General features: G+C 64.0%; 54 protein-coding genes and 4 pseudogenes (2 of these 58 only partly in view). 42 read left to right on the plus strand and 16 right to left on the minus strand.

The genetic code is table 11. The features are described 5' to 3' along the window. The 7 genes from CJD35_RS10155 to CJD35_RS10185 form a co-directional block, all read left to right on the plus strand. On the plus strand, window positions 1-2,611 hold the 3' portion of the coding sequence (locus CJD35_RS10155) for an efflux RND transporter permease subunit (RefSeq protein ID WP_017182193.1). It extends 494 nt beyond the left edge of the window; only the last 2,611 of its 3,105 coding nucleotides appear in the window; its start codon lies off the left edge, out of view; it ends in the stop codon at window positions 2,609-2,611. 24 nt (window positions 2,612-2,635) lie between these two features. Next, the gene (locus tag CJD35_RS10160) at window positions 2,636-3,184 is read left to right on the plus strand and encodes a TspO/MBR family protein (RefSeq protein WP_017182192.1); all 549 of its coding nucleotides are present in this window, start codon (window positions 2,636-2,638) and stop codon (window positions 3,182-3,184) included. A 42-nt stretch (window positions 3,185-3,226) separates the two neighbouring features. Next, window positions 3,227-3,526, plus strand: a complete 300-nt coding sequence (locus tag CJD35_RS10165; RefSeq protein WP_026002231.1) for an accessory factor UbiK family protein — start codon at window positions 3,227-3,229, stop codon at window positions 3,524-3,526. A gap of 42 nt (window positions 3,527-3,568) precedes the next feature. Further along, window positions 3,569-4,075, plus strand: a complete 507-nt coding sequence (locus CJD35_RS10170) for a type III secretion system chaperone family protein (protein WP_017182190.1) — start codon at window positions 3,569-3,571, stop codon at window positions 4,073-4,075. Window positions 4,076-4,082: 7 nt separating this feature from the next. Then, the gene (locus CJD35_RS10175) at window positions 4,083-4,895 is read left to right on the plus strand and encodes a pyrroline-5-carboxylate reductase family protein (RefSeq protein WP_017182189.1); all 813 of its coding nucleotides are present in this window, start codon (window positions 4,083-4,085) and stop codon (window positions 4,893-4,895) included. A 17-nt stretch (window positions 4,896-4,912) separates the two neighbouring features. Then, the gene (locus CJD35_RS10180) at window positions 4,913-5,416 is read left to right on the plus strand and encodes an asparaginase domain-containing protein (protein ID WP_017182188.1); all 504 of its coding nucleotides are present in this window, start codon (window positions 4,913-4,915) and stop codon (window positions 5,414-5,416) included. Between the two features lie 79 nt (window positions 5,417-5,495). Beyond that, window positions 5,496-5,738, plus strand: coding sequence for a hypothetical protein (locus CJD35_RS10185; RefSeq protein ID WP_017182187.1), 243 nt, complete (start codon window positions 5,496-5,498; stop codon window positions 5,736-5,738). 73 nt (window positions 5,739-5,811) lie between these two features. Here the strand turns inward: CJD35_RS10185 and CJD35_RS10190 are convergent, their stop codons facing one another. The 4 genes and pseudogenes from CJD35_RS10190 to CJD35_RS10205 all read right to left on the minus strand — a co-directional run bounded on the left by CJD35_RS10190 (window position 5,812) and on the right by CJD35_RS10205 (window position 9,952). Then, the gene (locus CJD35_RS10190; protein WP_017182186.1) at window positions 5,812-6,339 is read right to left on the minus strand and encodes a CarD family transcriptional regulator; all 528 of its coding nucleotides are present in this window, start codon (window positions 6,337-6,339) and stop codon (window positions 5,812-5,814) included. Between the two features lie 245 nt (window positions 6,340-6,584). After that, entirely contained in the window at window positions 6,585-6,923 is a 339-nt protein-coding gene (fdxA, locus tag CJD35_RS10195) for a ferredoxin FdxA (RefSeq protein WP_006963738.1), read from the minus strand. A gap of 95 nt (window positions 6,924-7,018) precedes the next feature. Further along, on the minus strand, window positions 7,019-7,315 hold the full coding sequence (locus tag CJD35_RS10200) for an RNA-binding S4 domain-containing protein (RefSeq protein ID WP_017182185.1): 297 nt from the start codon (window positions 7,313-7,315) through the stop codon (window positions 7,019-7,021). Continuing rightward, a pseudogene (locus CJD35_RS10205) lies at window positions 7,308-9,952 on the minus strand (helicase-related protein). The gene CJD35_RS10200 and the pseudogene CJD35_RS10205 overlap by 8 nt, the downstream one beginning before the upstream one ends. 223 nt (window positions 9,953-10,175) lie before the next feature. On the opposite strand from CJD35_RS10205, the gene CJD35_RS10210 reads away from it, so the two are divergent. Together CJD35_RS10210 and CJD35_RS10215 are read left to right on the plus strand one after the other, a co-directional pair. Further along, window positions 10,176-11,705 (plus strand): M23 family metallopeptidase, encoded by a 1,530-nt coding sequence (locus tag CJD35_RS10210; protein WP_017182183.1) that lies wholly within the window; start codon window positions 10,176-10,178, stop codon window positions 11,703-11,705. Window positions 11,706-11,745: 40 nt separating this feature from the next. Further along, window positions 11,746-12,531, plus strand: coding sequence for a nucleotidyltransferase family protein (locus CJD35_RS10215; RefSeq protein ID WP_017182182.1), 786 nt, complete (start codon window positions 11,746-11,748; stop codon window positions 12,529-12,531). Window positions 12,532-12,646: 115 nt separating this feature from the next. Here the strand turns inward: CJD35_RS10215 and CJD35_RS10220 are convergent. Together CJD35_RS10220 and CJD35_RS10225 are read right to left on the minus strand one after the other, a co-directional pair. Beyond that, a pseudogene (locus tag CJD35_RS10220) lies at window positions 12,647-14,952 on the minus strand (putative bifunctional diguanylate cyclase/phosphodiesterase). Beyond that, window positions 14,949-15,563 (minus strand): cupredoxin domain-containing protein, encoded by a 615-nt coding sequence (locus CJD35_RS10225; protein ID WP_086485421.1) that lies wholly within the window; start codon window positions 15,561-15,563, stop codon window positions 14,949-14,951. The pseudogene CJD35_RS10220 and the gene CJD35_RS10225 overlap by 4 nt, the downstream one beginning before the upstream one ends. A 115-nt stretch (window positions 15,564-15,678) precedes the next feature. On the opposite strand from CJD35_RS10225, the gene CJD35_RS10230 reads away from it, so the two are divergent. The 3 genes from CJD35_RS10230 to CJD35_RS10240 all read left to right on the plus strand — a co-directional run bounded on the left by CJD35_RS10230 (window position 15,679) and on the right by CJD35_RS10240 (window position 17,296). Next, window positions 15,679-16,551 carry a DUF3034 family protein gene (locus tag CJD35_RS10230; protein ID WP_026002229.1) on the plus strand — a complete coding sequence of 291 codons (873 nt, stop codon included), beginning with the start codon at window positions 15,679-15,681 and terminating at the stop codon, window positions 16,549-16,551. Between the two features lie 7 nt (window positions 16,552-16,558). Further along, window positions 16,559-17,035, plus strand: coding sequence for a group I truncated hemoglobin (locus CJD35_RS10235; protein WP_017182178.1), 477 nt, complete (start codon window positions 16,559-16,561; stop codon window positions 17,033-17,035). A 78-nt stretch (window positions 17,036-17,113) separates the two neighbouring features. Next, window positions 17,114-17,296 carry a CsbD family protein gene (locus CJD35_RS10240; RefSeq protein ID WP_017182177.1) on the plus strand — a complete coding sequence of 61 codons (183 nt, stop codon included), beginning with the start codon at window positions 17,114-17,116 and terminating at the stop codon, window positions 17,294-17,296. 36 nt (window positions 17,297-17,332) lie between these two features. Here CJD35_RS10240 and CJD35_RS10245 read toward each other — a convergent pair whose 3' ends face one another. Then, window positions 17,333-18,712, minus strand: a complete 1,380-nt coding sequence (locus CJD35_RS10245) for an alanine/glycine:cation symporter family protein (RefSeq protein WP_026002228.1) — start codon at window positions 18,710-18,712, stop codon at window positions 17,333-17,335. Between the two features lie 123 nt (window positions 18,713-18,835). Here CJD35_RS10245 and glmM point away from each other — a divergent pair, with 123 nt between their 5' ends. The 6 genes from glmM to CJD35_RS10275 all read left to right on the plus strand — a co-directional run bounded on the left by glmM (window position 18,836) and on the right by CJD35_RS10275 (window position 24,043). Continuing rightward, window positions 18,836-20,176, plus strand: coding sequence for a phosphoglucosamine mutase (glmM, locus tag CJD35_RS10250; RefSeq protein WP_017182175.1), 1,341 nt, complete (start codon window positions 18,836-18,838; stop codon window positions 20,174-20,176). A 12-nt stretch (window positions 20,177-20,188) separates the two neighbouring features. Then, window positions 20,189-20,413, plus strand: a complete 225-nt coding sequence (locus CJD35_RS10255; protein ID WP_017182174.1) for a DUF1272 domain-containing protein — start codon at window positions 20,189-20,191, stop codon at window positions 20,411-20,413. Beyond that, window positions 20,410-21,177: a bifunctional hydroxymethylpyrimidine kinase/phosphomethylpyrimidine kinase gene (thiD, locus tag CJD35_RS10260; RefSeq protein WP_017182173.1), complete on the plus strand. Its 768-nt coding sequence runs from the start codon at window positions 20,410-20,412 to the stop codon at window positions 21,175-21,177. Before CJD35_RS10255 ends, thiD begins: the two co-directional genes overlap by 4 nt. Then, the gene (locus CJD35_RS10265; RefSeq protein ID WP_026002227.1) at window positions 21,170-21,769 is read left to right on the plus strand and encodes a ribonuclease HII; all 600 of its coding nucleotides are present in this window, start codon (window positions 21,170-21,172) and stop codon (window positions 21,767-21,769) included. Before thiD ends, CJD35_RS10265 begins: the two co-directional genes overlap by 8 nt. Before the next feature lie 223 nt (window positions 21,770-21,992). Then, window positions 21,993-22,640 (plus strand): L,D-transpeptidase family protein, encoded by a 648-nt coding sequence (locus CJD35_RS10270; protein ID WP_017182171.1) that lies wholly within the window; start codon window positions 21,993-21,995, stop codon window positions 22,638-22,640. A gap of 224 nt (window positions 22,641-22,864) precedes the next feature. After that, entirely contained in the window at window positions 22,865-24,043 is a 1,179-nt protein-coding gene (locus CJD35_RS10275) for a DUF262 domain-containing protein (RefSeq protein WP_095687019.1), read from the plus strand. 15 nt (window positions 24,044-24,058) lie between these two features. Here the strand turns inward: CJD35_RS10275 and CJD35_RS10280 are convergent, their stop codons facing one another. Beyond that, complete coding sequence (locus CJD35_RS10280; RefSeq protein WP_095686800.1) at window positions 24,059-24,886, minus strand: IS5 family transposase; 828 nt, start codon at window positions 24,884-24,886, stop codon at window positions 24,059-24,061. 120 nt (window positions 24,887-25,006) lie between these two features. Here CJD35_RS10280 and CJD35_RS10285 point away from each other — a divergent pair, with 120 nt between their 5' ends. Continuing rightward, window positions 25,007-25,693: a hypothetical protein gene (locus tag CJD35_RS10285; RefSeq protein ID WP_095687020.1), complete on the plus strand. Its 687-nt coding sequence runs from the start codon at window positions 25,007-25,009 to the stop codon at window positions 25,691-25,693. A 232-nt stretch (window positions 25,694-25,925) separates the two neighbouring features. Here CJD35_RS10285 and ahpF read toward each other — a convergent pair. The 6 genes and pseudogenes from ahpF to ispH all read right to left on the minus strand — a co-directional run bounded on the left by ahpF (window position 25,926) and on the right by ispH (window position 31,527). Beyond that, window positions 25,926-27,505, minus strand: a pseudogene (ahpF, locus tag CJD35_RS10290) (alkyl hydroperoxide reductase subunit F). A gap of 92 nt (window positions 27,506-27,597) precedes the next feature. Beyond that, on the minus strand, window positions 27,598-28,161 hold the full coding sequence (gene ahpC / locus CJD35_RS10295; RefSeq protein ID WP_017184095.1) for an alkyl hydroperoxide reductase subunit C: 564 nt from the start codon (window positions 28,159-28,161) through the stop codon (window positions 27,598-27,600). A gap of 106 nt (window positions 28,162-28,267) precedes the next feature. Continuing rightward, window positions 28,268-28,957, minus strand: coding sequence for a transcriptional regulator BetI (betI, locus tag CJD35_RS10300; RefSeq protein WP_017184096.1), 690 nt, complete (start codon window positions 28,955-28,957; stop codon window positions 28,268-28,270). Between the two features lie 73 nt (window positions 28,958-29,030). Beyond that, on the minus strand, window positions 29,031-29,480 hold the full coding sequence (rnhA, locus tag CJD35_RS10305) for a ribonuclease HI (RefSeq protein ID WP_017184097.1): 450 nt from the start codon (window positions 29,478-29,480) through the stop codon (window positions 29,031-29,033). A gap of 106 nt (window positions 29,481-29,586) precedes the next feature. Continuing rightward, window positions 29,587-30,564 (minus strand): homoserine kinase, encoded by a 978-nt coding sequence (gene thrB, locus CJD35_RS10310; protein WP_095687021.1) that lies wholly within the window; start codon window positions 30,562-30,564, stop codon window positions 29,587-29,589. Between the two features lie 3 nt (window positions 30,565-30,567). Beyond that, complete coding sequence (gene ispH / locus CJD35_RS10315) at window positions 30,568-31,527, minus strand: 4-hydroxy-3-methylbut-2-enyl diphosphate reductase (RefSeq protein WP_017184099.1); 960 nt, start codon at window positions 31,525-31,527, stop codon at window positions 30,568-30,570. 183 nt (window positions 31,528-31,710) lie between these two features. Here ispH and CJD35_RS10320 point away from each other — a divergent pair, with 183 nt between their 5' ends. The 11 genes and pseudogenes from CJD35_RS10320 to tatC all read left to right on the plus strand — a co-directional run bounded on the left by CJD35_RS10320 (window position 31,711) and on the right by tatC (window position 40,795). Beyond that, window positions 31,711-32,319 (plus strand): hypothetical protein, encoded by a 609-nt coding sequence (locus CJD35_RS10320; protein ID WP_026002568.1) that lies wholly within the window; start codon window positions 31,711-31,713, stop codon window positions 32,317-32,319. A gap of 115 nt (window positions 32,320-32,434) precedes the next feature. Next, a pseudogene (argS, locus tag CJD35_RS10325) lies at window positions 32,435-34,161 on the plus strand (arginine--tRNA ligase). A gap of 21 nt (window positions 34,162-34,182) precedes the next feature. Further along, window positions 34,183-34,905, plus strand: coding sequence for an SPOR domain-containing protein (locus CJD35_RS10330; protein ID WP_017184102.1), 723 nt, complete (start codon window positions 34,183-34,185; stop codon window positions 34,903-34,905). A 49-nt stretch (window positions 34,906-34,954) separates the two neighbouring features. Next, complete coding sequence (locus CJD35_RS10335) at window positions 34,955-35,503, plus strand: TetR family transcriptional regulator (RefSeq protein ID WP_017184103.1); 549 nt, start codon at window positions 34,955-34,957, stop codon at window positions 35,501-35,503. 86 nt (window positions 35,504-35,589) lie between these two features. Continuing rightward, on the plus strand, window positions 35,590-36,645 hold the full coding sequence (locus CJD35_RS10340; protein WP_017184104.1) for a Rieske 2Fe-2S domain-containing protein: 1,056 nt from the start codon (window positions 35,590-35,592) through the stop codon (window positions 36,643-36,645). 57 nt (window positions 36,646-36,702) lie between these two features. Then, complete coding sequence (gene nagZ, locus CJD35_RS10345) at window positions 36,703-37,716, plus strand: beta-N-acetylhexosaminidase (RefSeq protein ID WP_017184105.1); 1,014 nt, start codon at window positions 36,703-36,705, stop codon at window positions 37,714-37,716. Between the two features lie 217 nt (window positions 37,717-37,933). Further along, the gene (locus CJD35_RS10350) at window positions 37,934-38,710 is read left to right on the plus strand and encodes a segregation and condensation protein A (protein ID WP_017184107.1); all 777 of its coding nucleotides are present in this window, start codon (window positions 37,934-37,936) and stop codon (window positions 38,708-38,710) included. Further along, complete coding sequence (gene scpB, locus CJD35_RS10355) at window positions 38,707-39,300, plus strand: SMC-Scp complex subunit ScpB (protein ID WP_017184108.1); 594 nt, start codon at window positions 38,707-38,709, stop codon at window positions 39,298-39,300. The genes CJD35_RS10350 and scpB overlap by 4 nt, the downstream gene beginning before the upstream one ends. A gap of 27 nt (window positions 39,301-39,327) precedes the next feature. Then, complete coding sequence (locus CJD35_RS10360) at window positions 39,328-39,579, plus strand: twin-arginine translocase TatA/TatE family subunit (RefSeq protein ID WP_017184109.1); 252 nt, start codon at window positions 39,328-39,330, stop codon at window positions 39,577-39,579. A 32-nt stretch (window positions 39,580-39,611) separates the two neighbouring features. After that, a complete protein-coding gene (tatB, locus tag CJD35_RS10365; protein WP_017184110.1) occupies window positions 39,612-40,019 on the plus strand; it encodes a Sec-independent protein translocase protein TatB in 408 nt (135 codons plus the stop codon). Continuing rightward, window positions 40,016-40,795: a twin-arginine translocase subunit TatC gene (gene tatC, locus CJD35_RS10370; RefSeq protein ID WP_017184111.1), complete on the plus strand. Its 780-nt coding sequence runs from the start codon at window positions 40,016-40,018 to the stop codon at window positions 40,793-40,795. The genes tatB and tatC overlap by 4 nt, the downstream gene beginning before the upstream one ends. A 72-nt stretch (window positions 40,796-40,867) precedes the next feature. Here tatC and CJD35_RS10375 read toward each other — a convergent pair whose 3' ends face one another. Both CJD35_RS10375 and CJD35_RS10380 read right to left on the minus strand, forming a co-directional pair. After that, entirely contained in the window at window positions 40,868-40,996 is a 129-nt protein-coding gene (locus CJD35_RS10375) for an entericidin A/B family lipoprotein (RefSeq protein WP_017184112.1), read from the minus strand. 350 nt (window positions 40,997-41,346) lie between these two features. Further along, a complete protein-coding gene (locus CJD35_RS10380) occupies window positions 41,347-42,351 on the minus strand; it encodes a cell wall hydrolase (RefSeq protein WP_017184113.1) in 1,005 nt (334 codons plus the stop codon). A 157-nt stretch (window positions 42,352-42,508) separates the two neighbouring features. Here CJD35_RS10380 and CJD35_RS10385 point away from each other — a divergent pair, with 157 nt between their 5' ends. The 12 genes from CJD35_RS10385 to ftsW form a co-directional block, all read left to right on the plus strand. Beyond that, complete coding sequence (locus CJD35_RS10385) at window positions 42,509-43,504, plus strand: cysteine synthase A (protein WP_017184114.1); 996 nt, start codon at window positions 42,509-42,511, stop codon at window positions 43,502-43,504. Between the two features lie 41 nt (window positions 43,505-43,545). After that, window positions 43,546-43,875 carry a hypothetical protein gene (locus tag CJD35_RS10390; protein ID WP_026002570.1) on the plus strand — a complete coding sequence of 110 codons (330 nt, stop codon included), beginning with the start codon at window positions 43,546-43,548 and terminating at the stop codon, window positions 43,873-43,875. After that, window positions 43,872-45,071, plus strand: coding sequence for a DUF4350 domain-containing protein (locus CJD35_RS10395; RefSeq protein ID WP_017184116.1), 1,200 nt, complete (start codon window positions 43,872-43,874; stop codon window positions 45,069-45,071). The genes CJD35_RS10390 and CJD35_RS10395 overlap by 4 nt, the downstream gene beginning before the upstream one ends. A 240-nt stretch (window positions 45,072-45,311) precedes the next feature. Next, a complete protein-coding gene (locus CJD35_RS10400; RefSeq protein WP_017184117.1) occupies window positions 45,312-45,809 on the plus strand; it encodes a division/cell wall cluster transcriptional repressor MraZ in 498 nt (165 codons plus the stop codon). Then, window positions 45,806-46,765: a 16S rRNA (cytosine(1402)-N(4))-methyltransferase RsmH gene (gene rsmH, locus CJD35_RS10405; protein ID WP_017184118.1), complete on the plus strand. Its 960-nt coding sequence runs from the start codon at window positions 45,806-45,808 to the stop codon at window positions 46,763-46,765. Before CJD35_RS10400 ends, rsmH begins: the two co-directional genes overlap by 4 nt. After that, window positions 46,762-47,412 carry a hypothetical protein gene (locus tag CJD35_RS10410; protein ID WP_017184119.1) on the plus strand — a complete coding sequence of 217 codons (651 nt, stop codon included), beginning with the start codon at window positions 46,762-46,764 and terminating at the stop codon, window positions 47,410-47,412. The genes rsmH and CJD35_RS10410 overlap by 4 nt, the downstream gene beginning before the upstream one ends. A gap of 1 nt (window position 47,413) precedes the next feature. After that, window positions 47,414-49,120: a peptidoglycan D,D-transpeptidase FtsI family protein gene (locus tag CJD35_RS10415; protein ID WP_017184120.1), complete on the plus strand. Its 1,707-nt coding sequence runs from the start codon at window positions 47,414-47,416 to the stop codon at window positions 49,118-49,120. Beyond that, on the plus strand, window positions 49,117-50,562 hold the full coding sequence (locus CJD35_RS10420) for a UDP-N-acetylmuramoyl-L-alanyl-D-glutamate--2,6-diaminopimelate ligase (protein ID WP_017184121.1): 1,446 nt from the start codon (window positions 49,117-49,119) through the stop codon (window positions 50,560-50,562). The genes CJD35_RS10415 and CJD35_RS10420 overlap by 4 nt, the downstream gene beginning before the upstream one ends. Before the next feature lie 124 nt (window positions 50,563-50,686). Continuing rightward, window positions 50,687-52,078 (plus strand): UDP-N-acetylmuramoyl-tripeptide--D-alanyl-D-alanine ligase, encoded by a 1,392-nt coding sequence (locus tag CJD35_RS10425; RefSeq protein ID WP_026002572.1) that lies wholly within the window; start codon window positions 50,687-50,689, stop codon window positions 52,076-52,078. Next, on the plus strand, window positions 52,078-53,151 hold the full coding sequence (gene mraY, locus CJD35_RS10430) for a phospho-N-acetylmuramoyl-pentapeptide-transferase (protein ID WP_017184123.1): 1,074 nt from the start codon (window positions 52,078-52,080) through the stop codon (window positions 53,149-53,151). Before CJD35_RS10425 ends, mraY begins: the two co-directional genes overlap by 1 nt. After that, complete coding sequence (gene murD / locus CJD35_RS10435; RefSeq protein ID WP_017184124.1) at window positions 53,148-54,542, plus strand: UDP-N-acetylmuramoyl-L-alanine--D-glutamate ligase; 1,395 nt, start codon at window positions 53,148-53,150, stop codon at window positions 54,540-54,542. Before mraY ends, murD begins: the two co-directional genes overlap by 4 nt. Before the next feature lie 38 nt (window positions 54,543-54,580). Continuing rightward, window positions 54,581-55,736, plus strand: the 5' portion of a protein-coding gene (gene ftsW, locus CJD35_RS10440) for a putative lipid II flippase FtsW (protein WP_026002573.1). The gene runs 47 nt beyond the window's last position; 1,156 of the gene's 1,203 nt are visible here — the first part of the coding sequence; the start codon lies at window positions 54,581-54,583; its stop codon lies beyond the right edge, outside the window.

Below are 55,736 nucleotides of genomic sequence, written 5' to 3' on the forward strand. Positions count from 1 at the left end.
TTCCGCCATTGACGGGGTGGCCCGCGTCACGATCGGTGGCGAGGCGCGTCCATCGACGCGTGTGTGGATGAACGCCGAACGGCTTGCGGCCTTCGGCCTGACGCCAGCCGACGTCGAAAATGCGCTGCGCACGCAGAATGTCGAACTGCCCGCCGGTCGATTTGAATCGAAGGATCAGAACCAGACGCTGCGCGTCGAGCGGCCCTTCGCCACGCCCGACGAGTTCGCCCAGTTGGTGGTTGGCCGGGGCGCGAATGGCTATCAGGTCAAGCTGGGGGACGTCGCCCGGATCGAGGAAGGGGCGGAAAATCCCTATAGCAGCTTCCGTTCCAACGCGGGGACGGCCATCGGCCTGGGGATCGTGCGGCAATCGGGCGCCAACACGCTGGAGGTTGCGGACAAGGCCAAGGCGCTGGTCGAACAATTGCGCCCGAACATGCCGCAGGGGATGCGGGTGGCGGTCGGCTCCGACGAGTCGCTGTTCATCAGCCGCGCAATCGACAATGTCTATGACACGCTGCTTGAAGCCGCGCTGCTCGTGATTCTCGTCATCTTCCTGTTCCTAGGCTCAGTGCGTGCGACGATCGTTCCCGCCATCACCGTGCCGATCTGCCTGCTGGCGACCTGCGCGGTCATGTGGCTGCTTGGCCTGTCCATCAACCTGCTGACCCTGCTGGCCTTCGTGCTGGCGATCGGGCTGGTGGTGGATGACGCCATCGTCGTGCTGGAAAATGTCTATCACCGCATCGAGCAGGGGGAGGACCCGCTGGTCGCCTCTTATCTCGGCACGCGGCAGGTGGGTTTTGCGATCATTTCCACCACATTGGTCGTGTGCGCGGTGTTCGTGCCGGTGATGTTCCTGGCGGGGCAGACCGGGCTGCTGTTCCGCGAACTGGCGGTCGCGATGATCGCCGCCATCGCTTTTTCGGGCTTCATATCGCTCAGCCTGGCCCCGATGCTCTGTTCCAAGCTGCTCAACAATGCCGAACGCGGGCGGTTGGCGCGCTGGGTGGATGCCCGGTTCCAGCGGCTGGAGGGCCGCTATTCCCGCTGGCTGGACCATGTGCTGCGCAAGCCGCTGCTGCCGTTGATCGGCGTCGGACTGTTCCTGGCGCTTGCCGGGGGGATGTTCACCCTGCTGCCGAACGAACTGGCGCCGGCGGAGGATACCGGCGTCGTCGACAGCCAGATCAGCGCGCCGGAGGGCACCGGCTATGACCGGATGCTGGCCTATATGCGCAAGATCGAAGCGGCGCTAGCGCCGCTGCGGGAAGATGGCACCCTCCAGAATCTGGTCGTCCGCACCCCCGCCGGTTTCGGCACGTCGGACGATTTCAACAGCGGCAACGTGATCGCCTTCCTGCGTCCATGGGAGGACCGCACGATCACGACGGCGGAAGTCGCGACCATCATCAACAAGGTGATTGCCGAGCAGCCCGGCGTGCGCGGCAACGCCGCCCCCCGGTCGGGCCTGGGGCGCGGGCGCGGGCTGCCGGTCAATATCGTGCTCGCTGGTTCGACCTATGAAGGGCTGGTGGCGGCGCGCGATCGCGTCTTTGCGGCGGCGGCCAACTATCCGGGGCTGATCAACCTGGACAGCGACTATAAGGAAACCAAGCCGCAGATGCGGATCGACGTCAACCAGCAGCGCGCGGGCGATCTGGGCGTGTCGGTGAACGACATCAGCCAGGCGTTGCAAAGCCTGCTGGGGTCGCGGCGCGTGACCACCTATGTCGACCGGGGCGAGGAATATCGCGTGCTGGTGCAGGCGGAACAGGAGGGACGCCAGACGCTCGCCGATCTGGAGCGGATTCAGGTGCGCGCGAACAATGGGGCGCTCGTCCCGCTGTCGGCGCTGGTCACGGTGCGCGAAGTCGCCGGGCCGCGCCAGCTCAACCGCTACAACAAGCTGCGCGCGATCACTTTGTCAGCGGCGCTGGCCCCCGGCACGTCGCTGGGGCAGGCGCTCGCCTTTCTGGAAAATGAAGCGCGCCAGTCGCCCGAAGTGCTGGCGATCGGCTATCGCGGCGAAAGCCAGTCCTTGCGCGAAACCGGCGGGTCGATCTGGCTGATCTTCGGCCTCACCATATTGATCGTCTATCTGCTGCTGGCCGCGCAGTTCGAAAGTTTCATTCACCCCGGCGTGATTATAGCCACGGTGCCGCTGGCGGTGGCGGGCGGTGTGCTGGGGCTGATCGTTACGGGCGGATCGGTCAATCTCTACAGCCAGATCGGCATCGTCATGCTGGTCGGGCTGGCGGCCAAGAACGGCATATTGATCGTCGAATTCGCCAACCAGTTGCGCGACGAGGGCATGGAGGTGGCGCAGGCCATTCGCGAGGCCGCGACCCGGCGCTTGCGGCCGATCCTGATGACGTCGATCGCCACGGTCATCGGCGCGGTTCCGCTGGTGATTCGCGGGGGCGCTGGCGCTGCTGCTCGCAATTCGATCGGCGTGGTCATCGTGTTCGGGGTCAGTCTGGCGACGCTGATAACATTATTCCTGATCCCCATATTCTATTCGCGTGTTGCGAAGCGGACCGTTTCTCCGCAAACCGTTGGTCGCAAGCTGGATTCGGCGTTGAAGGATTCGCCCGATCCAGCCGAATAGGATGAGCGTGGAGAAGCGTTGCCGATGAACGAAATCGCGTCCCCCGGCCAGTTGCGCCTTGCTTATCTGCGCTGGGCGCTGGTGACTGTGCCGGTCATTGTCCTGCTGGGTTTTCTGTCGGGTCAGCTCGCCAATAGCGGCTTTGGCAATCGCTGGTTCGACGCGCTGGAAAAACCGGCGCTGATGCCGCCGGGCTGGGCGTTTGGCGTTGCCTGGACCATCCTTTACATCGCCATGGCGCTGGCGCTGGCAATCGTGCTGCATGCGCGCGGAGCCAACGGGCGGGGCACCGCCATCACCCTGTTCGTCGTCCAGTTTGTCCTGAACCTTGCTTGGTCACCGCTATTTTTCCGCGCACACCAGGTCGGCAGCGCGCTGGTGCTGATCCTTGTCCTGATTGTGCTGGTCGCCATCACGACCTGGCTGTTCAGCCGCATCCGCCGTGTCGCGGGCTGGCTGCTGCTGCCCTATCTGGCCTGGCTGGCCTTCGCGTCTTTCCTCAATTTTGAGATTAATCGCCTGAACCCGGACGCGGAAACCCTTGTCGCGCCCGCGCTCCAGACCCAGATATGAGTTTTGGCGCGGCTTTCCGCGCCCGTTGAGAGGATGAGCATCATGCAGAGCGAGAACCGCTTTTTCGACGATCTGGCCAAGCTGGTGAACGGCGCAGCCGGGACCGTGGCGGGCATGAGCCGCGAGTTTGAAGCCAATGCGCGCGAGAAGGCGCGGGAATGGATGGGCGGCGCGGACTTTGTGTCGCGTGAGGAGTTTGACGCGGTCAAGGCGCTGGCGGCTGCGGCGCGCGAAGAGGTCGAACTGCTCAAGGCACGCATCGACGCGCTGGAAGGCAAGACCCCTGAACCGGTCAAGAAAAGCGTCAAGGCGACCAAGCCCAAGCCCGGCGGGGTGGACTGATCCTGTCTGTCCTTTCATCCTTCACGGTGTTAAGGCGCGCCGATGATGGACAGTGACGAGTTTGAACATGGCGGCCAGGAAGCCGCGCCGATCGACATGCTGGCGGCTTATTTCGAGGCGCATGGCTGGACCTACGAGCAGGTCGGCGAGGATGAGATCGTCGCCAATACGCAAGGGTCGTGGGCGCAATATGAACTGCGCGGCATCTGGCGTGACGAAGATCAGGTGCTGCAACTGCTGGCGCTGCCGGACATTCGCGTCACCGACGAAAAGCGGGGCACGATCTACGAGGCGCTGGGGCTGATCAACGAACAGCTGTGGCTGGGCCATTTCGAGCTTTGGTCGTCGAGCGGCATCATCCTGTTCCGCCACGGCGCGCTGCTGGGCGTTGGCGGCACGTTGACGCTGGATCAGGCGCAGTTGCTGGTCGAAACCGCGATCGACGAGTGCGAGCGTTTCTATCCGGTGTTCCAGTTCGTGCTGTGGGGCGGCAAAAGCCCGACCGAGGCGATTGCCGCCAGCCTGATCGAAACCCGCGGCGAAGCCTGAGCGCGCGATGACGATCTGCTGGCCCGATCATCTTTTCCTTGTCGGCTGCGGCAATATGGCCGGGCAGATGCTGGCGCGCTGGCTCGACTGCGGGCTTGATCCCGCGCGGGTAACGGTGCTGCGGCCAAGCGGGCGGCCGGTTGCCGATGGCGTAGCAGTCGTGACGACCTACCCCGCCACATTGCCGGCCGGGACGACCATATTGCTGGGCATGAAGCCCTATCAGATTGCTGATGTCGCCACGGCGCTGGCGCCCTTGTGCGGGGCGGACGTGCGGATCGTCTCCATCCTGGCGGGTACGCCGATCGCCGATTTGCGGGCGCGCTTTCCGGCCGTGGGCGACATGGTGCGGGCGATGCCCAACTTGCCGGTGGGGCTGGGAGAGGGCGTCACGGCGCTGTTTGCCGACGACGGGACATCCGCGCAGGCCAAGGCCGATATTGGCGGACTGATCGAACCGCTGGGCCTGGCCGAATGGATTGGCGACGAAGCGCTGTTCAATCAGGTGACGGCGCTGTCGGGATGCGGCCCTGCCTTTCTGTTCCGCTTCATCGACGCGCTGGCGCGGGCTGGCGAAGCGCTGGGCATCCCCGCCGATCAGGCTGCGCGCATGGCCCTGACGACGGTGCAGGGTTCGGCCAGCATGGCTGCGCGGGCGAGTGACAGTCCCGGCGTGCTGGCCGACCGGGTCGCCAGCCCCGGCGGCATGACGCGCGAGGGAATGAATGTGCTGGACGCCGACGACCGCCTGCTGGCGCTACTCACCGACACGCTGGCCGCTGCCCGCGATCGTGGCGAAGCCATGGCGCGCGGGGCTTGAACCTGACCGGAGCCATTATGCTGACCCCCGACACGCCTATACTGATCCTGACCACTGGCGGCACGATCGACAAAATCTATTTCGATGCGCTGTCCGACTATCAGGTCGGCGAAACCGTCATGGCCCGTTTGCTGGATGTGGCGCGGGTCAAGCGGCCCTTCCGCGTCGAGGAAGTCGTGCGCAAGGATAGTCTGGAACTGGACGATGCCGATCGGGCGTTGATCCGTGCCCGCGTCGCCGCTGCGCCGGAAAGCCATATCGTCATCACCCATGGCACCGACACGATGACCGATACGGCCAAGCTGCTGGCCGATATTCCCGGCAAGACGGTGGTGCTGGTGGGTGCGCTGGCTCCGGCGCGTTTTGGCGAGAGCGACGCGAGCTTCAATCTGGGCATGGCCTTTGCCACCGTTCAGGTGGCGGAGCCCGGCATCTACATCACGATGAGCGGGTCCGTATTCCGCGCCGACGCGGTAGTGAAGGACCGCGCGAAGGGCGCCTTCGTTCCGATTGGCCAATAGGTCGGACCCTGCCGGGCGGGAACCTCCCTCAACAGCCGCGCATTATGCGGCCATCTATTGTGTTGAGGAGGAGAGGATCATGGCCGAGTATCAGGAGCGTCCGGCAACGACGACGACGACAGTGATTGAAAAGCGCGGCAGTGGCGGCATGACATTTGCGATCCTGCTGCTGGTCGTCGTGGTGGCGGTCGCCGCCTTCTTCCTGGTCAGCAGCGAGACGAGCAAGGATAATGCCGTGACCAGCGCCGCGACACAGGTGGGGCAGGCCGCCAGCGATGTCGGCGACGCGGCACAGGATGCAGTTGGCAGCAAGGGCGAATAAGCCCGATTGCGCTCATAAAAAAAGGGGCGCGCCTTGCGAAAGGCGCGCCCCTTTTTTGCGTCAGTGGCTGATGTCAGCCTTCGACCTTGGCATATTTCGGCGCGGCTTCGTTGAGGATCGCGAGGATCTTCTTGAGCGCGGCGGGCTCGTCCGTCTCTTCCATCGCCGCCAGTTCGCGGGCGAGGCGGCTGGACGCAGCCTCGAAAATCTGGCGTTCGGAATAGCTTTGTTCCGGCTGGTCATCGGCGCGGAACAGGTCGCGCGTCACTTCGGCGATCGACACCAGGTCGCCCGAATTGATCTTCGCTTCATATTCCTGCGCGCGGCGCGACCACATGGTACGCTTGACCTTGGGCTTGCCCTTGAGCGTTTCCATCGATTCTTCGAGCGTCTTGTTGGACGAAAGCTTGCGCATGCCCACGCCTTCCGCCTTGTTGGTCGGCACGCGGAGCGTCATGCGCTCTTTTTCGAAGCGGAGCACATAGAGCTCCAGCTCCATACCTGCGATCTGCTCCTTTTGCAGTTCGATCACACGGCCCACGCCATGCTTGGGGTAAACGACATAATCACCAACGTCAAAGGACAGCGCCTTGGCAGCCATTTGGAACCTTTCCAATCAACCGGGGAACGGGGCCGTCGCGGAACATATGCGCTAGGGGCATATGCATGAGGGGTCCACGGCGCCACCGTCAGGACATGAAGCTAATTCTCCAGGGACGGACAGGAGGGTGTCCGACCGTTGGGAAGGTACATAGCAGATTCGTAACAAAATTGCCACCCCCGGACATAATCGCCGGGCGCGGTTGGCAAAAGGAACAAGATGGCAGCGGCGCGAGGCCGCCCGGATCAGTCGCCTGAGCCGGGTTCGGGAGAGAAATATTTCTCCAGCTTGCCTTCAACACCCTTCATTTCGTCGGCGTCGGCGGGCGCTTCGCCCTTGACCGTGATGTTGGGCCATTCAGCCGAATATTTGGTGTTGAGTTCCAGCCATTTTTCCAGGCCATTCTCGGTATCGGGCAGGATCGCTTCGGCCGGGCATTCCGGCTCGCACACGCCGCAGTCGATACATTCGCTTGGATTGATGACCAGCATATTCTCGCCCTCGTAGAAACAGTCCACGGGGCAGACCTCGACGCAATCCATATATTTGCAGCGGATGCAGTTGTCGGTCACGACATAGGTCATTGTCAGGGCACTCTTGGTTGGAAAAGCGCGGTCCTGCTATGCGCAGGCACGCCCAAGGTCAATGAGGATAATCTTGGCAGGCGACAGCTTGGGCTTCATCCCCCGACCGTCAATTCCTCATAACAGCGCTGCGCTTCCACCGCGGGGCCACGGCGGACCGGCAATTGCGCCACGCGCACCACGCGCACGCCCTGGCCATGGGGGAAGGTGATGAGGTCGCCCACGCGGATGGCGGCGTGGGCGCGTTCGATGCGGCGGCCATTGACGCGGATATGGCCGTCCTCCGCCAGTTTCTGCGCGCTCGACCGGCTGGGGCACAGACGGACGAACCACAGATATTTGTCGATGCGCAGCGTGGGGCCATGGCCGCCCACCGCGACCGGATCAGCCATTGCGGCCGAGCAGCGCGGCAAGACCGGCAAAGGCGTTGTTGGCTGGCGCTGCGGGCGCTCTGGCGGGCGTTGCTGCGGCAGGGCGGGGCGCTGGCCTGCCGCGTGGCTTGCCCTCGCGCGCCGGGGCGGGCTGTTGCTGGGGTGCGCGCGCTTTCTGGCGGCCCTTGAATATCCAGTTGGGCTTGCCTTCTTCCGCGCCTTCGACCGGGCGGAAGCCCGCCGCGCGCATCAGCGCCAGGAAGGCGGGTTCGGACAGGCCGAGCGAGACGATCTGCGGACTGGCGACGGTGAAGGCTTCGCCCTTGGCAATGGCTTCATGCGCGGTGCGGGCCATGCGTTCGGCCATGTCGATGCGCAGCATCTGTTCGCCAAAGGTGCGGAAGCCCGCGATCCGCGCGCCCATCTGGTCGAATTTCTCGCCCGCCGGGATCAGGGTAAGGCCGGGCAGGGGCAGCGGCAGGCAGGGCTTGCCGATCCGCGCCGCCAGCAACGCGCCGCGCCAGCGCGCTGCGCCGGGCTTGAGCAGGCCGGGATGATACAGGTCGAGCACGCCAATATCGATACCCGCCCGGCGCAGCAAATGGCGCTGATCCTTGTCCAGATGGCCCAGCGCCGAATCGAGATCGGTGCGCGGGCTGACCCCGCCAGCGTCGCCCAGTTGCGCGAACACAGCGCGCACCACGGGGGAACCTGCGGATCGGCGGCGCTTTCGGCCATCTTGACGAGCGGCAGCAGATGCTTCTGCTTTTGCGCATCGACCCAGTTGGTCAGGCGCGCCGATACCTGCTTCTGCGCATCCTGATCCAGCGCCAGAATCGCGCGATCCAGCCGGATTTCGGGGGCCAGCAGGGTTGGCCCGGCCAGCAGCGTTGCGACCGGCGTGCCGTTCCACGCGATGCAGGGCGCGTCACCCGCTGCGTCCAGAAGCGCGAAATCCACGTCCGCCGCGCCGATCAATTCGTCTGCCTTCACCCGTAATACCTTTCCAAGGCGCCTTTCCGCCGCAGCCAACAGCAATTTCCTGTCCTGATGGCGCGTAGCGGGATCGACCGAGAATCGGAAGCCGTCAAGTCGTCCTATCGTTTCGCCATCTACACAGACATTGCCGTCGGCCTCCACGGTTACGGGCAATTGGTTCACATTTTGGCCGATGTCGCGCAACAGAACGGTAGTGCGGCGGTCGACGAAACGCTGCGTCAGCGCGGCGTGCAGCGCATCGGACAGTTTTTCCTCCAGCGCGCGCGTCCGTTCGGCCATTTCGGCGGGTTGGGCCAGCCAGTCGGCGCGATGGGCGATATAGGCCCATGTCCGCGCCGCCGCGATCCGGCCCGACAGCGTGTCAATATCGCCCTGCACCGAATCGAGCCGGGCGAGTTGCTGGGCGAACCAGTCGCGCGGAATATGGCCGTTTCCTTCCGACAGAAACTGCCAGATGCGATTGACCGTGCGGGCATGATGATCCGCGCCCAGTTTCTGAAAGTCGGGCAGGCCGCACGCATCCCACAGCCGGGCGACCTGTCGCGGGGCGCGCACCCGGTCGATGACTTGCGGGTCAGCGGCCATGCGCTTCAGCACGGCAAGGTCGACCGCTTCCGGCGCGGCGCGCAGTTCGGGGCGGTCGGGTCGCATCTCCAGATCGGCGATCAATGTCGCCAGACTGTCGAGCCGGGGTGCGCCGTCGCGCCAGTATAGATGCTCGATGGGCGGAAAGCGGTGCGCCTCTATCGCCTCTATCTCTTCCGGGGTGAAGGCGGCATGGCCATCTTCCCCGCCCAGGCTGCCGAATGTGCCGTCCTTGTGATGGCGGCCCGCGCGCCCGGCGATCTGCGCCATTTCCGCGACGGTCAACCGGCGGCTGCGGCGGCCATCGAACTTGCGCAGCGACGCGAAGGCGACATGGGCGACATCGAGATTGAGGCCCATGCCGATCGCGTCGGTGGCGACCAGATAATCGACCTCGCCATTCAGGAACATCTGCACCTGCGCGTTGCGGGTGCGGGGGCTGAGCGCGCCCATCACCACCGCCGCGCCACCGCGAAAACGGCGCAGCATTTCAGCGACAGCGTAGACTTCTTCGGCGGAGAAGGCGACGATGGCCGATCGTTTGGGCAGGCGGGACAGCTTCTTTGCGCCCGCATAGGACAGGGTGGAGAAACGCGGCCGACCGATAATGTCGACATCGGGGATCAGCGATTTGACCAGCCGCGCAATGCTGGCCGAACCAAGGATCATTGTTTCTTCCCGCCCGCGCGCGCGCAGCAGCCGGTCGGTGAAGATATGGCCGCGTTCCGGGTCCGCGCCGATCTGCGCCTCGTCCAGAGCGACAAAGGCGTAATCGGACTGGCCCTGGGGTGCGGCTCCGGCCTGTCGGCCTATGCCGAGCGGCATGGATTCGGCGGTGCAGAGGAAATAGCGGGCCTGTGGCGGGACGATCTTTTCCTCGCCCGTGATCAGCGCAACTTGGGCCGGTCCCTTGATCGCCACCACCCGGTCATAGACTTCGCGGGCCAGCAATCGCAGCGGAAAGCCCATCATGCCGCTGGAATGGCCGCACATGCGTTCGACGGCCAGATGGGTCTTGCCGGTATTGGTCGGGCCCAGAACGGCGGTAACGGGCGAACGGGTGAACTGGACCATGGCCCATTCTGTCGGGCAGGACGGGTCCGGGGGCAAGCGGATTCCGTGGTTCCATGGTCTGCCGCGATCCTGTCGGACCGCTGGCACCGTTCGTCGCATGGATGCGTGTCGCGGCCCCGTCTTAAATTGACTTTAACCTTGGGCGTTCACAACAGTCGCGCTCGACGCACGGCGCGCGGGGCCGTTGCGGACGCAATGAGAAAATGCCCTGGGGGTCGCGGGTTTGTTTCAGGAAAGCCAGTTTGGATCGCAACAGGGCGGCGCGTCCGTGTCGCTGTGGCTGGCCGATTCGATTGCCCGGACGCCGGTAGCCCAGCCGCCGCAGGACTGGCGCGCGCGTTTGCGCGAATGGTCGGACGCGGTGGAACTGGTCCCCGATCTTGGCCAGCGTGTCGGCAGCCTGACCTGGTTTCGCGGCCTTGCCACCTGTATCGGCCTGTGCGCCACGGCCATCTATCTGTCGCCCGGTTTTCAGCCCGTGCCCGGCGCGCCCGGCGCGCTGCTTGGCGAAAAGCAGTTCGACGAAGTGCGCAGCCAGATGATCACGCCATTGGCGCTGGGTGCGGACAGTGGCCATCGCATGGGATCGACCGATGCGGTCCAGCCGCTGCGCCAGACACCAGAACGCCCCCAGATCGAATTGAACGCCCAGGTCGGCAGCAGCGATACGCTGTCGCGCGCCTTGTCGCGCGCTGGCGTGAGCAGCGGGGACGTGGCGACGATCAACGCGCTGGTCGGCAGCAATATCGCTGGCGGGGTGAAGCCGGGCACGCGGCTCGACATCATATTGGGCCGCCGCGCCAGTCGCGACCGGCCCCGGCCGCTCGACAGGCTGGCGTTCCGCGCCCGGCTCGACCTGGGGATGGAACTGACGCGCGCAGGTGGCGTGTTGTCGGTCAAGCGCATCCCCATTCGCGTCGACGATACGCCGTTGCGTATTCAGGGCGTGGTTGGCGACAGCATCTATCGCTCGGCCCGCGCAGCCGGTGCACCGCCCAAGGCGGTGCAGGCTTTCCTGCGGGTGATTGCGGGGCAGGTCGATCTGGGCAGGATCGGGGCGGGGGACCGCTATGACATCGTCACCGCCTATCGCCGCGCCGAAACCGGCGATGTGGAGGTGGGCGATCTTCTCTATGCTGGCCTTCAGCGCGCCAGCGGCAAGTCGATCGACATGCTGCGCTGGACCAAGGATGGCCGCACCGAATGGTTCGAGGCGTCGGGCGTGGGCGAACGGCGCGGCGTGCTGTCATCCCCGGTCGCCGGGCGCATGACGTCGGGCTATGGCATGCGTCGCCATCCGATATTGGGTTATACGCGCATGCACGCAGGCGTCGATTTCGCCGCGCGCTACGGATCGCCCATCTATGCTGTGACGGACGGGGTTGTCGCCTTTGCCGGGCGGCATGGCGGGCATGGCAATTATGTCCGCATCCAGCATGGCGGGGGTCTGGCCAGCGGCTATGCCCATATGAGCCGTATCGCCGCCGCGCCGGGTCAGCGGGTGCGCCGCGGGCAGGTGATCGGCTATGTCGGGTCGACGGGCCTGTCGACCGGACCGCACCTCCATTATGAACTGTATCGCAATGGCGCGACGATCAATCCGCTGTCGGTGAAGTTCACCACAACCGCGCAACTGGCCGGGGCCGAACTGTCCGCATTCCGCGCCAAGCTGGCCCAATATAAGGGGCTGCATGTCGGCGAGCAGGACCGCTTTGCGCAAAAGGCGCTGGGGCCGGTGACGAGCGGGAAATAAGCCGCTTTCCGCGCTGCCCCTGCTTGGGTAGAGGGCAGACATGAGCACGCCCATCACCGCCATCCTGCTTGCCGGATCACGGCCCACGCCCGATCCTCTGGCGGTCGCTGCTGGCGTGGCGATCAAGCCGCTCGCCCCGGTCGCGGGCCAACCGATGATCAATCATCCCGCGCGCGCGCTGCTGGCGCAGCCGGCGGTGGGACAGGTCATCATCCTGACCCAGTCGTCCGCCCCCTTTGCCGCTGATCCCGCGACGGCTTGGCTGACGACACATCCGCAGGTCCGGTTCGAGCAGAGCGGGGCGGGCATAGCCTCCTCCCTGCTGGCGCTGCTGGAGCGGGGCGATGTCCCCTTTCCGATCCTGCTCACCACAGCCGATCATGTGCTGCTCGACAGCGCGATGCTCGATCAGTTTACGCAAGAGGCCGCAGGCGCCGATATCGCCGTGGCGATGGTGGAGCGGCGCATATTGCTGGCGCGCTATCCTGGGTCGCGCCGCACATGGCTCAAATTTCGCGATGGCTGGTGGTCGGGCGCCAACATCTTCTGGTTCGGCAGCGACCGGGCGCGCTCGATCATCGCCTTGTGGCAGGAGGTCGAGCAGGACCGCAAGAAGGGGTGGAAGATCGTATCGGCCTTTGGCCCGGTTGCGCTGATCGGCACGCTGCTGCGCCTGTTGACGCTGCGCGGCGGGATTGCGCGGATCGGGCGGCGCTTCGGGCTGACCGCGCGGCTGGTGGCGATGGAGAAGGCCGAAGCCTGTATCGACGCTGACAAGCCGGACGATGTCGTGCTGATCGAACGGATCGTCGCCGCGCGCGGTTAGGCGCGCAATCACCTTGATCCGTCCGTTTCGAGCGAAGTCGAGAAACTTGTGCGCTACGTTTCTCGACTTCGCTCGAAACGAACGGAGGTAGGTTCAATCTGGCGCGACGATGCGCCTAGGCCGCCTTGCGCGCGCCGTCCAGCTTGTCCAGCAGCGCGTCGACATCTTGCGCCGGGATCGGGCGGCTGAACAGATAGCCCTGGATCTGGCCGCATCCTTCGGCGCGCAATATGTCGAGCTGGTCGCTATGCTCCACGCCCTCCGCCGTCGTTTCGATGCCCAGCGCGTCGGCCAGCGTCGTAATCGCGCGGATGATGGCGGTTGCGCCCTGATGTTCCAGCAGATCGACGATGAAGCTGCGGTCAATCTTGAGCTTGTCGAACGGGAAGCTGCGCAGATAGCTGAGCGAGGAATAGCCGGTGCCGAAATCGTCGAGCGCCACGCGCACGCCCAGCGCCCGCAGGCTATGGAGCGAGGATAGCGTCGCCTGTCGATGAACAGGCTTTCGGTAATCTCCAACTCCAGCCGGTTGGGCGCGAGGCCAGACCGCGCCAGCGCCTGAAGCACGACGGCGGCCAGATTGGGGCTGCGAAACTGGATCGGCGATATGTTGACGGCCACGCGGATATGGTCGGGCCAGGTCGCGGCGATACGGCAGGCTTCATGCAGCGCCCATTCGCCGATCGGGATGATGAGGCCGGTTTCCTCCGCCATCGGTATGAAATGGATCGGCGACACCATGCCGCGCGTGGGATGCTGCCAGCGCAGCAGTGCCTCGAACGCTGTCACGCGATTTTGCGACAGGCCGAACAGCGGCTGGAAATGCAGCGCCAGTTCGCCATTGCGCAGCGCGTCGTGCAGGTCGGTTTCCAGCGCGCGGCGGGCCTGCGCCTCTGCGTCCATGGCGCTTTCAAAGAAGCGATGGCTGCCCTTGCCCTCGCTCTTGGCCCGGTGCAGCGCCAGTTCGGCATTTTTGAGCAGGCTGGTTGCGTCCGCGCCGTCCTGCGGGCTGAGCGCAATGCCCACGCTGGCGCTGACGATGATGCGATGACCATCTATGTCGAACGGTTCGGCCAGCGCCGCGACGATGGCGCGACCCGCCTGATCGGCCGTCTGCCCCCCGGCGCGCAGCTTGATGGCAAATTCGTCGCCCGCCAGCCGGGCGGCAAAGCCGCTGGGGCAGGTCGCCTTCAGTCGTGCGCCGACTTCGCACAACAGGGCGTCGCCAACCGGATGGCCAAGCGATTCGTTGATCGATTTGAAATTGTCGATGTCGATGCAGAACAGCATCAGATTGCCGCCTTCGGCGCGGGTGAGGCCAAGCGCAACCTGTTCGCGCAGCATCGCCCGGTTGGGCAGGCCGGTCAGCGCGTCGTGGAAGGCCATATGCGCAATCTGCGCCTCGCGCGCCTCGACCGCATCGACCATGCGGTTGAAGCTTTGCGCCAGCCGCCCGATTTCGTCGCGCGTTTCGACCTTCACCTGCGCATGTTCGCCTGCGCTCACCTTGCGGGCGGCGGCTTCCAGCGCAACGATCGGCCGCGACAGGCTGCGCGATGCGGCAAATGCGCCGGCCACGGCCAATACGCCGCCAACCACGCCGAAACCGAACAAGGCCCACAGGATCGGCGCATAGCCAGCCATCGCGCGGGTCAGGCTATATTCCAGCACCAGCATTTCCGGCGCAGTCTCTATCAGCGTTTCAACAGGCCGGGTCTGCACCAGCATCAGTTCGCCGTTCCGCACGACTTCGCGCAGGCCACCATTGGCCGTGTCCGTCCGGGCGACACGTGCCAGCGGCATGAGTTGCGGATGCAGGTCGATCGAGGACAGTTTCGCCAGCGCCTTCAGGTCGGTCGGGCCCATGTTGCGGGCAAGGACGACCCAGCCGGTCAGTATCGGCGCGCGGACGGGCGCGGCCGCGACGATATGACCCTCGCTGCCCCATCGCACCACGCCCTGTATCCGCCCGGCGTCGAGCGCGTCGTAAAGCTGGTCCTGATCGGTACGGCCAAGATGTTGAAGGTCGCCCACCACCGTGCCATCGACCCCGACGAACATTGCATGGTCGAGCTGGAAGCGGCCCTTGAGGCTATGCAGCGCGGATTCGATCGTCGGGGCGTCATTGGTGCCCACCGCCTCGCGAAAGCCGAAATCGCTGGCCAGCACGTCGGCCCCCTGGCTCAGTTGACGCCGTTGCATCGCCGAAATCCGGTCGAACAGGGCGCTGCCGACATTCATCTCATGCCGGATGGCATTTTCGGCATAGCTTTCGATGGCCTGGCGCGTGCCCAAAAGCGTGAGCGTCGTTACGGCCAGAAACAGCGCGCCGTAGAACAAGGTCATCCTGATCGTCAGGGTCGACTGTGCCGTGCGCCGCCAGCGCAGCCACCGTCTTTTCAGGCGAAGGGGTAGGCTCATTTGGACGCGCGCAACGCCAATGGCACGGTCTTGCTCTCCATGCCGCTCGCCGGAATGGGCAGGTTGATCAGCAATTCATTGTCCTTGCCCTTGAGCAACGGGTGCCAGACCGTGACCCGCGCCGTGCCGGTCCCCAGCCCGTTTATCCGCGCCTGTCCGGCGGCATTGCTCTTGGCGGCGAAGGGGGTGTCGACCACCTTGATGAAGCCGCTCATGGCATCATGAATATTGCAGCCCAGCGCCACCGCGCCCGGACTGGTGAAGGTGTAGCTGCGGCTTTCATCCTGTCCGAACAGCTTGATTTCAAACTTGGCCGCCTTGGAAAAGGAATAGACATGATGTCGCACCTTGTCCTTGTTGGGGAATTTGACCGTCGCGCCAACGGGTACGATCAGCACATGGGGCGAAAAGGCGATATTCTGCTGCACCATGGTCGTGCCCCATGGGAAGCGGATCGGGCCAGCCGGGATGCCGCCGGCGGGACGGACGGTGACGACCGCATCGCTGACCGGGCGGCCAGCGGCATCGACGATCCGAAGATCGATGTCGCCCGCCATGGCCGGGCTGGCGATCAGGGAGAGGGCGGCGAGGAAAAGGCGTGGCGCGTTCATGGTTACTGTTGGTAAAAGCAAACATTGAACAAATGTTTAGTTCGTTATGGACCGCATTTTCACGCTGACGGGGCGGGAAACATTATTTTAACCATGATTTGCCTATCTGCCGATCATGACCTGTTTCCGTCCTTTCCTGTGCATCATGCTCGCGCTGGCTGCTTTGTCCCCGCAACAGGGCATGGCCAGACCGATCCGCAATGGTGGCAAATTGCTGCTGACCAATGGCATCAGTTCGCTGGAAGGGGCGTCGGGCGGTGGCCTGACGCCCTGGGCGGTGATCGCCGGCAATGAAACATCGGACGGCTTCGGCCTGTCGGCCCATGGCACGCTGGTCGAGGTCAAGGATTATGACTATCAAAGCGCTGGCGTCGCGATCGGCATCCGCGATAGCATCGAACTGAGCTACACGCATCAGGATTTCAACACGAACGAGATTGGCGCGGCGCTGGGGCTGGGCAAGGATTTCGCCTTTTCGCAGGATATTTTCGGCGCGAAGGTCAGGCTTGCGGGCGATCTGGTCTATGACCGGCTGCCAGCCATCGCGGTCGGCGTTCAGTATAAGAATAATAATCAGGGTGCGATCGTCCGGGCGGTGGGGGCCAAAGGGGACGAAGGCGTCGATTATTATGCGTCGGTCAGCAAATTATTCCTCGCGCGCTCCATCCTGCTGTCGGCGACCGCGCGCCTGACCAAGGCGAACCAGATGGGGCTGCTGGGCTTTGGCGGCGGCAAGCAGGGCAATCACACGCTTCAGTTTGAAGGATCGGCCGCCTGGCAATTGTCGCGCCGGATCGCGATCGGCGGGGAATATCGGCGCAAGCCTGACAATCTGAACATCGCGCGGGAAGATGACTGGTTCGACGCCTTTGCCGCCGTCGCCATCAGCCGCAATGTCACCGCGACCATCGCCTATGCCGACCTTGGCTCGATCGCCACGGTAAAGAAGCAGCGCGGCGTGTTTCTCCAGCTTCAGACCGCCTTCTAAAGGACGCATGCCCATGTCCATCATCCTCTCGCTGCTGTTGTTGCAGGCGCCCTATGCTTTGCCGGGGGAGGCCGCCGTGGACCCTTATGTCGCCGACAATCGCCAAGCCGGGGCCGTGCCTTTTACGGGCGACGGCATGGCGAAGGCATTTGGCGGGCAGGATGGCATCCGCCGCATCGTCGATCGCTTCGTCGCGATCAATTTCGCCGATCCGGTGATTGGCGAGATTTTCGCCAATCATGACAAGGTTCGCCTGAAGCGCACCTTGTTCGAGCAATTCTGCTTCATCCTGAATGCGGGCTGCACCTATAGCGGGCGGGACATGGCCAGCGCGCACAAGGATCTGGGCGTGCAGAAGGCGGACATGAACCGCCTCGTCGAAACGCTCCAGCGCGCGATGAGCGAGGAAGGGGTCAGCTTCCAGGCGCAGAACCGCTTTCTCTCCAAACTCGCGCCGATGCGCCATGATGTGATCGAAAAGTAACGTTACGCCTGCGTTCTGGCTGAAACCCTTTCTCCCCGCGTTGGTTTAACTTGTGGAAATCACGCAAGGAGTATTCACATGGGTGAAGTAACCGACAAGTTGAAGGCCGCTGGCAACAAGGCGGCGGGCGCCGTCAAGGAAGGTATCGGCAAGGCGACCGACAATGAGCGCATGGAAGCCGAAGGCAAGGCGCAGAAGGCCAAGGGCACGGCTCAGGACGTTTCCGGATCGGTCAAGGGCGCCCTTGGCGACAAAATCTGATTTCGACTTGCTCCCAAGCAGGAGAAAGCCCCGCCCTTATCCGGCGGGGTTTTCTTTATCCGCCAGATAGGCGCGCACGTCCCGGCGCAATTCGCCCGCGCACAGATATAGCGCGATGACATTGGGGATCGCCATCAGGAAGAAGCTGCTGTCGACAATGTCGACGACACGGCCAAGGTCGATCGCTGCTGCGGGTGGCAAAGCGACGATGTAGAGGATTTTATAGGTCCATTGCGCGCGCGGACCATGGCCGAACAGATAGCCCCAGGCCTGCAAGCCGTAAAATCCCCAAGCGACCAGCGTCGAATAGGCGAACAGAAACACCACGACCGCCAGCAGCCAGGGGAACCAGGGCGACACCTGCGCAAAGGCGGCGGAGGTAATCGCAATGCCCTCCAGCCCCATATTCCATGTCCCCGCGACGACCAGCGCCAGACCGCCCAACGCGCACACGATCATGGTGCCGAGCAGGGGTTCAAGCAGCGCGACCAGCCCTTCGGACACCGGGTGGCGCGCCCGTGCCAGACTGTGCGCCATCACGGCCGATCCGACGCCCGCCTCACTGGCGAACACCGCGCGGCGCATCCCGGCGACGAACGCGCCCACGGCGCCCCCTGTCGCCGCCTGGCCATTCCACGCCCCGTCCCAGATCAGCGCCAGCGCGCCGGGGATGGCGTCCAGATGCAGGATCAGGATCGCCAGCACGCCCGCCAGATAGACCGCGACCTTGAGCGGGGTCAGCCTTTTGGCGACTTCTCCCAGCCAGGCCGCGCCGCCCAGCGTCACCAGCGCGACGGCCCCGGCCAGAAACACGCCATAGGCCCATCCGTTGGTCAGGCCCGTTACCACCTTCACTTGCGCGAAACTCTGATTGACCTGCACCATCGGTATGGCGCCGAACAGCGCGAAAAAGGCGTAGGCACCGCCTAATATCATGCCGATTTTCGGCCATCCGCGCGCAGCGCCGACGGATTTGAGCACATACATCGGCCCGCCATGGACATGGCCAGCATCGTCAAAGATGCGATATTTGAGGCCCAGCGTGACCTCCGCCATCTTCACCGTCATCGCGAACCAGCCGATGATGAACATCCACAATATCGCGCCCGGTCCACCCATGGTCAGCGCCACCGCAACGCCCGCGATATTGCCAAGCCCGATCGTGCCGGACAGCGCCGTGCTGAGCGCTGCCCACTGGCTGACATCGCCCTTTGCCTCGCCCTTGTCCGGCTGGGTCCGCAATATGCGGATCGCGCGGCCGATCTGGGTGATATTGGGAAAGCCCAGCCACAGGGTGAAGAACAGCATCGGCAGCGCCAGATACAGCACGATCAGTTCGATCTGCGCGCCCGCCACGGGCACCTTGAAAAATACCGCGCCCGACAGCGCGTCGATAAAGCCATTGAAACTGTCCATCGCGCGGGGATGCCGCGAGGCCGTTGGAAAGTCGATCAAGAAAAACTTGGCTTTCTCTCATCCCGCTCATGCCGAACGGTTCTGGGGTTGATACCGGGCGTCTCTCCGGTGCATGAGAAACGCATGACCAGACGATATTTCGGCACCGACGGCATACGCGGGCGCACCAACGCATGGCCGATGACGGCGCAACTGGCGATGCAGGTCGGCATGGCGGCGGGCACCCATTTCCAGCGCGGAGACCATCGCCATCGCGTTGTGATTGGCAAGGATACGCGGCTTTCGGGCTATATGGTGGAAAATGCGCTGGTCGCTGGCTTTACCGCGGTGGGCATGGACGTGGTGCAGTTCGGGCCGATCCCGACGCCCGCTGTCGCGATGCTGGCCCATTCGATGCGCGCGGATCTGGGCGTCATGATTTCCGCCAGCCACAATCCCTATTTCGACAATGGCATCAAATTGTTCGGCCCGGACGGCTACAAGTTGTCGGACGAGGATGAACTGAAGATCGAGGCGCTGATCGAGCAGCAGGTGCCGCTGGCCGCGTCCAAGGATATTGGCCGTGCCCGCCGGGTCGAGGATGCGCGTGGCCGCTATATCCATGCGGTCAAATCCAGCTTTCCCGCCGACCTGCGGCTCGATGGCCTGAAAATCGTCATCGATTGCGCCAATGGCGCCGCCTATCAGGTCGCGCCGTCCGCCTTGTGGGAACTGGGCGCGACCGTCGTGGCGGTTGGCGTCAATCCCAATGGCACCAACATCAATGACGGCTGCGGATCGACCGCGCCCCTGCTGTGCCAGGAAACCGTCGTATCGTCGGGCGCGGACATTGGTATCGCGCTGGATGGCGACGCGGACCGGCTGATCGTGGTCGATGAGAAAGGCCAGATCGTCGATGGCGACCAGATCATGGCGCTGATCGCCGCCAACTTCGCGCGCGCGGGCACGCTGCGCGGCGGCGGGCTGGTGGCGACGGTCATGTCCAATCTGGGGCTGGAGCGCTTTTTGACCGGGCAGGGCATTGCCCTCGAACGCACCAGCGTGGGCGACCGCTATGTGCTGGAGCGGATGCGCAGCGGCGGCTTCAATGTCGGCGGGGAGCAGTCGGGCCATATGATCCTGTCCGATTATGCGACCACCGGCGACGGTACGGTCGCGGCGTTGCAGGTGCTGGCTGCACTCGTCCGGTCCGGCAAGCCCGCCAGCGAGACGCTGCACCAGTTCGATCCCGTGCCGCAATTGCTCAAAAATGTCCGCTTTTCCGGGGGCAAGCCGCTGGAGCATGATGATGTCCGGCGCGTCATTGCGCAGGCGCAGGCGGAACTGACCGGCGTTGGCCGGCTGGTCATCCGCCCGTCCGGTACGGAACCTGTGATCCGGGTGATGGCCGAAGGCGACCGGGAGGAACAGGTGCGCGACGTTGTCGACCGTATCTGCGCCGCGGTCGAGAAGGCGGCGGCGTGACGGGGATCGATCATGCTTGAAATGCGCCCCGATTGCGAACGCTGCGGCACGGACCTGCCTGCCGATGCGCCCGGCGCGTTCATCTGCTCGTTCGAATGCAGCTTCTGCGCGCCCTGTGCGGAGGCGCTGGACGATCGCTGCCCCAATTGCGGCGGCGAGCTGATGGATCGGCCGACCCGCACGGGCAAGGCGCTGGCGGGCAATCCCGCGTCCACCGTGCGTTACTTCAAGGGATGAGCATCGCGCGCATTTTGATCATCGCCGGGTCCGACAGTGGCGGCGGCGCGGGCATACAGGCGGATCTGAAGGCCGTGACGATGCTGGGCGGTTTCGCCATGACCGCGATCACCGCGATCACGGCGCAAAATACGCTGGGGGTGCAGGGCGTGCATCCGGTGCCCGCCGACATGGTGCTGGCGCAGATGCGCAGTTGCATCAGCGACATTGGCGTCGATGCGGTGAAGATCGGCATGATCGGGTCGGCGGAAACGGCGATGGCGGTGGCCGATCTGCTGACGGGTTTGCGCGATGTGCCGATCGTCTTTGATCCGGTGATGGTGGCGACCAGCGGGTCGGTGCTGGCCGATGCGGAAACGATCGCGGCGTTCGAGAAACTGATGGCGATCGCCACGCTGGTGACGCCCAATATCCCGGAACTTCTGGCGCTGGGCGGGGAGCGGGTTGCCGCGCGCTTTGGCACGCATGTTTTGGCCAAGGGCGGGCATGGCGTCGGCCCGGTGCTGGTCGACCGGCTGCTTGGTCCCGACGGGCTGGTCACCGACTGGACCGATCCGCGCATCGACACGCCGCACACCCATGGCACCGGCTGCACCCTGGCCAGCGCGATCGCGACCGGGCTGGGGCAGGGGATGGCGCTGCCGGGCGCTATTGCGCGGGCGCGGGCCTATGTGCGCGCGGCGCTGACCATCGCGCCGGGGCTGGGTGGCGGGCATGGGCCGATGGGTGCGCCGCGCGGGTTCGAAGCGCCCTTCCGTGCCTGATTTCGCCCATGAACTGCGCCACCATCCGGGGCTGGTCGCCGGGGTGGATGAAGCGGGCAGGGGGCCGCTTGCCGGGCCGGTGGTCGCGGCGGCGGTGATTTTGCGGGCGGAGGATTGCCCGGAGGGGCTGGACGACAGCAAGGCATTGTCGGCCAGGCGCCGCGCCGCGCTGGAGGCGGAGATCAAGGCGCGGGCGCTGTGCTGGGGGCTGGGCGTCGCCAGTGTCGAGGAGATCGACCGGATCAACATATTATGGGCGACGATGCTGGCCATGACCCGCGCGGTCGAGGCGCTGGGGCGCGATTGCCAGCATGTCCTGGTCGATGGCAACCGCGTGCCCGACTGGCGCTGGCCCGCCACCCCGGTCGTGGGCGGCGACGCCCGGTGCCTGTCGATCGCCGCGGCCTCCATATTGGCCAAGGAAGCGCGGGACCGGATGATGCGGGAGGCGGCCGCCATCCACCCCCATTATGGCTGGGAAAGCAACAAGGGCTATGGCAGCGCGCAGCATCTCGCCGCGCTGCGCACCCATGGGCCAACGCCGCTGCACCGGCGCAGCTTTGCCCCCGTGGCGCAGATGCTGCTGATTTAAGGGCACTGTCCCACACAACCTCCGTTCGTTTCGAGCTTAGTCGAGAAACAGGGCGCATCGTTTCTCGACATAGTTTATCCAGAGCGTCTGCCGCAGATGGGCAATCGAAGGGCTCGAAACGAACGGGGGACGCTGTTCTCTCCCCTGTCCCAAGTCGGGACCAATGCGGCAAAGCGCAGCGTCCCCCTCTGGCGCGACGCTGGCATATGGTTAAGAAAGGCTTATGCTTTTCGCCCGGTTGTTCGTCCTATCATGCTGTCTGATCCTGGGCATGCCGTCCGCGCGGGCGGAACTGGCCGACCTGCCGCTGGCGCCGGGGGCGTATCGTTGGGCCGATGATGCCGCCGCCAGCGGGCCGCTCTACCTGATCATCAGCCTGGAACGGCAGCGCGTCCATGTCTATCGCGGCGACCGGCTGATCGGCGCGGCCAGCGTGTCCACGGGGACGAAGGGCCACCGCACCCCCACCGGCAGCTTCCCTATCCTGCAAAAGCGCCAGTGGCACCGCTCCAACCTCTACAGCAATGCGCCCATGCCCTTCATGCAGCGGCTGACCTGGGACGGCATAGCGCTCCACGCCGGGCATAATCCCGGCTACCCCGCCAGCCATGGCTGCATCCGCCTGCCCTATGCCTTCGCCCGGCAACTCTTCGCCCTGACGCAGATCGGCACACTGACGCAGGTGACCGCCAACCGTCTGAACGCCGCGATCCTGCTCGACCCGCTGGTGCTGGGCGACAAGGGGAGCAGCGTGGTGACGTTCGGGATGGAGGGCGGCATGGGCGGCAGCGCCATGCGGACGGGCGCGGCGACGCGGGTGCCGATGTTGGAGATCGACCCGGATATTTTCGGGGTCTGGGGTCGACGGTGAGTGGGGCGGGTTGGCCGGAAGGCAACTGGCCGGTTTGGTATCGGGTCACGGGGCTAGCTGACTCTCGCACGGCGTCGGCTCCCGACCAGAGTGGCTCGTTTTGATTTGCTTTCAGAAATGTTGGCTTGAGACAGAAACGGCGACACGGTGGATGCCGAACGGAAGCCCTTGCTAAACCGAACTCGCGTAGGACATATGAAGCATGATTTTTCATAGGTGTAGTAATGTCTGGTAACGAGGGCGAAGATATCGGTCCCGAGGTAGTCCTACAATACGGTGAGATCACCGAAGACGATCTGGGGTTGGTCGCGGACGATATCCAGCAACTGGTTGTCGCGCCCACCGACTGGACGATAAGTGTCCTCGTTGATCTGCTTCGCAAGCGTAAGATCGATTTGCAGCCGAACTACCAGCGACGAGTGGCCTGGGACGAGGGGAAGATGTCTCGGTTCATTGAGAGCCTTTTCATGCGGCTGCCGGTCCCTCAGATTGTCTTGGCTGAAATGCGTCCCGGGGTCTTTGCCGTTATCGATGGTAAGCAGCGTATCAATTCGCTGGCGCGGTTTTGTTTGGACGATAAGGCACCTTTGCGGCTGGGCGGATGTGAGTATCGCGCGGACCTGAACAACAATACTTACGATGATCTCCAAGCAATCCCGGCTCTGGAGCCGTCAGTAGATGCTTTCCAAAATCACACGGTACGGACAGTTGTAGTCAAGAATTGGAAGTCAGACAGCCTACTTTACTTATTGTTCTTGAGGTTAAACCAGAATAGCGTAACGCTTTCTCCTCAAGAGCTTCGTAGGGCTCTCTATCCCGGCAAGTTCATGGACTGGCTGGATGATAAGACCGCACAGTCCGCAGCGATGAAATCGGTCTTCAAAAAAGTGCCGGACTTCCGCATGCGCGATATGGAAGTTGCAACTCGATTTCTCGGCTTCCACAGGTTTACCGACCTGTATGAGGGCAACATGAAGAAGTTTTTGAACGAAACTTCCCAAAGGCTGTCTGAAAATTTCGACGCTCAGCTGGGCCAGTTAGAGCATGACTGGATGCAGCTTGAAGATGGTATGTCTCTAGCAAGCACCATCTTCGGCAAGGATGCGTTCAAGTCCAGACAGGACGGAAAGTATCAGCGCAGTCCGAACCGCGCCGTTATTGATATAATGGCATACTATTTTGCCGATCCCGCCGTGCGTGCTGCAATCCCCGACGACAAGAAGCCGGCCATTCGCGCCGCGTTTGAAGATCTCTGCGATAATAACGCGAAGTTTTTGCAGGCTCTCCAGACATCAACGAAGACAACAAAGGCTACAAGCCAGCGGTTCCATGACTGGGGCGACGCACTAAGAAAGGTTATTGGCGCAGTTGTTCGTGAATTTCCATTGGCTCGCAATCCTTAAGAGTCTGATTCAAAATTATTGGCCGCGCTTTGCGATGCGTCGAGCGTATAGCTGAACGGATGCGATGAAGAGCCATGCGGTTGCAGATGCTATGGTTTTCTCGAAGTCTTTGGCGAGGCGACGGTTGCGATTGAGCCAGGCGAGTGTGCGCTCGACGACCCAGCGGCGTGGCAGCACCGTGAAGCCCTTGCCGGTGTCGGAACGCTTGATGATCTCTATGGTCCATTTGCCCATTTTGCGCAGAGCGTCCTTGAGTTTGTCCCCGGCATAGCCGCCATCGGCGAACAGATGGCGCAGCCATGGAAAGCGCCCGATGATGCCGGTGAGCAGCAGGGGTGCGCCATCGCGATCCTGAATATCCGCACCATGCACGAGGGCATGGACCAGATTGCCATTGGTGTCGGTCAGGATATGGCGCTTGCGTCCCTTGATCTTCTTGCCCGCATCGTAGCCACAGGGGCCGCCGCTTTCCGTCGTCTTCACGCTCTGACTGTCGATCACGCCGGCACTGGGCGAAGCCTCGCGCCCCTCCATTTCGCGGGTCACCATCAGCAGCGCGTGGTTGATCGACAGCCACAGGCCATTGTCGCGCCACAGATAGAACCAGCGCCGAACCGTGGAAACGGGCGGAAAGCAGGGTGGCAGCATTCGCCATGGCAAACCGCCGCGCAGCAGGAACAGCATGGCTTCCACAATGCGCCGCAACGGCCATTTGCGCGGACGCCCTACCGCCGAGGCCGTCGGAAGCAGTGGCTCCAGCACAGCCCATTCCGCATCCGTCAAATCGCTTGGCAAAGCCAGTCCGCTTCGCGCATGAAGGGCGCGAGTGGTATCAGTCCACATCGTTGAATCCACGGTAGTTTTTGGCGAAACCCATGAATCAGCGACAGGCTAGGCCGTCAAGCTAACCTGCTGATACCACTCAACTTAATTTCGGATCAGGCTCTAAGCTGATTCGACGTCATGCCGCGCGCGTATACCGCTGATTATCTAGCCCTGAAGGCAAGGCTAACAAGTCTGACCCATCTGCTGCCGCCGGCACCAGCGGCTGGAGCGACGCCGTCAAGGCAGGATGCCGATAAAATGGCTGCGTTCGTCATTCTATTGCATGCGGAATGTGAGCATTTCTTAGAAAAAAGGGCATTGAAAGTTGCGGATGAAGCCAAAGCAGCCTTCGATAGCGGGGGAGATTTTGGCAGGGTCGCCAGGCACTTATGCGTTTTCCCGTTCATAGATGCGCCGAAGCAGATGTCAGATTTGGAGAAGATGTTAAGAATTTTCGGGACTAGCGGTTTTGGCATTATGGCATCGGCCAAGTCGATCGCTCAAAACAGAATCGAATACGGGAGGCTGCTGAACATCGGCTATCAGCGTTATAAGCAGACCGTCACTAACAACCATGGAGCGGCGCTGAAGTATCAGTTTAAACTATTGACGGCGCTTGGATTTGATCTCGATTTGGTCGGTGCTACGTTCAAATCTCGTATAGCCCAACTCGCAACCTATCGAGGTGAAGCCGCGCACACTTCAGTCGTGGCTGCTACCACCGCAATTTCGTCTCCTACTCTAGCGACTTGGCCGGCGGACCTAATGTACGGATTTGCAAAGATGGATCGTGGCCTATCTTCGCTTGCAACAATGACCAAGTAGCCTTCGGGCTTTAGAGAGGCGGTGTACCTGCCGCTGGGCGCGTCCGAAGGAAATGGCCGCGAAGTCCTAGACCCATTCACAATTTGAATGTCCGTTTCCGAGTGCTGGTACGTAGCTGCCGAACGGCGACAAATGGCGCACTTCAGCCATTCCCCACCCCACAAAAAAGCAGCCGACCCGTCACCGGATCGGCCGCTTCACATATGTCCAACTTACCGTCGAACTTCTCCCGTCACGCCGCCTGTGCGGCCTCTTCGCTGGCGGGCAGGCGGATCAGATAGTCGAAGGCTGACAGGCCCGCCGTGGAGCCTGCGCCCATGGCTATGACGATCTGCTTGTAGGGCACGGTCGTGCAGTCGCCTGCCGCGAAGATGCCCGGCACGCTGGTTTCGCCGCGGGCGTCGATTTCTATTTCGCCGCGGGGGAAAGGGCGACCGTGTCTTTCAGCCATTCGGTGTTGGGGACCAGGCCGATCTGGACGAAGATGCCTTCCAGTTCGACGTCATGTTCCTCGCCGCTGTTGCGGTCCTTGTAGGACAGGCCGGTGACGCGATCGCCATTGCCGTCGACCTTGCTGGTCAGCGCCGATGTGATGATCTTGACGTTGGGCAGGCTGGCGAGCTTGCGTTGCAGCACCGCGTCGGCGCGGAGCTGGCTGTCAAATTCGATCAGCGTCACATGGGCGACGATGCCCGCCAGGTCGATCGCGGCTTCGACGCCGCTATTGCCGCCGCCGATCACCGCGACGCGCTTGCCCTTGAACAGGGGGCCGTCGCAATGGGGGCAATAGGCCACGCCTTTGTTGCGATATTCGTCCTCGCCCGGCACGCCCATCTGCCGCCAGCGCGCGCCGGTGGAGAGGATGAGGGTGCGGCCTTTGAGCGACGCGCCGTTTTCCAGCACGACCTCATGATAGCCGCCTTCGGTACGGGCGGGGATCAGCTTCGTCGCCTTTTGCAGGTTCATGATCTCGACGTCATAATCCTTCACATGGGCTTCGAGCGCGGAAGCGAGCTTTGGCCCTTCGGTGCGCGACACGGAGATGAAATTTTCGATGTCCATCGTATCGAGCACCTGGCCGCCGAAGCGTTCGGCGGCAACGCCGGTGCGGATGCCCTTGCGCGCGGCATAGATGGCCGCCGCGGCCCCGGCAGGCCCGCCGCCGACGATCAGAACCTCGAAAGGGTCCTGGCGCTTGATCTTTTCCGCCGCGCGGGTGGCCGCGCCGCTGTCGATTTTGGCAACGATCTGCTCCAGTTCCATGCGGCCCGACCCAAAGGGTTCGCCGTTCAGGAAGATGGTGGGCACGGCCATCACCTTGCGCTCGTCCACTTCCGCCTTGAACAGCGCGCCGTCGATGGCGACGTGGCTGATGCGGGGGTTGAGGACGCTCATCAGGTTAAGGGCCTGCACCACGTCCGGGCAATTCTGGCAGGACAGGGAGAAATAGGTTTCAAAGGCAAAGTCGCCGTCCAGCCCCTTGACCTGTTCGATCAGATCCTGCGCGGCCTTTGACGGGTGGCCGCCGACCTGGAGGAGGGCCAGGACCAGCGACGTGAATTCATGGCCCATCGGAATCCCCGCGAACCGGACGCCGATGTCGGTGCCCACGCGGCGGATCATGAAGCTGGGGACGCGCTTGTCAGCGCCGGTGGTCACGCTGACCTTGTCGGACAGGGCAGCGATTTCATTGAGCAGGTCATTGAGTTCGCGCGATTTGGCATCGTCACCCAGAGAGGCGACGAGTTCGATAGGCTCACGGATGTTGACCAGATAGGCCTTGAGCTGCTGCGTCAGGGTGGCGTCGAGCATGGAATAATCCTTACGTTAGATACAATAATGGCCCGGAGCGGAGGAGAGGTTCCACTCCGAGCCACTTTGCGACCCGCTAGGGGAATGATAATTTAGATCTTGCCGACTAGGTCGAGCGATGGGGCAAGGGTTTCTTCGCCTTCTTCCCACTTGGCCGGGCAGACTTCACCGGGGTGCGCGGCGACATATTGCGCGGCCTTCACCTTGCGCAGCAGTTCGGTCGCGTTGCGGCCCACGCCTTCGGACGTGATTTCCATGAACTGGATCACGCCTTCGGGATCGACCAGGAAGGTTGCGCGGTCAGCCAGGCCAACGCCGGGGCGCATCACGTCGAAATTATTGGTGATCGTGCCCGACTGGTCGCCCAGCATGTAATAGTTGATCTTGCCGATGGCGGGCGAGGTGTCGTGCCATGCCTTGTGGCTGAAATGCGTGTCGGTCGATACCGAATAGACTTCGACGTTGAGCGACTGGAGGGTCGGGTAGATGCCGGCCAGGTCTTCCAGTTCGGTCGGGCAGACGAAGGTGAAGTCGGCGGGATAGAAGAAGAAGATCGCCCACTTGCCCTTCACGTCCGCGTCGGTGACGTCGACGAACTTGCCTTCCTTATAGGCGGTCGCGGCGAACGGCTTGATGGTGGTGTTGATGAGAGCCATGGGCTTGTCAGTTCCTTCTGAGGGGTTGCTGTTGCCGACCCCATGTAGGGTAGCGGCTGAGTCGAGGGAAATTGGTTTTATCGGACTTGGAGAGTGAGAAAAACGATCACGGCTTATCTGATTGATCGATCCAGTCACCGCGCCCCGCGTCGCCCCGCCATTGCCCCAGCGCCAGCATCATCGCGCGCTCGACCATGGCCTGGGCTTCCTCGGCGGAGAAGGTGGTGGGATCGAGGCAGATCTCGAGCCACAGCCCATCGACCAGAGCAGTGAGGCTGATCGCCGCCAGGCGGGCGCGGTCCTGCGGCATTTCCGGCACGATCGCGCGCAGCAGCGCTTCGAGCTGGGCGCGGGTGCGCCGGTAGACATCGGCATGGATGGCGGCGATGCCGGGGTCGGTCCGGACCAGGCTCCAGAAAGCGGTCCAGGTCGCGAGCAGATCGGGATCAAGGATGGGCGCGCGGAAATTGGCCTGAAGGCAGGCGCGGAGCTGGTCGCGCGGATCGTCGCCCGCTTCCTCGACCGCCTGTTCCAGCGCGGCGGACACGCGCACGCCGACATCCTCATAGGTGGCGAGGATGAGGGCGTCGACGCCGTCGAAATAATGGGTGAGCAGGCCCGACGAAACACCCGCGCGCGCGCAGATGGCGCGGACCGACGTGCCAGCGACGCCTTTTTCGGCAAGGCACCGCGCGGTCGCTTCGATCAGCGCCTGTCGCCGCACGTCGGCGCTTTCGCGAATGAAGCGCGCGCGTGTCTTTGAAATTCCCTTACGGTTTACTGGCTTTTCTGTCATTTCTTCCCCCGAAGGCCCGCTTTGGGGTCTGGCGATGCGTCTGGCAAGATACGCTGTTGCTTCGGGCGTGTCTCTAACGGCGAAAACTGTCGGCCGCGGCGCTGGCCAGACGGTCGGCGCGTTCATTTTCGGGGTGGCCGGCATGACCCTTGACCCATTTCCAGGTCATTTGATGCGGGGCGGCGGCCTTGACCAGAGCCTGCCAGATTTCGACATTCTTGACCGGCTTGTTGTCGGCGGTGCGCCAGCCCTTCTTCTGCCAGCCGAACACCCATTTGGTGATGCCGTCCATCACATATTTGCTGTCGGTATGAAGGGTGACGCGGCACGGCTTCTTGAGCGCGTTGAGCGCCTCGACCGCGGCCATCATCTCCATGCGGTTGTTGGTGGTGAGCGCTTCGCCGCCCGACATTTCCTTTTCCGTGTCGCCAAAGCGCAGCACCGCGCCCCAGCCGCCCGGACCTGGATTGCCCTTGCACGCGCCGTCGGTGAAGATGTCGACGATGGGCAGGTCAGTGCTCATGCTGCGTGCTCCTGGACAGGCGGGAGCCCGGTCCCGTCGCGAGGATAGGCAGGCATGGAACCGGGTTCCCGGCTGCGCGGGAACAGGTTGCTTTTATCTGCTGCTCTCATGCGCCCAATAATTCCGCTGGATTGGCGCTGGCGTAGAAATCGAGGCGGCGCAGATAGGCGAGCGGGTCCTTGCGGGTCACCAGCGCGTCGGGCGGCGTGTTGATCCAGTCATAGGCGCGGGTCAGCAGGAAGCGCAGCGATGCGCCCCGGCACAATATGGGGAAGGCCGCGCGCTCTGCGTCGGTCAGGCCATGGGCCAAGTCATAGCCAGCGCCAAGCGCCGCCGCGCGATCAGCAAAGAAGCTGCCGCCGTCATGGCTGAACACCCAGGCGCTGTGGGTGATGGCCAGGTCATAGGCGCGGATGTCGGTGCAACTGAAATAGAAATCGATCAGGCCCGTCACCTTGTCGCCCAGCATCAGCACATTGTCGGGGAACAGGTCCGCATGGATGACGCTGCGGGGCAGGTCGGCGGGCCAGTGCGCGTCGAGAAAGGCGAGTTCGTCGCGGACACGGGCGGCAAGGCCCGGCGCGATCTGATCGAAATCCTCACCGCATCGGGCCGCCAGATCATGCCAGCCGGCAAGGTCCAGCGTGTTGCGCCGTTCGAGCGGGAAGCCCTCTGCCGCGCGGTGCAACTCCCCCAGTGCCGCGCCGGTCGCGCGCGCCTGTTCCGGGGTCGGCTCGGTCAGCGAAATGCCGGTCAGAAATTCGATCAGGCAGGCGGGGCGACCCGACAAGGTCTGGAGCCGCTGGCCGTCCCGGTCGGCGATGAAGCGCGGCACAAGGCAGCCGCGCGCGCCCAGATGATCGAGCAGGTCCATGAAGAAGGGCAGGTCGGCCTCATCCACCCGCTTTTCATAGAGCGTGAGGATATAGCGGTGGCCAGAGCCATCATGGCCGGTGGTCTCCAGCAGATAATTGCTGTTTTCCACCCCTTCGGCGATCCCCTTGGCGGATACGAGGCGGCCTGCGTCATAGCGGCTGAGGAAGGCGTCAATCTCTTCGGCGGGAACATGGGTATAGACGGCCATGGTTCAGACGGTCTCCAGCCCGCGTGGCAGCTTGAAAGCGATGGTCTCGCGCGCGGTTTCGACCTGTTCCTCGGTCACGGTGAAGCGGCTGGCGATCGCGTCGACCACTTCGCGCACCAATATTTCGGGTGCGGATGCCCCGGCGGTCAGGCCCAGCGTCGTGACGCCGTCCAGCCAGCCAAAATCGATGTCGTCGGCGCGCTGGATCAGGCGGGCTGGCGTGCCTTCGCGTTCGGCGACTTCGACCAGTCGCAGGGAATTGGAACTGTTAGGCGCGCCGATGACATAGAGCGCTTCGCAACGCGCGGCGATCGCCTTCACCGCTGTCTGGCGGTTGGATGTGGCGTAGCAAATATCCTCGCCCTTGGGCGCGACGATCGCTGGAAAGCGCTCTTGCAGGGTGGCGACGATCGCGGCTGTATCATCGACCGACAGGGTGGTCTGGGTCAGGAAGGCGAGATTGGCGGGATCGGCGGGGGTAAAGGCCTGCGCGTCCTCGACCGTTTCGATCAGGGTCATGGTGCCGCCTGGCACCTGGCCGAACGTGCCGATGACTTCGGGATGCCCCTTATGCCCGATGAACAAGATGTGGCGGCCATCCTTGACCTGCCGTTCGGCCTGGCGATGAACCTTGCTGACCAGCGGGCAGGTGGCGTCGAGATAGGAAAGGCCGCGTTCCTCCGCCTTGGCAGGGACGGCCTTGGGCACGCCATGGGCGGAAAAGACCACCGGCACGCCATCGGGCACCTGGTCCAGTTCCTCTACGAAGATCGCGCCCTTCGCCTTCAGGCTGTCCACCACATATTTGTTATGGACGATTTCATGGCGGACATAGACCGGCGCGCCATAGGTTTCGATCGCCCGTTCGACGATGATGATGGCGCGGTCGACCCCGGCGCAGAAACCGCGCGGTGCGGCGATCAGAAGGGTCATGGGCGGGCGGGCGGCTGCGCTGTCGGTCATGGCTTTGCGCTTAGGCGAATGTGGGCCGGGAGGAAAGCCGCTTCCTTGCGGTTGCGCGAGGGGCGGGGGATGGATAAGGAAGCGCAAAGCTTCTGGCCGACGGGCCATGCCAAGGAATTTCTGCCTGTGCCAAGGAACATCTGCCTGCCTCATACTGCCCTGAACCGCGTCGTTGTGACCGGCATGCTGGCTCTGGCCCTGGCGGGCTGTTCGCGCCGGGGTGAAATCGACGCTTCCGGCGGTATCGTCGCTGTGCGCTCTGCCTGCCCGACGGCGGCCGTCCCGGCCTATACCGGCGACATCACCCTGTTCAATCCGGCCCAGAGCCGCGATGCTTCCGCGATCGACGTGGTGGCCGACATCACCAATCTGCGCTCGACCTGCGCCGATGGGGCGCAATTCTATACCGAAGCGAGCTTCACCGTGAACGCCCGGCGCAGCGACGCCAGCGTGGCGCGGCAAGTGACGCTGCCCTATTTCTCCGCCGTGGTGCGCGGCGGCAACAGCGTGGTCGCCAAGCGGGTCGGCCAGGTGACGCTGAACTTTGCCGCGGGCGAATATCGCGCCAGCGCGCAGGCGAAGGCGGGTTCCTATGTCGACAAGGCATCGGCAACGCTGCCAGCCGACATCCAGGCCAAGATCACGCAGAAGCGCAAGGCGGGCGACGCGGATGCCGCGATCGATCCCTTCGCCCAGCCAGAGGTCAAGGCGGCGCTGCAACGAACCAGTTTCGAGCTGCTCGTGGGGTTCAACCTGACCCAGGACCAGCTCCAATATAACGCCACGCGTTAACGGCCAGCCCATCATCCGTTCGGGCTGAGACAAGTCGAAGCCTTGCACTTCTTGAAGACAAGAGCAGCCCTTCGACAGGCTCAGGGCGAACGGGACTTGTAGAAAGTTTCGTCTCGTGTCCCTCTATACCCGTTTCACCGCCCATCTCGACACTGTGCTGGACATATTGGAAGCCGACGGCGTCCTGCCTGCCGGCCTCAATCGCAAGCCGGTGACGGTCGAGCCGCCGCGTGACGCCAGCCATGGCGATCTGGCGACCAATGCCGCGATGGTGCTGGCCAAGCCGGCGGGGACGAACCCGCGCGCGCTGGCCGAGGCGATTGTCGGCAAGCTGGAGGGGCTGGCCGAGGTCGAGAGCGCGTCGATCGCCGGGCCGGGCTTCATCAACCTGACGCTGACCGACGCGACATGGCGCTCGGAGCTTTCCGTGATGGCGGAAGAGGGCGACGATTATGGCCGGTCCGACATCGGGCAAGGTGTCACGGTCAACGTCGAATATGTTTCCGCCAATCCGACCGGCCCCATGCATATGGGGCATTGCCGGGGCGCCGTGGTGGGCGATGCGCTCGCCACCCTGCTGGAATATGCCGGGCACAAGGTGATCCGCGAATATTATATCAATGACGCTGGCGGGCAGGTGGATGTCCTCGCCCGATCGGTGCATCTGCGCTACGCGCAGGCGCTGGGCGAGGATGTGGGCGAAATCCCTGAGGGTCTTTACCCTGGCGATTATCTGGTGCCGGTTGGGCAGGCGCTGGCTGCTGAATATGGCGACCGCTTCTTGAAGGCGCCGGAAGCCGACTGGCTGGTCACGTTCCGCAGCTTTGCCGTCGCAAAGATGATGGACATGATCCGCGCCGATCTGGCGCTGCTGGGCATCCATCACGACATTTTCGCGTCCGAGGCCGAATTGCAGGCGGCGGGCAAGCCTGACGAGGCCGAAGCCTGGTTGCGGGCGCATGATCTGGTCTATGACGGGGTGCTGGAAGCGCCCAAGGGCGAATTGCCCGATGACTGGGAGCCGGTCGTGCTGCCGCTGTTCCGGTCGACCAAGTTCGGCGACGATCAGGACCGGCCGATCAAGAAGTCCAACGGCAGCTGGACCTATTTCGGCGCGGACATGGCCTATCATTATCAGAAGGCCCAGAGCGCCGATCAGCTGATCGACATATGGGGGCGGACCATGCGGGGACGGTCAAGCGCATCCAGGCGGCGGTCGCGGCGCTGACGGAGGGCAAGGCGCGTTTCGACGTGAAGCTTATCCAGATGGTGCGGCTGTTGCGCGATGGCGAGCCGGTGAAAATGTCCAAGCGCGCGGGCAATTTCGTGACGCTGGCCGATGTCGTGCGGGAAGTGGGCAAGGATGTCGTGCGCTTCACCATGCTGACGCGCAAGGCCGACGCGCAGATGGACTTCGACTTTGCCAAGGTGGTCGAGGCGTCGAAGGACAATCCGGTCTTTTACGTCCAATATGCCCATGCCCGCATTGCATCGCTGGGACGGCGGGCGGAAGAGGCGGGGATCGAACTGCCAGCCCCGGACCTGTCCCTTCTTGGGACGGCAGAGCTGGGCCTCGTCAAGCTCGCGGCCCAGTTCCCCCGTGTGGTCGAAGGCGCGGCGCTGACCCGCGAACCGCATAGAATTGCCTTCTATCTCAATGATCTGGCTTCGGCCTTTCACGGCTGGTGGAATATGGGCAATGATGATCCGCGCGCGCGCGTCATTCTGGCCGACGATCCGGCCGTTACGTCGTCGCGGCTTTTCCTGAGCCGTGGAATAGGGCAGATTATCCGCAATGGCCTTGCGCTGATGGGCGTGGCGGCATTGACTGAGCTGAACTAAAGGCGGGCGGAGTTTCGGACGATGGGCGATTATGCACGAGGCCGGCTGGATTTTGACGATGAGGACCGGCTGCCCTGGCTGGAGCCTGCGGTCGATGACGAGGATGACAACAGCATCTCGCCACTGCGGCTGCTGAGCCTGATCCTGCTCGGTCTCGCGCTGATCGGTGTCGTGGTGGCCGGGATATGGTGGTTGCAGAACCGCAATGGTCCCGGCGCTGCGGGTGAGGGCCAACTGATCGAGGCGCCCGCGGACAATTACAAGATCGCCGCCAATGAGGCTGACGCGAAGAAATTCGATGGCGAGGGCGATGCGAGCTTTGCGGCAAGCGAGGGCGTGCCGCGCGACGGACGGATTGACGCCAGCCGCGTCCCCGAAGCACCGATCACCAAGACCGCGCCCGCGCCCACCGGGACCAAGCCGGCCGTCCCGGCCAAGCCTGCACAGAGCGTGACCGCGCGCGTCGCCGACGAAACCAGCGATCGCGCGACCGTGGCGCCCAAGGCGGCCAGCGGCGGCGCGCTGATTCAGCTGGGCGCCTATGGCAGCGCGTCCGGCGCAAAGGATGCCTGGACCAGATTGTCCAAGCGCTTTGCCTATCTCGCCCCGCTCGCCATGACCGTCGAACCGGCGGAAGTTGGCGGCAGCACCGTCTATCGCCTGCGTGCGAGTGCTGGCGGGCAGGCCAGCCTGATCTGCGGCAAGCTGAAGGTGGCGGGCGAAAGCTGCATGGTGGTGAACTGAGCCTTCGCGTTGCGATGGACATAGGCGTCATGCTGTTCGAAGGAGGGGCATGACCGAACGGAAACTGACCCGCGCCGCGATCGCGGCGGCGGCGCTGGATGTGCTGAACGAACAGGGGCTGGACCAGTTGAGCCTGCGCAAGGTCGCGGCGCGGCTGGATGTCAAAGCGCCCTCGCTCTACTGGCATGTCGCCGACAAGAATATGTTGCTGGCGCTGCTGGCCGAAAGCATCTTCGCAGATTGCCTGTCGAAAATTCCGGCCTGTGCCGACTGGCGCGACTGGTTGCGTGCGTTCGGCAAGGCGCTGTGGCAGGCGCAGAATGCGACGCGCGACGCGGGACGCTTGATCCTGGGGGCGGGGCAGCCGGTCGAGGTGCTCAAAGCGATGCAGGATGCGACCAGCGCGCCCCTGATTGCGCTGGGGCTGGAACCGGAGCGCGCCATGATGATGCAGGCGTCGGTGCAGGCGCTGGTCACTGGCTGGACCACGTTCGCGCAGGGACCGAACGCGGCCTATCTCCAATCCCAATTGCCCATCGACGCCGCCTTTGCCGAGGGGTTGGACGCGCTGATCCATGGCCTTGATCCTGCTCCCTAACAGTGTTAGGCTAACATTGTTAGTTTAGCTGGTCCGGCACCAATCGCGACAGACGATGATGCCGGCCTTTGTCAGGGAGAGATGCCATGTACCCATTTCGGGAAGGGTCGTTTGCCGTTCGCAATGGCTGGTATGTTGCCGCGTTTCGCAACGAACTGGGCCGTGACCTGCTGGCGCGGACGATCCTGAACCAGCCGGTCGTCCTGTATCGCAAGGAAGATGGCGAGGCAGTTGCGGTCGGCGGGCGCTGTCCGCACCGACATTTCCCCCTGGGCAAAAGCTGTCTGAAGGGCGATGCGATCGTCTGTGGCTATCATGGCATCGCCTTTGGCGCGGATGGCCGGTGCGTCGATATTCCATCGCAGGATGTCGTGCCGCGCGCCTACACGATTCCGACCTATCCATTGGTCGAGCATGGCCTGTGGGCGTGGATATGGATGGGGGACGCGGACAAGGCCGATGTCGCGCTGCTGCCCGATCTGGAGGAGATCGGGGTGACTGCGGCGGGCATGACGGCGCGGCCCTTTTATGTGCAGGAGGTGCAAGGGCGCTACCAGTTGCTCAACGACAATCTGCTCGACCTGTCGCACCTTGCCTTCCTCCACGCCAGCAGCATCGGCACGGTGGAAAATGCGCAGGCACCTGAAGAACTGGTCAAGCGCCCCGGATTTCTGAGTTGCCGCCGATATATCCGTAATGCCGACGCGCCTGCCGTGATGGCGGCGACCGGGCGCTATGCGGGCAAGATCGACCGGGTGACGGGGATGGATTTCTACCTGCCGGGCTTTCATGCCGGGATTGGCGACATGGCCTATCCGCAGGACCACCCCGAACATCCCGGCGAGATGATCGTGACGAGCCGGGTCTATCACGCCGTTACGCCCGCGACGCCGCATAGCTGCATCTATTTCTTCGCCATGGCGTCCGAAGATGTGGCGGGCATGGATTTCATGTTCGATTATCTGAAGCCCGTGCTGGAGGAGGACAAGTTCGCGACCGAAGAGATTGAGAAGATGCTGGCGATCGTCGGCGAGAATCCCGACGAACTGCTGATCAAGACCGATCGCAACGCAGTGGAGGGTCGGCGCATGTTGCAGGCGATGATGGACGCGGAAAGGTCTGCGGCGGCTGCGCCAGCCTGATCGCAGTTCATCAATTCGCCTTCGACAGGGGCGGGACTTGGCGCTACCATCTGCCGCATGAAACCCGTGATCTTCGGCCTGTCCGGCGCAACACTGACCCCTGACGAACGCGCTTTTTTCGCGGATTCACAACCGGCCGGTTATATCCTGTTCCGGCGCAACATCATCGATCGGGCGCAGCTGCGCGCGCTGACCGACGATTTGCGGGCGCTGCATGGCCGCAACGACCTGCTGATCATGATTGATCAGGAAGGGGGGCGGGTGGCGCGGATGCAGCCGCCGGTCTGGCCTGCCTTCCCGGCGGGAGCGATGTTCGACCGGCTTTATGACGTCGCGCCGTCCAGCGCGATCGCCGCGGCACGCGCCAATGCCCGCGCGATCGCGCTGACGCTGGCAGAGGTCGGCATTACCGTCGATGCGCTGCCGTTGCTCGACGTGCGGCAGGATGGGGCAAGCGACATCATGGGCGATCGCACGCTGGGCGCCGAGCCGATGCGGGTCGCCGCGCTGGGGCGGGCGACTCTCGAAGGGCTGGCCGATGGCGGGGTGGTCGGCATCGTCAAGCATATGCCGGGCCATGGCCGGGCGCTGGTGGACAGCCATCTGGAATTGCCGGTGGTGCGCGCGGATGCCGATATGCTGGCGAGCGACCTGCAACCGTTCGAGCGCTTGCGCGACGCGCCGATGGGGATGACCGCGCATGTCGTTTACACCGCCTGGGACGCGCAGCGCCCCGCCAGCCTGTCGCCGACCGTGATCGAGGATGTTATTCGCACGAGGATCGGCTTTGACGGGCTGCTCATGTCCGACGATCTGGACATGAAGGCGTTGCAGGGCGGCATCCCCGATCTGGCGGCGGGCGTGGTCGCGGCAGGGTGCGATCTGGCGCTCAACTGCTGGGGGCGGATGGACGATATGCTGGGCATTGCCGACCAGTTGCCGGAGATAACGGACGTAGCGCGCGCGCGGCTCGACCGGGCGATGGGGTCGGTCGAGCGTGGCGGCGATCAGCCGGAACTGGCGGAGTTGCTGGCGACGCGGGACAGTCTGCTGGGGTTGGTGGCGGCTTGAGGGGCGAACTCGAAAATGCCTCCCATAGGGCGACGACCATTGCGCATGACGTTCGGTTATCCCTCCAACGTCATGCTGAATTTACTTCAGCATCCATTTCTCGTCACAAGCAACTGTGTGAGCTGGAAAAATGGATCCTGAAACAAGTTCAGGATGACGGTGAAATAGAGGGCCGTTTCATATGCCATAATCCTGGCCCATGCGGGAGGGACTAGACGTGGACGACCTGTTCATTGCCCCGGCCATTCCCAGCCCCGACACGCTGACCGTCAGCTTCGATGCGTGGGAAGGGCCGCTGGACTTGCTGCTGACGCTGGCGCGGTCGCAGAAGGTGGATTTGCGCGAGATTTCGATTCTGGCGCTGACCGAACAATATCTGAAGTTCATCGACGGCGCGCAGCAGGTGAAGCTGGAACTGGCCGCCGACTATCTGGTGATGGCAGCGTGGCTGGCCTATCTCAAATCCGCGCTGCTGCTGCCGCGTCAGGAGCAGGCCGATCCCAGCCCCGAAGAGCTGGCCCTGCGCTTGCAATTGCGGCTGCAACGGCTGCATGCGATGCGCGATGCGGCGGCGCGGCTGATGGCGCGCGACCGGATTGGGCGCGACGTGTTCGTGCGGCGCAATCCCGAAGGGCTGCGGCTGGTGCGCAAGGCCAAATGGCACGCGAGCCTTTACGACCTTATCCAATCCTATGGGCAGATCCGCGCCCGGACCCAGCCCGTCGTCCACACCATCGCGGTGCGGCCGGTGATGACGCTGGACGAGGCGATCCAGCGGGTCGGTGCGCTGGTCGGCGCGGCAATCGACTGGACGCGGCTGGAGGCGTTTCTGCCCGCCGGGCTGGACAATGCCAAGGCAAAGTCGGCGCTGGCCAGCAGCTTTGTCGCGGCATTGGAACTGGCTCGGCAGGGGCGGTTGGAAATCCAGCAGGACGGGATTTTCCAGCCCATTTTTCTGCGCGCCGGGGCGCCGGACATGGAGGCGGGGGCATGAAGGGGGAACCCGACGATTATCTGCGCGCCGTAGAGGCGGCGCTGTTCGTCGCCGAAGCGCCGCTGACGGCTGCGGAATTGAGACTGCATGTCGGCGATGCGGGCGATCTGGCGGCGGCGCTCCGGCAATTGGCGGACGATTATGCCGGGCGCGGCATCAACCTGGTGGAGCGGGGCGGGCGCTGGCATTTCCAGACGGCGGCGGATCTGGCGCATATATTGCGGCGCGAGAAGGATGAGGCGCGCAAATTGTCGCGCGCGGCGATGGAGACGCTGGCGATCATCGCCTATCATGAGCCGGTCAGCCGCGCCGAGATAGAGGCGATAAGGGGCGTTCAGGTGGCCAAGGGAACGCTGGACGTGCTGATGGAGGCAGGCTGGGTGCGTCCCGCCGGACGGCGCGAGGTGCCGGGACGACCGCTCATCTATGCGACGACCGTAGATTTTCTGTCACATTTCGGGCTTAGCAGCCGCCGGGACTTGCCCGGTATCGACGATCTGCGTGCGGCCGGGCTGCTCGATCCGGTCGATTTGGTGCTGGAGGGTCTGGGCGGGCAATCCGTTCTGGAAAATGACGATGATGTGGCCTAGATAGGTTGCCTTACAGGAGTATTTGAAATGGGTTCCTTCTCGCTGATGCACTGGGTGATCGTGCTCCTGGTCGTCATGCTGCTGTTCGGTGGCGGCCGGATTTCCGGCCTGATGGGTGACGTGGCCAAGGGCATCAAGAGCTTCAAGAAGGGCATGGCGGACGATGACGACGATGTCGCTCCGGCCAAGCCCGCGACCCGGCTGGAGGGCCATCGCGTGCCCGAACAGGATGCGGGGACGACGGCGACCGGCGCTACCGAAGAAAAGACCAAGGCCTGACGTTCAAGCGCCGGGTGGTAGGGTAGCCACGCATGTTTGGTATCGATTCGACCGAGTTCCTGCTGATCGTCATCGTTGCGGTGATCGTGATCGGGCCGAAGGATTTGCCGCGCGCGCTTTACAAGGTGGGTCAGATCGTCGGCAAGGCGCAGGGCATGGCGCGCCATTTCCGCACTGGTCTCGATGCCATGGTGCGAGAGGTCGAGCTGGAGGAACTGGAAAAGAAGTGGGCCGCGCAGAACAAGCGGATCATGGAAGAGCATCCGCCAGAGGTTGCCGCTCCAGCCATGGAGGCGCTGCCGCCGCCGGATGTTGAGGCCGCGCCGGACGGGCCGCCGCCCTTCGTGGCGGAATCCGCGCCCGTGGCGCCGACGACCGACGCACCCCCCTATCTGGCCGGGGAAGCGGCTGCTGACCATAAGAGCGGGTCGGCGGCATGATCGGCGATATTGATGATAGCAAGGCGCCCTTGCTCGACCATCTGATCGAGTTGCGTGGCCGTTTGTTGAAATGCGTCTATGCGCTGGCGCTGACCGGCGCGCTCTGCTTCTATTTTTCCGCCGAACTGTTCGCGATCCTGGTCCATCCGCTCAAGGAAGCCTTTGGCGATGGCGGCGGCAAGCTGGTCTATACCAAGCTGTACGAAGCCTTTTTCGTGCAGGTGAAGATCGCCTTTTTCGGGGCCTTCTGCCTGTCCTTCCCGATCATCGCCAACCAGCTATGGGCGTTCGTCGCGCCGGGCCTCTATGCCAAGGAGAAGAAGGCTTTGCTGCCCTTCATCCTGGCGACGCCCTTTCTGTTCGCGATGGGCGCGAGCCTTGCCTATTTCGTGGTGATGCCGACCGCCTTCCATTTCTTTCTGGAATTTCAGGGCGACAGCAGCGGTTTGCAGGTCGAGGCTTTGCCAAGCGCCGACGCCTATCTGGGGCTGGTGATGCAGTTCATCCTGGCGTTCGGCATCAGTTTCCTGATGCCGGTGCTGCTGATGCTGCTCAACCGGGCCGGTTTCGTCAGCCGCGCGCAGCTGATCAGCCTGCGCCGCTACATGATCGTAGCGGCCTTCATCCTGGCCGCCGTGCTGACGCCACCCGATGTCGTGTCGCAGCTCATGCTCGCGATTCCGCTGTTGCTGCTGTACGAAATCACCATCGTGGCGATCTGGTTCACGGACCGACGGCAGGCCAATATGCAAGAGGTCGAGGAAGCGTCGACCTGAACAAAAAGCGGCCCGCCTTTTAAGGGGCGGGCCGATGCTAGGGGAGTCGGGTAGTCGTATTGCTGGCGGCGATTAATCCGCCGCCTTCTCCACGGCTTCGCCTGCGCTCTGCACGTCGCGGCCAGCGCCTTCGACGGTGTTGCAGGCGGCGACCATCAGCGAACCAGTGAGCAGCAAGGCTGCGAGGATCTTTTTCGTCATCGAAACTCTCCTTGAGAAACATGCGACCATATGGGGTGAGCCATGTTGGTGACGAGGAACAGAACCCGCTTCTTACACAAGCGTTCCGACCATCAAAAATTTAATGATTTCAACAGGAAGGTCGTCCAAAAAAATCTGAGCCCGGAACGCGTCGGGGGGGGGAGGCGTTCCGGGCTCATATTATGTGGATAGCAAGAGCGGGGGGCAAAAGATTTGCTATCCGAAGTGAAGAACCCACAATGGCGCGGATCGGTTCCCGCGCTGCCCGGAAAAATGCATTTTTTAATCCCGCGCAATTCCAGACATTTGGCTGGTGCAGCGCGCGTTAACCTGAAAAAAGTTGGCGCTGCTCAGACGATCGGGCGGCCGCTGTTGCGATATTCTGGGCGGATGGTGGATTCCGGCAGGCTGTCTTCGCGAGCGGATGGCGCAGGACGGGCGATGGGCGCGATCCAGCCCGTCGATGGGTTCGCGGCGGCTGCGTTGCCGACAGGTGCAGGCGCGGCGAACGCTTCCACGGGCGTGACCGGCTTTGTCGGCCAGACCCGGCGCGCGGGACCGGATATGGTTTCCCGCCCCAGATAGGGGGTGCGGAAAGCCGCCAATGTGCCGTTGAAGCCGGGATTGCGATAAAAGATATGCGCGCCGATCACTGCGACCGGGTGCAGGCTGGACGACCAGGCGGGGCGGACCGCCAGCGTGTGATAATGGGTCGCGAGGCCGACCGGGGCGTAGACGCGACCCGCCAGCGCGTCCTGCGCGACCCGCCGCGCGCGTACCCATTGGGCAGCGGCAGGCAGGCGCGCCATCGCGCCGTCACAGCTGAAGGTGAACTGGCATTTATAGTCGGTGCGTTCGGAGCCTTCATAGACGACGCCGCACACCGTATTGGGCCAGAGCTGGCTGCGGACGCGGTTGAGCACGACCTGTGCGACGGCCCGCTGGCCATCGTCCGGCTCGTTGCCTGCCTCATAATAGATGGCGGAAGTCAGGCAGTTGAGCGCGCGATAGCTGTCGAGGCCAGTCATGCCGCGAAAGATGGCGGCGGGCGCGGCCTTCACCTCGTCCAGCCCCATGACATGCTCACTCTGCACCGTCTGCGCGCCGGGAACGGGATCGAAAGCGCCTTCTGCAAAGAAGAAGGCGGAGCCGGGGAAGTTGGCGGCGGCCTCTTCGGCCGGGTCGTCATGGGACTGCTGCCCGTCGAGCATGTCGAGCGGGGCGGCGGTGATGAAGCGCGGTGCGACGAGCGCGGCAAGGACAAGGGCGACGATGCCGCTGCGTCCCTTCCACCCGATCGCGCCCATGTCCAGATCCTTCATATGCAGCGACGCACCGTCGCCCATGCCGCCCATAGACGCATTTCCTTTCCACTTCCTCCCCCGATTCCGCCCTGTGCCGTGTTGGGACAGGGTGAGGGGCAGGGGTTAACGCGGCGGTGAAATCGCCTCTTTTGACTGCGCATCATTCCCTTGCTTGGCAAAGGCGTATGGGGTCCGCTATGCGTGCGCCATGCTGCTACAATCCAATAGTCTCGCGCTGATCGGCAATACGCCGATGGTGCGCCTTGCCGGTCCCTCCGCTGCGACGGGCTGCGATATTTTCGCCAAGTGCGAATTTGCCAATCCCGGCGCGTCGGTGAAGGACCGGGCTGCGCTGTTCATCGTCAATGATGCCGAGGAGAGGGGGCTGCTGAAGCCCGGCGGCACCATCGTCGAAGGGACGGCGGGCAATACCGGCATCGGCCTGGCGCTGGTCGCCAATGCCAAGGGGTACAAGACGATCATCGTCATGCCCGAAACCCAGAGCCGCGAGAAGATGGACACGTTGCGCGCGCTGGGGGCGGAACTGGTGACGGTGCCCGCGGCGCCCTATTCCAATCCGGGTCATTTCGTCCACACCTCGCGCCGGCTGGCGGAGGAGACGGAAGGCGCGATCTGGGCCAACCAGTTCGACAATATCGCCAATCGCAAGGCGCACATCGTCGGCACTGCCGAGGAAATCTGGACCCAGATGGAAGGCCGGATCGACGGCTTTACCTGCGCTGCGGGCACGGGCGGCACGATTGCGGGCGTGGGCCTGGGCCTCAAGGCCAAGGATGAGGCCATCACCATTGCGCTGAGCGATCCGCACGGCGCGGCCCTGTATCAATATTATGCCTGTGGCGAACTGAAGGCGGAGGGTAGCTCCGTTGCCGAAGGGATCGGGCAGGGTCGGATCACCGCTAATCTGGAAGGCGCGCCGATCGACACGCAGTTCCGCATTTCCGACGAGGAAGGGCTGGAGTGGGTCCGTCGCCTGCTGGCGGAGGAAGGGCTTTGCCTGGGCCTGTCGTCAGGCATCAACGTCGCGGGCGCGGTGGCGCTGGCGCGGCAGTTGGGGCCGGGGAAGCGGATCGCGACGATCTTGTGCGATACCGGCTTTCGCTATCTGTCGACGCTATACAACCGGCAATGGCTGGAATCTAAGGGCTTGACGGTCTTTCCCTGGCTGGCGCAGACTGCATGAGCGCCGACACGGGTCGCGGCGATGTACAAATGAGCGCAGGCATGGCTGAAACACCCCGCCGACTGGAAGGGTTGCAGCGCGTTCAGATCGGGCTGACCGGTCTGGCAGGTGTCGTGTTGCTGGTGGGTCTGGCCAATATCGTCATCGACAAGGCGCGCAAGGACGATGCCGCGCTGCCGCCGCCAGTGGTGCCGACATTGTCCACTGCCCCCACCAATGTCGTGTCGCCCAAGGACCCGCTCGCTGAACTGGGCGTGCAGCCCGCGCCGGAGCAGGCGCCGGTGGTGCCCGATCAGGCGCCGGTCGTGCCCGATCTTCAGCCCGATCCCAATCTGCGCAAGCCGATGGACCGCGATCCGCAGCCGCGTTGAATGATGGGCGGGTGAAGGTGCCGCGCCGCCTGACGATCTTTCTGATTCTGTTTCTGCCCGTTGTTGCGGCGTTGGTGGCGGGTTTGGCGCGCGCCTGGCGATCGGGCGGGCAGGCCGATCCATGGACATGGGCCTTGCCCGCTGCGCTGATGGTGGCGCTGATGGGGCAGTTGCTGGCGAAAAATCTTTGGCGGTGGTTGCTATGGATCGCGATCGGCGCGACCGGGGCGGCACTGATTTTCTGCACGATAGCCGCGGCGCGTCCGCCCGATCTTTGGGCGGCTGTGGGATTGCTGCTTATGACGCTGCTGGCGGGGTTGGGCAGTCGCGGGTTGCGGGAAGGCGGGACAAGGTTGATCGCGGTCGGGTTGCTGGCGTTGGCCGGGTTGCTGGCCTGGCGCGGTCCGGCGCAACCGTTGACGCCGGTGGCCGACCGGCCTGTGTTGGCGGTGATCACGGCGCTGCCGCTGTTCTGGGCCGAAGGGGCGCGCGCCGACGCGCCGATCATCACTGTGCTGCGAACGCGCTTCACGATGCGACCGCTGGATGATCCGCGCGCATTGGCCGGATCGGGCGCGCGCGCCTTGCTGCTGGCCCAGCCGCGCGCGATGACGGCGGAGGAACTGGTAGCCATCGACGCCTGGGTGAGGGCAGGCGGCACGGCGCTGGTACTGGCCGATCCGCTGTTGCGCTGGCCGACTGCGCTGCCGCCCGGCGACCGTCGGCGCGCGCCATCGATCAGTCTGCTAGGCCCGCTGCTGGCGCATTGGGGCGTTGAGCCGGGCGGGCTGGACGAGGCGGAGACGCGCCACTTTCTGGATGATGGGCAGCTTGTCACCCTGTCCGGGACGCAGGCATTTACGGGGAGGCAGCCGGGCTGCATCCCGCCGCGCGGTGCGATCATGCGCTGCCGGATCGGGCAGGGGCGCGTCGTACTGGTGGGCGATGCCGACCTGATCGATGACCGGCTCTGGCTCGCCGATCCGGCCAGTCCGCTCGATCCGCGCGCCTGGGCGGCGGATACGCCCGCATTGGTCGGGCGCTGTCTGGGCGCGTCGATTGCACAAGGGCGGCACTGGTTTCGCGAGGCGCGCGACGTGGTGACAGGGCTACGCTGGGCGCTGATCTTTGGGACGGGATGGGCGATCCTGGGAATGGTGCTGTTCCGCCGGACTGAACAGCGAGTTGAACAATGAGGAGAATGAGAACAAATCATGAAAATATGCTGGAAAAGCCGAGGAAAATCCGTTAGACCCATTTTCTAACAGCTCAGCCCACTTTCTCCCGACTTTTCCCTTTTCAGTTGGCCCCTTGCTTGGTAGGTAATCAGCAATTGGGGTTAATCAGGTGTTGGCGATTCCTGCGTGCCGGATGTCATTCCAGTGATTCCGGCGACGGGTGGCCTGTGCCCCGCATGAAAGGGGCGAATTTCCAGCGTGTCGGATGTCATTCTCTATTCGGGCAACGCGTTCAGCGTCGCGGACGGCAAGGGCCGTTTCGTGTTGCCCCTGGAGATGCGCAAGCTGGTTCGCCAGGCGAGCGGCGATGAAAATCGCCTGTGCCTGTCCGTCCACATGGACAATGGCTGCGCCACCGGCTTTGGCCTGTCCCACAAGCGTTTCCTGTTCGATGAAGTCGCTGAACTGGAACGGCTGGCGCGCGAAGCGAACCGGCCCTTCAACGGCGATCTGGAACGCGAAAATCGCCTCGGCACGATCGAGGACGTCAATTTCGATGATGGCGGCCGCTTCTTCCTCCACCCCGATATCAAGGAAGAAGCGGGCATCACCGACGTGGCGTTTTTCTATGGTGTGGGCCGCTATTTCCAGATCTGGAAGCCCGAAGCCCTTGTGGAAAGCCCCGATCGCCCGGCGCTGATCCGCAACAAGGTGAAGCGCTGGCTCGACGCGCGCACAGCGGAGGGCGGCAAGTGAGCCTGTCTGACGCTGATACCGCCCCGCACATCCCCGTGCTGCTCGACGAAGTGCTCCATGCTCTTGCCATCACCCCTGGCGAGATTCATGTGGACGGCACGTTCGGCGCGGGCGGCTATTCGCGCGCCATGGCGAAGGCGGGGGCGACGGTCTATGCGCTGGATCGCGACCCCGATGCGATCCGCGAAGGCCAGGCGGTTGCCGATGCGCATGGCATCACGCTGATCGCGGGCGAATTTTCGCGCATGGCGGAATTGCTGGCGGAACGCGGGATCGACAAGGTGTCGGGCATCACGCTCGACATTGGCGTATCCTCGATGCAGCTGGACCGGGCCGACCGTGGCTTTTCCTTCCAGTCCGATGGCCCCCTGCTCATGACCATGAGCCAGGACGGGATGAGCGCGGCCGATTTCCTGAACAATGCGCCCGAAGAGGAGATCGCCAACATCCTCTACCGCTATGGCGAGGAGCCGCGTTCGCGCCGCGTCGCCCGCGCGATTGTCGAGGCGCGCCCGCTGGAGCGGACCGGGCAGCTGGCCCATGTCATCCGCCGCGCGCTGGGCCACAAGCCGCATGACAAGAAAGACCCTGCAACCCGCGCCTTTCAGGCGATCCGCATCCATGTGAATCGCGAACTGGAGGAACTGGAGCGCGCGCTGGAAGCGGCCGAGGCGCTGCTGGAGGAAGGCGGGCGTCTGGCCATCGTCAGCTTCCACAGTCTGGAAGACCGGATCGTCAAGCAGTTCCTGCGCAACCGCAGCGGCGGGGAAGGCGGCTGGTCGCGGCACATGCCCGAAAAGCGCGCCGCCGATGCGCCGACCTTTGCCAAGCCCGCCAAGGCGGTGCGCGCGGGTGATGCTGAACTGGCGCGCAACCCCCGCGCCCGATCGGCCACGCTGCGCAGTGCCGTGCGTACATCTGCCCCTGTTTCGTCCTCCGGGAGTCCCCGCGCATGATCGCCGTCAAAAGGTTGCAGAGCCTGATCTGGGTATTGCTGGTCGCGCTGGGCGCGCTGGGTGCCTATCTGGTGTCGCTCAAGGTCGCGACCGAGCGCAACGAATTGATGCAGGTGCGGATGCAGATTGCGCGGGCGAAGGGGGATATTCGCTATCTGGAGACGGAATTCAGCGCGCGTGCGTCGATGCGGCAGCTGGAAAGCTGGAACCAGCATGATTTCATGTATGGCACGCCGACCGCTGGCCAATATCTGGCGGGCGAACGCGCGCTGGCGCAACTGGACGGGGTGCAGCCCAACGGGCCGGACTACGTCGCGCCGCCGGTGATGGTGGCGATGGTGGAAACCCCCGCTGACCTGCCGTCCGCTCCGCAGGCGGCGCCCGCCAGCCCCGCCGCCACCCAGATCCGCAGCGACATCGCCGTGATTCGCGAGGCGCACGCCGCCGACAATGTCGAGAAACTGGCCAAGCCCGCGCCGCACACGCCTGCGGTGCAGGCGAAGGTCGACGCCGATGTGTCGAGGCCCAATCCGGTGGCGCGCAAGGCGGAGCGCATGGCGATGCTGGACGCCAAGCTGCTGGACGACAATACGCTGGGCGAACTGAGCGCGACGGCGGCGCGCGAGCGCAAGAAGGGAGCGCGCTGATATGGCGACGATCATCGTTCAGCCGGGCGTGGCGCGGGCGGGGCGGCAACGGGTCAGCCTGACCGCCATTGCGCATCACCGGCTGATGCTGCTGCTGATCCTGTTCATGGCGGTGACGATGGTGCTGGTCGGCCGGCTGCTGTGGGTCGGCGTGTTCGCGCACAGCGGAACGGGCGACGACGCCCTGTCGGCGTTCCTGCCGGCCCGCGCCGACATAGTCGATCGCAACGGCGTGCCGCTGGCGCGGACGATGGACGCCTATTCGGTGGCGGTGCGTCCGTCCAGGCTGATCGGCGAACCCGCCGAACTGGCGCGCAAGCTGCACGAGATTTTCCCCGATGAGGCCGAGGCAGTCTTTTACAAGAAGCTGACCGGCCGTGGCTGGGCCTATCTGCGTCGCCGGGCCTTGCCTGAGCAGGTGGCGGCGGTAAATGCGCTGGGCGAAATCGGCATCGAATTCCCGCGCGAGAAGGAGCGGCTCTACCCGCAGCGCACACTTGCCGCGCATGTGCTGGGCTTTGCGCCCAATGCCGACGGGGTCGGGGGCATGGGCGTGGAGGCTGCGTTCAACGATCGGCTGACCGATGCGGCGCTGCGCGGCCAGCCCTTTGCCATTTCCATCGACAGCCGGGTGCAGGGCGCGCTGGAAAGCGAGCTTTACGCCCAGATGGTCGCGCAACATGCCAAGGGTGCGGGCGGCATCATATTGGACGCCAATACGGGCGAAGTGATCGCCATGGCCTCCATCCCCGTGTTCGATCCCAACAAGCTGCAAAATTATGCCGGCAAATCGTGCAGCGAGTCACCGCTGTGCAACCGGATGGTGCAGGCCCGTTACGAACTGGGATCGACCTTCAAGCCGATCTCCATCGGGGCGGCGATGGACCATGGCATCGTGACGTCGATGAGCAAGCGTTATGACGCGACCGCGCCGATCTCCATCGGCGGGTTCCGCATCAAGGACGATCATTCGCTGGGACGCTGGATCAACGTGCCTGAAACGCTGGTCCACAGCTCCAACATCGCGACCGCGCGGATCGCCGATGAAATGGGCGCTGCGCCGATGCAGCAGATTTTCCGCACGCTCAAATTCGACCAGCGCGCGCCGATCGAACTGAAGGAGCGGGCCGGGACGATCTGGCCGAGCAATTGGGGACGGATCACCACCATGACCGTATCCTATGGCCATGGCATTGCGGTAACGCCGCTGCATCTGGCCAGCGCCTATGCCGCGCTGGTCAATGGCGGGATGTATCGCCCCGCGACGCTGCGCAAGTTGAAGCCCGGCGAAGCGCCGGTCGGACAGCGCGTCTTTTCCGCCGCCACCAGCGCGCGGATGCGCCAGCTGTTGCGATTGATCGTTGCGGCGGGTACAGGGCGTAGCGCCGACGCCACGGGGTTCCGGGTGGGCGGCAAGACAGGTTCCGCCGAGAAACCTGAGGATGGTCGCTATAATAAGAGTTCGCTGGTGACGACATTTGCTGCTGCTTTCCCGATGGATAATCCGCGCTATGTCGTCCTGACCATGATGGATGGCGCGACCAGCGCGATCGGCCTGCGCACTGCCGCCTGGACCGCTGCGCCGGTGGTCAAGCGTGTGATCGAGCGTACCGGGCCGATGCTGGGCGTGATGCCCGATGAGCGCCGCGACGTCGATATTTCGGACCTGACGCCATTGCTGTGGAAACCCAAGGGGGAAGCCGAATGACGCGCCTTGCCGGGCTGATCGACGGGCTGGACGCGGCTGTGAGCGCCGGGGCGGTGCTGGACGCCAATGTCACCGGCTTTGCAATCGACAATCGCAAGGTTGCGCCCGGCACGGTGTTCGGCGCCTTTCAGGGGCTGCGCGTCAATGGCGAGGATTACATTGCCGACGCTGTGAAGGCGGGGGCGATCGCGGTCGTCGCGCGGCCAGAAGCCAGGGTCGAAGGCGCGATCCATATCGCCCACGCCAATCCGCGCCGCCTTTTCGCGCAGCTTGCCGCACGCTATTTCGCGCCCTTTCCCGATGTGACGGTTGCCGTCACCGGCACGAACGGCAAGACCAGCACGGTCGAACTGACCCGGCAGCTGTGGCGGATGATGGGCCATCATGCCGCGTCGATCGGCACGCTGGGCGTCACGACATCGGTGGATCAGGTGTCGACGGGCCTGACCACGCCGGACATCGTCACTTTCCTGTCGAACATGTCGGGGCTGCGCCGCGAAGGCGTTACCCATGCCGCGTTCGAGGCGTCGAGCCACGGGCTGGCGCAATATCGTACCGAAGGGCTGCCGGTGCTGGCGGGCGGCTTCACCAACCTGTCGCGCGACCATCTCGACTATCATGGCGACATGGACAGCTATTTCGACGCGAAGATGCGGCTGTTCGATAAAGTCGTGGCGGCGGATGGCGCGGCGGTGGTGTGGGCGGACGATGCCTGGTCGGACAAGGTGATTGCGCGGGTGGCCGCGCGCGGCCTGCGCCTGTTGAGCGTTGGCGAGAAAGGCGAAGCGCTGCGGCTCGTCACGCGCACGCCGACGCAATTGGGACAGACGCTGGGCATTGAGGCGGACGGCAAGACATATAAGGTCAATCTGCCGCTGATCGGTGCCTATCAGGCGGCCAATGCGCTGACGGCGGCGGGCCTGGTGATTGCGACCGGCGGGGACGTGGCGAAGGTGCTGGAACTGCTGGGCCGGGTTCAGCCGGTGCGCGGGCGGCTGGAGCGCGCGGTCATCAGCAAGGCGGGCGCGCCGGTCTATGTCGATTATGCCCATACGCCCGACGGCCTGCGCGCCGCGATCGAGGCGCTGCGGCCGCATACCAAGGGCAAGCTGATCGTGCTGTTCGGCGCGGGCGGGGACCGCGATGCGGGCAAGCGGCCTTTGATGGGGCAGGTGGCGGCACAGCTGGCCGATCATGTGATCGTGACGGACGATAATCCACGGTCGGAGGAGCCATCCGCGATCCGTGCCGCCGTGATGGCGGGTGCTGCTGGCGCTGAGGAAATTGGCGGGCGACGCGCGGCGATTGCGGCGGCGATTGCGCAGGCGGGCGCGGATGACATCGTGCTGCTGGCGGGCAAGGGGCATGAGCAGGGCCAGATTATCGGCGACCGGGTGCTGCCTTTCGACGATGTGACCGTGGCGCGGGAGTGCGCGGGTTGATGCGGTTCTCAATTCCGCTCGCTGTGAGCGAAGTCGAAGGGCTCGGCCGACCGATAGGGAGGCCACTTCGCTCCGCTCAGTGGAAGGCTTCGACTTCGCTCAGCCCGAACGGTGGGGGCGTTTGATGGCGGACCTGTGGACCTCTGCCGAGATCGCCGAGGCAACGGGCGGCGCCGTGTCGGCGCCGTTTGCCGTTTCAGGCGTCGCGTTCGACAGCCGCGAAGTGAGCGGCGGTGATTTGTTCGTCGCGATGAAGGGCGAGGCGACCGACGGGCACAAATTCATCGGCAAGGCCTTTGCCCAAGGTGCGGCAGGGGCGATCGTCAGCGAAGCGGTCGATCATCCGCACATATTGGTGAAGGACAGTGCCGCAGCGCTCCAAGCATTGGGCCGGGCATCGCGCAAGCGGATGGGCGGCAAGGTGATCGGCGTGACCGGCTCGGTCGGCAAGACCGGCACGAAGGAAGCGCTGTTTCAGGCGCTGGACCGCGCCCATCCGGGGCAGGTGCATCGCTCCGTCAAAAGCTATAATAATCATGTCGGCGTGCCGCTGAGCCTGGCGCGGATGCCGCGCGATACCGCCTTTGGCGTGTTCGAAATGGGGATGAACCATGCGGGCGAACTGGCGGCGCTGACCCGGCAGGTGCGCCCCCATGTCGCGATCGTCACCGCCATTGCGCCCGCGCATATCGAATATTTCGGCACCGAGGCGAAGATTGCCGAGGCCAAGGCGGAGATTTTCGAAGGATTGGAACCGGGCGGCACCGCGATCATCCCCTATGACAGTCCGCATGTGGCGCTGCTCTACAACAGGGCGGAGCGGCACGCCGCCAATATCCTGACCTTCGGCATGAGCGCCGACGCGGACGTTCATGCGCGCGAGGCCGTGGCGGCGCCGGGCGGCGGGACGCTGGTGACGGCGAAGCTGCCGGACGCGGAACTCTGCTTTACCGTTGCAGCGCCGGGCGATCATTGGGTGTCCAATGCGCTGGCGGTGTTGGCGGCGGTGTCGGCTGTGGGCGGCGATCTGGCGGCGGCCGGGCTGGCGCTCGCGGAAATGCCGGGCCTGCCGGGGCGCGGCGAGCGGCGCATAGTGCCGGTCGCGGGCGGAGAGGCGCTGCTGATCGACGAAAGCTATAACGCCAACCCGCTGTCCATGGCCGCAACGCTCAAGCAATTGGGGCGCGAGCAGGCCGACCGGCGCATTGCCGTGCTGGGCGGGATGCGCGAACTGGGCGCGCGCAGCGCTGAGTTGCACGCCGATCTGGCCGGGCCGCTGGAGGCGGGGCATGTCGACTATGCCATCCTGGTCGGCGCGGAAATGGCGCCGCTGGCCGATGTGCTGGACGGCAGCATCGCCTATGTGCACGTTCCCGACACGGCCAGCGCCACCACCCTTTTGACCACCGAGATACGCGCGGGCGATGCTGTCCTCGTCAAAGGCTCCAACGGCATCGGGCTGTCCCGCCTTGTCGCGGCGCTTGGCGAACCCGCCCGCGACGGAGAGACCAACTAATGCTCTACTGGCTTGCCCAGACCATGGATTTTGCGGGTGGGTTCAACCTGATCCGTTACCTGAGTTTCCGCGCGGGCGCGGCGATCTTTACCGCGCTGTTCATCGGCCTGCTGATCGGCCCCAAATTCATTGGCTGGCTGCGCGTGCGGCAGGGCAAGGGGCAGCCGATCCGTACCGACGGGCCGCAGACCCATCTGGCCAAGCGCGGCACGCCGACGATGGGCGGGCTGATGATCCTGACCTCCATGGTGGCGTCGGTCCTGTTGTGGATGGACCTGAGTTCCATCTATGTCTGGGCCTGCCTGTTCGTGACGTTGGGTTTCGGCGCGATCGGTTTTCTGGACGATTATGACAAGGTGACCAAGGCCAGCCACAAGGGGCTGTCGGGCAAGGCGCGGTTGTTGTTCGAATTTCTGATCGCTGGCTTTGCCGCCTGGCTGATCGTGTCGCAGCACGGCAATACCGCGCTTTACGTACCTTTCTACAATGGCCCGGCGATCGAACTGGGGCCGTTCTATTTCCTGTTTGCAGCCTTCGTGATCGTGGCGTTCGGCAATGCAGTGAACCTGACCGACGGTCTGGACGGCCTCGCGACCATGCCGGTGATCATCGCCTGCCTGGCCTTCATGCTGATCGTCTATCTGGTGGGGCGCGCGGATTTTGCCGAATATCTGGGCATCCCGCATGTGCCGGGCGCGGGCAATCTGACGATCCTTTGCGGGGCGATCATTGGCGCGGGGCTGGCCTTTCTGTGGTTCAACGCGCCGCCAGCGGCTGTATTCATGGGCGATACCGGCAGCCTTGCGCTGGGCGGGACGATCGGCGTGATCGCGGTGACTGCGCATCATGAAATCGTGCTGGGCATCATTGGCGGGCTGTTCGTGGTGGAAGCGATGAGCGTCATCATCCAGGTGTTCTTCTACAAGCGCACCGGCAAGCGGGTGTTCAAGATGGCGCCGATCCACCATCATTTCGAGCAACTGGGCTGGGCCGAGCCGACGGTGGTGATCCGTTTCTGGATCATCGCCTTCATTCTGGCGCTGGCCGGCCTTGCGACGTTGAAGCTGCGATGATCGTTTCGGACGCCTTTGCGGGCAAGACCTATGCGGTGCTGGGGCTGGCGCGGTCTGGCCTTGCCACCGTCAATTGCCTGTCGGCCAGCGGCGCGCGGGTCGTGGCGTGGGACGGGCGCGAGGAAGCGCGCGCTGCGGTCGCGGGCAAGGCGGAACTGGGCGATCCGATGGAGATCGACCTTAGCGGCTTTGACGGCATCGTCGTGTCGCCGGGCGTGCCGCTCAATCGCCATCCCATTACCATGCGCGCGAAGCTGGCTGGCGTGCCGATCATCGGTGACATCGAACTGTTCGCGCTGGCCCGCCCGACCCTACCGCCGCACAAGGTGGTCGGCATCACTGGCACCAACGGCAAGTCGACCACCACGGCGCTGATCCACCATATCATCGAGCAGGCCGGTTATCCGACGGTGATGGGTGGCAATATCGGCCTGCCGATCCTGGGCCAGCCGCCGCTGGAGCCGAACCTGAAGGGGCCGGGCGTCTATGTGCTGGAACTGTCGAGTTACCAGATCGACCTGACGCATAGCCTGGACTGCGATGTGGCGGTGCTGCTCAATATCACGCCCGATCACCTTGATCGCTATGACGGGTTTGAGGGCTATGTGGCGAGCAAGGCGCGGCTGTTTGCGATGCAGTCGGCGGATCATGTCGCGGTGATCGCGACGGAGGATGAACCGAGCCGGGCGATTGCTCAAAACCTCCGTCATTCCCGCGAAAGCGGGAACCCATCTCCCGATATTATGGGCCAAGGCGAGGTTGGAGAAATGGATCCCCGCCTGCGCGGGGATGACGTGAAAGAGGTTGGGTCGAGCGACATTGATCCCGTCGCCCAACTGACGTGGCCCGCCCTGCAAGGCCCGCATAATGCGCAAAACGCCGCTGTCGCAATTGCTGTGGCCAAAGCGCTGGGCATTGATGAGGCGACCATCGCCAATGCGCTCGTCAGCTACGCCAGCCTCCCCCACCGGATGCAGGCGGTCGGCACGCGCAACGGCGTTCTCTACGTCAATGACAGCAAGGCGACCAATGCGGCTTCGACTGCGCCCGCGCTCGCCGCATGGCCGCCGGTTGATGGACGGCCGCGCATCCACTGGATTTTGGGCGGGGTAGCCAAGTCGGATAATCTGGACGAGTGCGTGCCGCATTTCGGCAATGTCGCCCATGCCTATACCATCGGTGAGGCGGGGCATATGTTCGCTGACCTGCTGCGCGGCTCTATGGCGGTGGACGATAGCGAGATGCTAAGCGCCGCGGTGCGCCGCGCCGCGCGGATCGCGCAGCCCGGCGACGTGGTGCTGCTGTCGCCCGCCTGCGCCAGTTTCGACCAGTTTCGCGATTTCGAGGCGCGCGGCGATGCTTTTGTCGCGGCGGTCGGGGCGCTGGAATAGGGTGATGGCACGGGCCGAACAGGGAAGGGACGGGGCACATGTCTAGAGCAGGCGAACTGGTGAAGGGGTTTCGCACCCGCACCGTGCCGCGCGAACGCACCGCGCTCGCCATATGGTTCTGGGAAATCGACCGCGTCCTTCTGTCGCTGATCGTCGCGCTGATGGCGATCGGTCTGGTGGCGGTCGCGGCGGCATCGCCGGTGGCGGCGATCGACCGGTCGACTGCGCAGGTTGCGGTCAACCCGCTCAACTATCTGTACCGCCAGCTTGTGTGGGTCGGTATCGGCCTGCCGATCATGCTGGTCATATCCATGCTGCCCCGACCGCAGGCGCGGCGGCTGGCGACCTTTCTGTGCGTCTTTTTCTTTGTCATGCTGTTGTTCGTGCCGTTGCTGGGCAGTACGGTGAACGGGGCGAAGCGCTGGATCGACCTGCCCGGATTTCGCTTTCAGCCGTCGGAGTTTCTGAAGCCCGTCTATGTCGTGACGCTGGCCTGGCTGCTGTCGCTACGCGGCAAGGATGCGACTTTGCCGGTGATCCCGCTGACCGGCGCGATGACGTTGCTGATCGCGGCGATCCTGATGCGTCAGCCCGATTTTGGCCAGACCGTCATTTTCCTGGCTTGCTGGGGCTGCCTGCTGCTGCTGTCGGGCCTGCCGATGCGATGGATAGCGGCGCTGGGCGGCATGGGGCTGGCTGGGCTGGTCGCGGTTTATATGTTCTATGAAAATGGCCGCCAGCGGATCAATGACTTTCTGGGGATCGGCGTCGATCATAGCGCCGGGCCGGATCAGACGGACCTGGCCTTCCGCACCATCACTCATGGCGGCTTTACCGGCGTGGGACCGGGCGGCGGGCAGCACAAGTTCCGCCTGCCCGAAGCGCATACCGACTATATCTTTTCGGTGATCGGGGAAGAGTTCGGCCTGTTGGCCTGTATCGCCATCGCTCTGGTCTATCTGGCCGTCGTCGTGCGGGTGCTGCTGCGCCTGCTGGATGAAGAGGATAGTTTCACCATTTTGGCCGCGGCCGGGCTGACGACGCAGTTTGGATTGCAGGCGATCATCAATATGGGCGTCAATGCGCAGATATTTCCGTCAAAGGGGATGACGCTGCCCTTTATCAGCTATGGCGGCTCCTCTATGCTGGCGCTTTGCATCGGCGTCGGCCTGTTGCTCGCCTTCACGCGACGCA

Source organism: Sphingobium xenophagum (genome assembly GCF_002288285.1).
GTDB lineage: Bacteria > Pseudomonadota > Alphaproteobacteria > Sphingomonadales > Sphingomonadaceae > Sphingobium > Sphingobium xenophagum.

Excerpts from the sequence above, each read along its gene's own strand:
- CJD35_RS10160 (WP_017182192.1), top strand. The coding sequence starts at position 2,636 with ATGAACGAAATCGCGTCCCCCGGCCAGTTGCGCCTTGCTTATCTGCGC.
- CJD35_RS10165 (WP_026002231.1), top strand. The coding sequence starts at position 3,227 with ATGCAGAGCGAGAACCGCTTTTTCGACGATCTGGCCAAGCTGGTGAAC.
- CJD35_RS10170 (WP_017182190.1), top strand. The coding sequence starts at position 3,569 with ATGATGGACAGTGACGAGTTTGAACATGGCGGCCAGGAAGCCGCGCCG.
- CJD35_RS10175 (WP_017182189.1), top strand. The coding sequence starts at position 4,083 with ATGACGATCTGCTGGCCCGATCATCTTTTCCTTGTCGGCTGCGGCAAT.
- CJD35_RS10180 (WP_017182188.1), top strand. The coding sequence starts at position 4,913 with ATGCTGACCCCCGACACGCCTATACTGATCCTGACCACTGGCGGCACG.
- CJD35_RS10185 (WP_017182187.1), top strand. The coding sequence starts at position 5,496 with ATGGCCGAGTATCAGGAGCGTCCGGCAACGACGACGACGACAGTGATT.
- CJD35_RS10190 (WP_017182186.1), bottom strand. The coding sequence starts at position 6,339 with ATGGCTGCCAAGGCGCTGTCCTTTGACGTTGGTGATTATGTCGTTTAC.
- fdxA (WP_006963738.1), bottom strand. The coding sequence starts at position 6,923 with ATGACCTATGTCGTGACCGACAACTGCATCCGCTGCAAATATATGGAT.
- CJD35_RS10200 (WP_017182185.1), bottom strand. The coding sequence starts at position 7,315 with ATGGCTGATCCGGTCGCGGTGGGCGGCCATGGCCCCACGCTGCGCATC.
- CJD35_RS10215 (WP_017182182.1), top strand. The coding sequence starts at position 11,746 with ATGAGCACGCCCATCACCGCCATCCTGCTTGCCGGATCACGGCCCACG.
- CJD35_RS10225 (WP_086485421.1), bottom strand. The coding sequence starts at position 15,563 with ATGAACGCGCCACGCCTTTTCCTCGCCGCCCTCTCCCTGATCGCCAGC.
- CJD35_RS10230 (WP_026002229.1), top strand. The coding sequence starts at position 15,679 with ATGACCTGTTTCCGTCCTTTCCTGTGCATCATGCTCGCGCTGGCTGCT.
- CJD35_RS10235 (WP_017182178.1), top strand. The coding sequence starts at position 16,559 with ATGCCCATGTCCATCATCCTCTCGCTGCTGTTGTTGCAGGCGCCCTAT.
- CJD35_RS10240 (WP_017182177.1), top strand. The coding sequence starts at position 17,114 with ATGGGTGAAGTAACCGACAAGTTGAAGGCCGCTGGCAACAAGGCGGCG.
- CJD35_RS10245 (WP_026002228.1), bottom strand. The coding sequence starts at position 18,712 with ATGGACAGTTTCAATGGCTTTATCGACGCGCTGTCGGGCGCGGTATTT.
- glmM (WP_017182175.1), top strand. The coding sequence starts at position 18,836 with ATGACCAGACGATATTTCGGCACCGACGGCATACGCGGGCGCACCAAC.
- CJD35_RS10255 (WP_017182174.1), top strand. The coding sequence starts at position 20,189 with ATGCTTGAAATGCGCCCCGATTGCGAACGCTGCGGCACGGACCTGCCT.
- thiD (WP_017182173.1), top strand. The coding sequence starts at position 20,410 with ATGAGCATCGCGCGCATTTTGATCATCGCCGGGTCCGACAGTGGCGGC.
- CJD35_RS10270 (WP_017182171.1), top strand. The coding sequence starts at position 21,993 with ATGCTTTTCGCCCGGTTGTTCGTCCTATCATGCTGTCTGATCCTGGGC.
- CJD35_RS10275 (WP_095687019.1), top strand. The coding sequence starts at position 22,865 with ATGTCTGGTAACGAGGGCGAAGATATCGGTCCCGAGGTAGTCCTACAA.
- CJD35_RS10280 (WP_095686800.1), bottom strand. The coding sequence starts at position 24,886 with ATGTGGACTGATACCACTCGCGCCCTTCATGCGCGAAGCGGACTGGCT.
- CJD35_RS10285 (WP_095687020.1), top strand. The coding sequence starts at position 25,007 with ATGCCGCGCGCGTATACCGCTGATTATCTAGCCCTGAAGGCAAGGCTA.
- ahpC (WP_017184095.1), bottom strand. The coding sequence starts at position 28,161 with ATGGCTCTCATCAACACCACCATCAAGCCGTTCGCCGCGACCGCCTAT.
- betI (WP_017184096.1), bottom strand. The coding sequence starts at position 28,957 with ATGACAGAAAAGCCAGTAAACCGTAAGGGAATTTCAAAGACACGCGCG.
- rnhA (WP_017184097.1), bottom strand. The coding sequence starts at position 29,480 with ATGAGCACTGACCTGCCCATCGTCGACATCTTCACCGACGGCGCGTGC.
- thrB (WP_095687021.1), bottom strand. The coding sequence starts at position 30,564 with ATGGCCGTCTATACCCATGTTCCCGCCGAAGAGATTGACGCCTTCCTC.
- ispH (WP_017184099.1), bottom strand. The coding sequence starts at position 31,527 with ATGACCGACAGCGCAGCCGCCCGCCCGCCCATGACCCTTCTGATCGCC.
- CJD35_RS10320 (WP_026002568.1), top strand. The coding sequence starts at position 31,711 with ATGCTGGCTCTGGCCCTGGCGGGCTGTTCGCGCCGGGGTGAAATCGAC.
- CJD35_RS10330 (WP_017184102.1), top strand. The coding sequence starts at position 34,183 with ATGGGCGATTATGCACGAGGCCGGCTGGATTTTGACGATGAGGACCGG.
- CJD35_RS10335 (WP_017184103.1), top strand. The coding sequence starts at position 34,955 with ATGACCGAACGGAAACTGACCCGCGCCGCGATCGCGGCGGCGGCGCTG.
- CJD35_RS10340 (WP_017184104.1), top strand. The coding sequence starts at position 35,590 with ATGTACCCATTTCGGGAAGGGTCGTTTGCCGTTCGCAATGGCTGGTAT.
- nagZ (WP_017184105.1), top strand. The coding sequence starts at position 36,703 with ATGAAACCCGTGATCTTCGGCCTGTCCGGCGCAACACTGACCCCTGAC.
- scpB (WP_017184108.1), top strand. The coding sequence starts at position 38,707 with ATGAAGGGGGAACCCGACGATTATCTGCGCGCCGTAGAGGCGGCGCTG.
- CJD35_RS10360 (WP_017184109.1), top strand. The coding sequence starts at position 39,328 with ATGGGTTCCTTCTCGCTGATGCACTGGGTGATCGTGCTCCTGGTCGTC.
- tatB (WP_017184110.1), top strand. The coding sequence starts at position 39,612 with ATGTTTGGTATCGATTCGACCGAGTTCCTGCTGATCGTCATCGTTGCG.
- tatC (WP_017184111.1), top strand. The coding sequence starts at position 40,016 with ATGATCGGCGATATTGATGATAGCAAGGCGCCCTTGCTCGACCATCTG.
- CJD35_RS10375 (WP_017184112.1), bottom strand. The coding sequence starts at position 40,996 with ATGACGAAAAAGATCCTCGCAGCCTTGCTGCTCACTGGTTCGCTGATG.
- CJD35_RS10380 (WP_017184113.1), bottom strand. The coding sequence starts at position 42,351 with ATGGGCGGCATGGGCGACGGTGCGTCGCTGCATATGAAGGATCTGGAC.
- CJD35_RS10385 (WP_017184114.1), top strand. The coding sequence starts at position 42,509 with ATGCTGCTACAATCCAATAGTCTCGCGCTGATCGGCAATACGCCGATG.
- CJD35_RS10390 (WP_026002570.1), top strand. The coding sequence starts at position 43,546 with ATGGCTGAAACACCCCGCCGACTGGAAGGGTTGCAGCGCGTTCAGATC.
- CJD35_RS10410 (WP_017184119.1), top strand. The coding sequence starts at position 46,762 with ATGATCGCCGTCAAAAGGTTGCAGAGCCTGATCTGGGTATTGCTGGTC.
- CJD35_RS10415 (WP_017184120.1), top strand. The coding sequence starts at position 47,414 with ATGGCGACGATCATCGTTCAGCCGGGCGTGGCGCGGGCGGGGCGGCAA.
- CJD35_RS10420 (WP_017184121.1), top strand. The coding sequence starts at position 49,117 with ATGACGCGCCTTGCCGGGCTGATCGACGGGCTGGACGCGGCTGTGAGC.
- CJD35_RS10425 (WP_026002572.1), top strand. The coding sequence starts at position 50,687 with ATGGCGGACCTGTGGACCTCTGCCGAGATCGCCGAGGCAACGGGCGGC.
- mraY (WP_017184123.1), top strand. The coding sequence starts at position 52,078 with ATGCTCTACTGGCTTGCCCAGACCATGGATTTTGCGGGTGGGTTCAAC.
- murD (WP_017184124.1), top strand. The coding sequence starts at position 53,148 with ATGATCGTTTCGGACGCCTTTGCGGGCAAGACCTATGCGGTGCTGGGG.